The sequence below is a fragment of the Streptomyces sp. NPDC050535 genome (assembly GCF_044457665.1).
Lineage (GTDB): Bacteria > Actinomycetota > Actinomycetes > Streptomycetales > Streptomycetaceae > Streptomyces.
On the sequence record NZ_JBITHE010000034.1, the window covers coordinates 8837 to 53831 of the forward strand.

At 68.2% G+C, this 44995-nt stretch carries 39 protein-coding genes, 4 tRNA genes and 1 pseudogene; 37 read left to right on the forward strand and 7 right to left on the reverse strand.

The features are described from left to right. The 11 genes and pseudogenes from ACIBLC_RS38880 to ACIBLC_RS38930 form a co-directional block, all read left to right on the forward strand. Window positions 1–249 (forward strand): annotated as a pseudogene (locus tag ACIBLC_RS38880) (oligopeptide ABC transporter ATP-binding protein); the annotation flags it as partial. Beyond that, window positions 246–1001: an NADH-quinone oxidoreductase subunit J gene (locus ACIBLC_RS38885; RefSeq protein ID WP_399216210.1), complete on the forward strand. Its 756-nt coding sequence runs from the start codon at window positions 246–248 to the stop codon at window positions 999–1001. The pseudogene ACIBLC_RS38880 and the gene ACIBLC_RS38885, both read left to right, overlap by 4 nt. Beyond that, on the forward strand, window positions 1001–1399 hold the full coding sequence (gene nuoK / locus ACIBLC_RS38890) for an NADH-quinone oxidoreductase subunit NuoK (protein WP_399216211.1): 399 nt from the start codon (window positions 1001–1003) through the stop codon (window positions 1397–1399). The genes ACIBLC_RS38885 and nuoK overlap by 1 nt, the downstream gene beginning before the upstream one ends. Next, complete coding sequence (locus tag ACIBLC_RS38895) at window positions 1396–3387, forward strand: NADH-quinone oxidoreductase subunit L (RefSeq protein WP_399216212.1); 1992 nt, start codon at window positions 1396–1398, stop codon at window positions 3385–3387. The genes nuoK and ACIBLC_RS38895 overlap by 4 nt, the downstream gene beginning before the upstream one ends. 6 nt (window positions 3388–3393) lie before the next feature. After that, window positions 3394–4971 carry an NADH-quinone oxidoreductase subunit M gene (locus ACIBLC_RS38900; protein WP_399216213.1) on the forward strand — a complete coding sequence of 526 codons (1578 nt, stop codon included), beginning with the start codon at window positions 3394–3396 and terminating at the stop codon, window positions 4969–4971. Continuing rightward, window positions 4968–6491 carry an NADH-quinone oxidoreductase subunit N gene (locus tag ACIBLC_RS38905; RefSeq protein WP_399216214.1) on the forward strand — a complete coding sequence of 508 codons (1524 nt, stop codon included), beginning with the start codon at window positions 4968–4970 and terminating at the stop codon, window positions 6489–6491. The genes ACIBLC_RS38900 and ACIBLC_RS38905 overlap by 4 nt, the downstream gene beginning before the upstream one ends. A gap of 187 nt (window positions 6492–6678) precedes the next feature. Further along, window positions 6679–7542, forward strand: a complete 864-nt coding sequence (htpX, locus tag ACIBLC_RS38910) for a zinc metalloprotease HtpX (RefSeq protein WP_399216215.1) — start codon at window positions 6679–6681, stop codon at window positions 7540–7542. Beyond that, a complete protein-coding gene (locus ACIBLC_RS38915) occupies window positions 7539–7931 on the forward strand; it encodes a YccF domain-containing protein (RefSeq protein WP_399216216.1) in 393 nt (130 codons plus the stop codon). The genes htpX and ACIBLC_RS38915 overlap by 4 nt, the downstream gene beginning before the upstream one ends. 16 nt (window positions 7932–7947) lie before the next feature. Continuing rightward, entirely contained in the window at window positions 7948–9105 is a 1158-nt protein-coding gene (locus tag ACIBLC_RS38920; RefSeq protein ID WP_399216217.1) for a barstar family protein, read from the forward strand. A gap of 96 nt (window positions 9106–9201) precedes the next feature. Then, window positions 9202–9768 carry an SMI1/KNR4 family protein gene (locus tag ACIBLC_RS38925; RefSeq protein ID WP_399216218.1) on the forward strand — a complete coding sequence of 189 codons (567 nt, stop codon included), beginning with the start codon at window positions 9202–9204 and terminating at the stop codon, window positions 9766–9768. Window positions 9769–10103: 335 nt separating this feature from the next. Then, window positions 10104–10373 carry a GlsB/YeaQ/YmgE family stress response membrane protein gene (locus ACIBLC_RS38930; protein ID WP_399216219.1) on the forward strand — a complete coding sequence of 90 codons (270 nt, stop codon included), beginning with the start codon at window positions 10104–10106 and terminating at the stop codon, window positions 10371–10373. A 210-nt stretch (window positions 10374–10583) separates the two neighbouring features. Here ACIBLC_RS38930 and ACIBLC_RS38935 read toward each other — a convergent pair whose 3' ends face one another. After that, the gene (locus ACIBLC_RS38935; RefSeq protein WP_399216220.1) at window positions 10584–11072 is read right to left on the reverse strand and encodes a YajQ family cyclic di-GMP-binding protein; all 489 of its coding nucleotides are present in this window, start codon (window positions 11070–11072) and stop codon (window positions 10584–10586) included. A 201-nt stretch (window positions 11073–11273) separates the two neighbouring features. Between ACIBLC_RS38935 and ACIBLC_RS38940 the strand changes: the two genes are divergently transcribed. After that, window positions 11274–11355, forward strand: a tRNA-Tyr gene (locus tag ACIBLC_RS38940). Between the two features lie 129 nt (window positions 11356–11484). After that, entirely contained in the window at window positions 11485–11697 is a 213-nt protein-coding gene (locus ACIBLC_RS38945; protein ID WP_399216221.1) for a hypothetical protein, read from the forward strand. A gap of 41 nt (window positions 11698–11738) precedes the next feature. Here ACIBLC_RS38945 and ACIBLC_RS38950 read toward each other — a convergent pair whose 3' ends face one another. Continuing rightward, the gene (locus ACIBLC_RS38950) at window positions 11739–12395 is read right to left on the reverse strand and encodes an SDR family oxidoreductase (protein WP_399216222.1); all 657 of its coding nucleotides are present in this window, start codon (window positions 12393–12395) and stop codon (window positions 11739–11741) included. Window positions 12396–12499: 104 nt separating this feature from the next. On the opposite strand from ACIBLC_RS38950, the gene ACIBLC_RS38955 reads away from it, so the two are divergent. Then, window positions 12500–13558, forward strand: coding sequence for a hypothetical protein (locus tag ACIBLC_RS38955; RefSeq protein ID WP_399216223.1), 1059 nt, complete (start codon window positions 12500–12502; stop codon window positions 13556–13558). 161 nt (window positions 13559–13719) lie between these two features. On the opposite strand, the gene ACIBLC_RS38960 is transcribed toward ACIBLC_RS38955, so the two are convergent. Next, window positions 13720–14952: an amidohydrolase family protein gene (locus ACIBLC_RS38960; protein ID WP_399216244.1), complete on the reverse strand. Its 1233-nt coding sequence runs from the start codon at window positions 14950–14952 to the stop codon at window positions 13720–13722. A 428-nt stretch (window positions 14953–15380) separates the two neighbouring features. On the opposite strand from ACIBLC_RS38960, the gene ACIBLC_RS38965 reads away from it, so the two are divergent. The 8 genes from ACIBLC_RS38965 to ACIBLC_RS39000 all read left to right on the forward strand — a co-directional run bounded on the left by ACIBLC_RS38965 (window position 15381) and on the right by ACIBLC_RS39000 (window position 20325). Further along, window positions 15381–15453 (forward strand) — tRNA-Thr (locus ACIBLC_RS38965). A gap of 46 nt (window positions 15454–15499) precedes the next feature. Then, window positions 15500–15572, forward strand: a tRNA-Met gene (locus ACIBLC_RS38970). 95 nt (window positions 15573–15667) lie between these two features. After that, window positions 15668–15832, forward strand: a complete 165-nt coding sequence (gene rpmG, locus ACIBLC_RS38975; protein ID WP_004571794.1) for a 50S ribosomal protein L33 — start codon at window positions 15668–15670, stop codon at window positions 15830–15832. A 115-nt stretch (window positions 15833–15947) separates the two neighbouring features. Continuing rightward, on the forward strand, window positions 15948–16394 hold the full coding sequence (locus ACIBLC_RS38980; protein WP_266831234.1) for a MaoC family dehydratase N-terminal domain-containing protein: 447 nt from the start codon (window positions 15948–15950) through the stop codon (window positions 16392–16394). A 2-nt stretch (window positions 16395–16396) separates the two neighbouring features. Then, window positions 16397–16825 (forward strand): MaoC family dehydratase, encoded by a 429-nt coding sequence (locus tag ACIBLC_RS38985; RefSeq protein WP_399216224.1) that lies wholly within the window; start codon window positions 16397–16399, stop codon window positions 16823–16825. Window positions 16826–16928: 103 nt separating this feature from the next. Continuing rightward, entirely contained in the window at window positions 16929–17543 is a 615-nt protein-coding gene (locus ACIBLC_RS38990; protein WP_399216225.1) for a TetR/AcrR family transcriptional regulator, read from the forward strand. Between the two features lie 141 nt (window positions 17544–17684). Next, window positions 17685–19124 (forward strand): DHA2 family efflux MFS transporter permease subunit, encoded by a 1440-nt coding sequence (locus ACIBLC_RS38995; RefSeq protein WP_399216226.1) that lies wholly within the window; start codon window positions 17685–17687, stop codon window positions 19122–19124. Window positions 19125–19269: 145 nt separating this feature from the next. Then, complete coding sequence (locus tag ACIBLC_RS39000; RefSeq protein ID WP_399216227.1) at window positions 19270–20325, forward strand: UDP-N-acetylmuramate dehydrogenase; 1056 nt, start codon at window positions 19270–19272, stop codon at window positions 20323–20325. 72 nt (window positions 20326–20397) lie between these two features. On the opposite strand, the gene ACIBLC_RS39005 is transcribed toward ACIBLC_RS39000, so the two are convergent. Further along, entirely contained in the window at window positions 20398–21426 is a 1029-nt protein-coding gene (locus tag ACIBLC_RS39005) for an adenosine deaminase (protein ID WP_399216228.1), read from the reverse strand. A gap of 142 nt (window positions 21427–21568) precedes the next feature. Continuing rightward, on the reverse strand, window positions 21569–22795 hold the full coding sequence (locus ACIBLC_RS39010; RefSeq protein WP_399216229.1) for a pyridoxal phosphate-dependent aminotransferase: 1227 nt from the start codon (window positions 22793–22795) through the stop codon (window positions 21569–21571). A gap of 248 nt (window positions 22796–23043) precedes the next feature. Here ACIBLC_RS39010 and ACIBLC_RS39015 point away from each other — a divergent pair. The 10 genes from ACIBLC_RS39015 (at window position 23044) to ACIBLC_RS39060 (ending at window position 36453) form a co-directional block, all read left to right on the forward strand. Next, window positions 23044–23116: transfer RNA gene (locus tag ACIBLC_RS39015), tRNA-Trp, on the forward strand. Between the two features lie 107 nt (window positions 23117–23223). Next, window positions 23224–23505 (forward strand): preprotein translocase subunit SecE, encoded by a 282-nt coding sequence (gene secE / locus ACIBLC_RS39020; RefSeq protein ID WP_399216230.1) that lies wholly within the window; start codon window positions 23224–23226, stop codon window positions 23503–23505. A 77-nt stretch (window positions 23506–23582) separates the two neighbouring features. After that, window positions 23583–24485: a transcription termination/antitermination protein NusG gene (gene nusG / locus ACIBLC_RS39025; protein WP_399216231.1), complete on the forward strand. Its 903-nt coding sequence runs from the start codon at window positions 23583–23585 to the stop codon at window positions 24483–24485. 200 nt (window positions 24486–24685) lie between these two features. Continuing rightward, window positions 24686–25120, forward strand: a complete 435-nt coding sequence (gene rplK, locus ACIBLC_RS39030; protein ID WP_010986329.1) for a 50S ribosomal protein L11 — start codon at window positions 24686–24688, stop codon at window positions 25118–25120. 94 nt (window positions 25121–25214) lie between these two features. Continuing rightward, window positions 25215–25940, forward strand: a complete 726-nt coding sequence (gene rplA / locus ACIBLC_RS39035; protein WP_399216232.1) for a 50S ribosomal protein L1 — start codon at window positions 25215–25217, stop codon at window positions 25938–25940. Between the two features lie 173 nt (window positions 25941–26113). Beyond that, window positions 26114–26974 (forward strand): hypothetical protein, encoded by an 861-nt coding sequence (locus ACIBLC_RS39040; protein WP_399216233.1) that lies wholly within the window; start codon window positions 26114–26116, stop codon window positions 26972–26974. Between the two features lie 323 nt (window positions 26975–27297). Continuing rightward, a complete protein-coding gene (rplJ, locus tag ACIBLC_RS39045; RefSeq protein ID WP_399216234.1) occupies window positions 27298–27831 on the forward strand; it encodes a 50S ribosomal protein L10 in 534 nt (177 codons plus the stop codon). 110 nt (window positions 27832–27941) lie between these two features. Beyond that, window positions 27942–28322 carry a 50S ribosomal protein L7/L12 gene (rplL, locus tag ACIBLC_RS39050; RefSeq protein WP_399216235.1) on the forward strand — a complete coding sequence of 127 codons (381 nt, stop codon included), beginning with the start codon at window positions 27942–27944 and terminating at the stop codon, window positions 28320–28322. Between the two features lie 651 nt (window positions 28323–28973). Next, entirely contained in the window at window positions 28974–32459 is a 3486-nt protein-coding gene (rpoB, locus tag ACIBLC_RS39055; protein WP_399216236.1) for a DNA-directed RNA polymerase subunit beta, read from the forward strand. 94 nt (window positions 32460–32553) lie between these two features. Next, a complete protein-coding gene (locus ACIBLC_RS39060) occupies window positions 32554–36453 on the forward strand; it encodes a DNA-directed RNA polymerase subunit beta' (RefSeq protein ID WP_399216237.1) in 3900 nt (1299 codons plus the stop codon). Window positions 36454–36602: 149 nt separating this feature from the next. On the opposite strand, the gene ACIBLC_RS39065 is transcribed toward ACIBLC_RS39060, so the two are convergent. Next, window positions 36603–37916, reverse strand: a complete 1314-nt coding sequence (locus tag ACIBLC_RS39065) for a hypothetical protein (protein ID WP_399216238.1) — start codon at window positions 37914–37916, stop codon at window positions 36603–36605. Window positions 37917–38331: 415 nt separating this feature from the next. Here ACIBLC_RS39065 and rpsL point away from each other — a divergent pair, with 415 nt between their 5' ends. From rpsL to tuf, 4 genes are all read left to right on the forward strand, one after another. After that, window positions 38332–38703: a 30S ribosomal protein S12 gene (gene rpsL, locus ACIBLC_RS39070; protein WP_050372972.1), complete on the forward strand. Its 372-nt coding sequence runs from the start codon at window positions 38332–38334 to the stop codon at window positions 38701–38703. Window positions 38704–38705: 2 nt separating this feature from the next. Continuing rightward, a complete protein-coding gene (gene rpsG, locus ACIBLC_RS39075) occupies window positions 38706–39176 on the forward strand; it encodes a 30S ribosomal protein S7 (RefSeq protein WP_055517367.1) in 471 nt (156 codons plus the stop codon). A 39-nt stretch (window positions 39177–39215) separates the two neighbouring features. After that, window positions 39216–41345, forward strand: a complete 2130-nt coding sequence (gene fusA / locus ACIBLC_RS39080; RefSeq protein ID WP_399216239.1) for an elongation factor G — start codon at window positions 39216–39218, stop codon at window positions 41343–41345. Window positions 41346–41486: 141 nt separating this feature from the next. Beyond that, window positions 41487–42680, forward strand: a complete 1194-nt coding sequence (tuf, locus tag ACIBLC_RS39085) for an elongation factor Tu (RefSeq protein ID WP_399216240.1) — start codon at window positions 41487–41489, stop codon at window positions 42678–42680. 93 nt (window positions 42681–42773) lie between these two features. Here the strand turns inward: tuf and ACIBLC_RS39090 are convergent, their stop codons facing one another. Further along, window positions 42774–43997, reverse strand: coding sequence for a cytochrome P450 (locus ACIBLC_RS39090; RefSeq protein ID WP_399216241.1), 1224 nt, complete (start codon window positions 43995–43997; stop codon window positions 42774–42776). Window positions 43998–44234: 237 nt separating this feature from the next. Here ACIBLC_RS39090 and ACIBLC_RS39095 point away from each other — a divergent pair. Continuing rightward, window positions 44235–44995, forward strand: a 761-nt coding sequence (locus ACIBLC_RS39095; protein ID WP_399216242.1) for a putative T7SS-secreted protein, incomplete at its 3' end; no start/stop codon positions are given.

Consider the following 44995-nt stretch of genomic DNA (forward strand, 5'->3'; position numbering starts at 1 on the left):
GAGAAGCCTGCCCAGGCCGAGAAGCCTGCCCAGGCCGAGAAGCCTGCCCAGGCCGAGAAGCCTGCCCAGGCCGAGAAGCCTGCCCAGGCCGAGAAGCCTGCCCAGGCCGAGAAGTCGGACGGGGCCGGGAAGCCCATCGGGGCCGGGAAGCCCGCCGGGGCCGGGAAGCCCGCCGGGGTCGAGAAGCCGCCTCGCCCCGCCCCCTCCGCCCGGCCCGACTCCGTCGATCCGCAGGAGGGCGAGTCGTGAGCGTCGTAGCAGCCATGGTCACGGCGGCGCACGCCGTGACCACCACCGGCACCACAGGCGTCTCCACCGCGTCGACTGTCACCACAGCCGCCGCCGAGGGCCACGGCTTCCTTTCCCCGACCGGCGTCGAGATCGCCTTCCTTCTCGTCGGCCTGGTCACCCTCGGCGCCGCGATCGTCACCGTCACCACCAGGCAGTTGGTGCACGCCGCCCTGTGGCTGGTGGTGGCGCTCGGCGGTCTCGCCGTCGAATACCTCCTGCTCACCGCGGAGTTCATCGCCTGGGTCCAGGTCCTCATCTACGTCGGTTCCGTAGTCGTCCTCCTGCTGTTCGGCCTGATGCTCACCAAGGCCCCCATCGGCCGCTCCCCGGACGCCGACTCCGGCAACCGCTGGGCCGCCCTGGCCGTGGCCGTCGCCTCCGCGGCGGCGCTGGTCTGGGTCGTCGTCGACGCCTTCCGCACGACCTGGATGGACCTGAACGGCGCCGCCGCCGGTTCCACCGAGGTGACCGGCAAGGCCCTCTTCCAGAACTGGGTCCTCCCCTTCGAGGCACTCTCCGTCCTCCTCCTCGCCGCCCTGGTCGGCGCGATCGTCCTCTCCCGCAAGGCGCAGGACGACACGGGAACCACAGCCGGAGCCGGTACCCCGCGCCCCAGGAGCATCCCGCCCACCGGGACCGCCCCGACCGCCCCGCCGGTCCGGAGCGAGCGGGCTCCGACCCCCCGGAGCGAGAAGGAAGGCACCCGCTGATGCACCTCGCCTATCCCGCCGTGCTCTCCGCCCTCCTCTTCTGCACCGGCCTGTACGGAGTCCTCGCGCGCCGCAACGCGATCCTGGTCCTGATGTCGGTCGAGCTGATGCTCAACGCCGTCAACCTCAACCTCGTCGCCTTCGACGTGTGGCTGAGCAAGACCGCCCAGGACACCCTGCACTCCGGTCAGGCCCTGACCCTGTTCACCATCGCCATCGCGGCCGCCGAGATCGGCATCGGCCTGGCGATCGTCCTCGCCGTCTACCGCAACAGCGGCACCTCGGACATCGACAGGCTCCGCGACACCGCGGAGGGCCCGGACACGGGCGGCCCCGACGGCGACGACCCCGAGGCAGCCGCCGTCACGGCAGACGAGAAGGCTGAGGCCACCGCGTGACCACGACCACCCTCGCCGTCCTCGTTCCCCTCCTTCCCGCCCTGGGCGCCGCGGCCGGCCTCCTCCTCGGCCGCACCGCCCCCGGTTTCGTACGACCCCTCGCCGTACTCCCCACACTCACGGCGCTCGTCATCGCCGTATTCGTCGCCGTACGCCAGGGCGGCGACCAGGCCGTCGACGCCGCCACCGAGCTGACACCCACCGGCTCGGTCCCCATCGAACTCGCCCTGCACATCGACGGCTTCGCCGCCCTCGTCGCCGTCCTCGTCGGCCTGGTGGCGTCCTGCGTGCAGATCTACTCGACGGGCTATCTGCGCGACGACCCGCGCTACCCCTCGTACGCCGCCCTCGTCTCCCTCTTCACCTCCGCGATGCTGCTCGTCGTCTACTCCGGCGACCTGATCGTGCTCCTGGTCGGCTGGGAGATCATGGGCATCTGCTCGTACTTCCTGGTCGGCCACTACTGGGAGACCCCCGAGGCCCGCGCCGCCTCGATGAAGGCCTTCCTGGTCACCAAGCTCGGCGATGTCCCCTTCCTGATCGGCCTGTTCGCCCTCGCCACCGACGCCGGGTCCTTCCGCATCACCAAGGTCCTCGGCACCGTCGCCAGCGGCGGCCTCGACCACCCGACACTGATCGCACTGCTGCTCCTCGCCGGTGTGGCGGGCAAGTCGGCGCAGTTCCCGCTGCACACCTGGCTGCCCGACGCGATGGCGGGCCCCACGCCCGTCTCCGCACTGATCCACGCCGCGACGATGGTCGCCGCCGGTGTCTACTTCGTCGCCCGGCTCCTCCCCGTCTTCCAGGCCTCATCGGCCGCGATGGTCGTCCTCGCCGTCATGGCCGCCGTCACGATGGCCGGTTCGGGACTCGCCGCGCTCGCCCAGGACGACATCAAGCGCGTCCTCGCCTACTCGACGATCGGCCAACTCGGCTACATGACCGGCGCGCTCGCCGTCGGCGACCGCGGTGCCGCCGTCTTCCACCTCCTGTCCCACGGAGCCTTCAAGGCCCTGCTGTTCCTCGCCGCCGGCGTGATCATCCACGCCTCCGGCACCAACTCGCTGGCCGCCATGTCCCGGATGAAGGACCTGCGCGCCCGCGTCCCCGACGCCTACTGGACGATGACCGTGGCGCTGCTCGCCCTCACCGCGATCCCGCCGTTCAGCGGCTTCTTCTCCAAGGAAGCCGTCCTCGGTGCCGCCGAGCACGTCGCCACCGGTCACACCGAACACGCCCCCGGCGCCGCGGGCTGGATCGTCCTCGTCGCCGGCCTGGTCAGCGCCGTACTCACCGCCGCGTACGCCACCCGGCTGTGGCTGCTCGCCTTCCGCGGCAGGGGGATCGAGGCCCCCGACCACGGCAGGCAGCCGCTCACCATGACCGTCGTGCTGTGGGTGCTCGCCGTCCCGTCGGTCGCCTTCGGTCTGGCGTACGGCCCGCTGCCCGACTGGTTCGACGGCCGCGACCTGACGCCGGTCCTGACCACCTCGGTCCTCGGCACAGGCCTCGCCCTGGTCGGTGTGATCGTCACCTATGGCGCCTGGCAGCACACCAGCACGCTGGCCGCCCACATCCCGATGGGTGCGGTCGCGGCCCATCCCGGCGGTGACGCCGGACTGGTCGAGGCCGAGGCGATCGCAAGCCACGCGCCCGCCTACGGAGACGTGGCCTACGCCCCCGACCCGGCGGACCCCGGCCGCCTGCTCCTGGGCCCGCTGCACCGCCACGCGGCCGTCGGCTTCCACCTCGACGCCGTGTACACGACGTTGTTCGTCCGCCCGGTCCAGGCCGGAGCCGCACTCGTCAGGTTCCTCGACCGCGAGGTCGTCGACACCTACGTACGCGGCGCGGCCGCGCTGCCCCGCTGGCTCGGTGAGGCTGTCCGGCGTGCTCAGACCGGCAATGTGCAGACCTATGTGAGCGCGCTGCTCGCCGGCACCGTCGTCCTGGTGGTCGCCGCCCTCCTAGTCGCCACGGGAGCGTGAGCAGGCGTGATCGATATCAGTGAATCCGTGATGCAGATCCTTCTGGCATTCATCGTCGTCGGCCCGCTCATCGGCGCCGCCGCGGCTCTTCTGCCGGCCCCTCCCGGGCTGAAGGGAAAGTCTCCCGAGCAGGCCGTGCTGCGGCACGGCGTGATCGTCACCGGCGCGGTGCTCATCGCCTCGATCGTCCTCACGTTCGGCTTCGACCACGACCATCCGTCGAGGATGCAGGCCACGACGGACATCAGCTGGATCCCCGCACTCGACGTGCGGATCCACCTCGGCATCGACGGCATTTCCCTCCCCCTTCTCGTCCTTACCGCGCTGCTGACCTTCCTCTGCGCGCTCTACAGCTACTTCAAGATGCCCGCGGGCCCGACCCCGAAGGCCTTCGTCGCACTCGTCCTCGTGCTCGAGTCCGGCACCCTCGCCACCTTCGCCGTCCTCGATCTCCTGCTGTTCTTCCTCGCGTTCGAGATGGTGCTCATCCCGATGTACTTCCTCATCGCCCGCTGGGGCGGTGAGCAACGGACCCGGGCCGCTTGGAAGTTCATCCTCTACACACTGCTCGGCTCCGTCGTCATGCTGCTGGGCCTGCTCCTGATCGGAATCAAGTCCGGCACATTCGACATGGTGGCACTCGCCACTGACAATGGCCGGTCGCTGACCACATCCGTGCAGGTCATCGCCGTTCTGGCGATCGGAATCGGGCTCGCGGTCAAGACGCCGATGTGGCCGCTGCACAGCTGGCTTCCGGACGCCCACACCGCCGCCCCGACCGTCGGCTCGGTCCTGCTGGCCGGCGTCCTGCTGAAGATGGGCACGTACGGATTCGTCCGGATCCTGCTGCCGATCGCGCCCGACGGCATGCACGTCTTCGCCCCGTACCTCGCCGCCTTCGCGGTGGTCGGGATCATCTACGGATCGCTGGCCTGCCTCGCCCTCGCCAAACAGGGCGCGAAGGGCGATCTCAAGCGGCTCATCGCGTACTCGTCCGTCGGCCACATGGGCTTCGTACTGCTCGGCATCGCGACGATGACGCCCACCGGCGTGAACGGCGCGCTGTTCGCCAACATCGCCCACGGCCTCATCACCGGCCTCCTCTTCTTCCTGGTCGGCGCCCTCAAGGACCGCACGGGCACCACCGACCTCGACGCCCTCGCCAAGGAGACCGGAGCCGCCCTCTACGGCAAGGCGCCCCGCTTCGGCGGCCTCCTCGCCTTCGGCGCCGTCGCCTCCCTCGGGCTGCCCGGCCTCGCCGGGTTCTGGGGCGAGATGCTGGCACTGTTCGGCGCTTTCAAACCCGCCGACGACCTCAGCCGCCCCGCGTTCCTGACGTTCATGGCGATCGCCGCCTTCGGCACACTGCTCACCGCCGCCTACATGCTCCTCGTCGTACGCCGCGTCTGCATGGGCGCCACCCCACAGCCGGACAGCCCAAGGCTCGCCGACGTCCAGAGCTACGAGTACGCCGCCTGGGCTCCGCTCGTCGCCCTCACCGTCGCCGCCGGACTCTGGCCCAAGGCCCTCCTCGGCCTGACCGATCCGGTCGTACAGCAGCTCCTCGCAGGAGGCACCCGATGAGCTCACTGGTCCAGTTCGAGGCCCAGTCCGTCGTCCAGTCCGTCGACTGGCTCGCGATCGCGCCGCCCACCATCGCCGCGGTCGTCGGACTCGTCGTACTCGTCGCCGACCTGTTCCTCAGCGACAGCCGGAAGGCACTGCTCGGCTGGGTGTCGGTCGCGGGCCTCGCCGCGGCCGCACTCACGCTGCTGCCTCTCATGGACGGCGATCGCGCCACCTTCTGCCTGACCGGCGACACGGACGTCTGCAGCTACACGGCGGACCGCTTCACGCTCGTCATCCAGCTCCTGGTCCTGGGCGGCGCACTCCTGACGGCACTGCTCTCGGTCACCGCCCTCAAGGACGCCGACAAGGAACTCCCCGAGGGGGAGTACTGGTTCCTGCTGCTTTCCTCCGCCGCGGGAGCCGCCCTGCTCCCGGCCTCACGGGACCTCGCCACCCTCGTCGTCGCCCTGGAGGTCGCCTCCCTGCCGGCCTTCGCCCTGGTCGGCATCAGACGCGGTGACAAGAAGTCCTCCGAAGCGGCCCTGAAGTTCTTCCTGTCCTCCGTCACCGCGACCGCCGTGAGCCTGATGGGCATCAGCTTCGTCTACGCCACGACCGGCACCCTCTACCTCACCGAGATCGCCGACAAGATCCAGCAGGTCGACAGCCAGTTCCACACGCTCGCCCAGGCGGGCGTCGCCCTCACCCTCGTCGGCTTCGCCTTCAAGACCGCCGCCGTGCCCTTCCACTTCTGGGTACCCGACACCTACGTAGGGGCACCTCTGCCGATCGCCGCCTACCTGTCGGTCGTCGGGAAGGCTGTCGGCTTCTCCGGGCTGATCCTCGTCACCGTCGTCGCCCTCCCGTCGTACGCGAACGTCTGGGGCCCGGCGCTCGCCACCCTGGCCGCCCTCACCATGACCGTCGGCAACGTCGGCGCCCTGCGACAGCGCACCACGCGCGCGTACAGCGCGGTACGGCTGCTCGCCTGGTCCTCCGTCGGCCAGGCCGGCTACCTCCTGGTGCCGATCGCGGCAGCCGCCTACTCCAAGGACGCCGAGAAGGCCATCGGCTCCACCGTCGCGTACGCCCTGATGTACGCCGCCGTGAACCTCGGCGCCTTCGCCGTGGCCGCCCTGGTCGCCCGTACGAGCCCTCTCAACCGGATCAGCGACTACCGGGGCCTGTACGCGACGAACCCGCTGTCGGCGCTGCTCCTCGGCTTCTTCCTGCTCTGCCTCGCGGGCCTGCCGCCGGGCATCATCGGCCTCTTCGCCAAGGTCACCGTCTTCTCGGCGGCCGTCGAGGCGGGCCTCGGCTGGCTGGCCGTGGTCATGGCCGTCAACGTGGTGATCGCGCTCTTCTACTACCTCCAATGGACCACACTGCTGTTCCGCGCCCCGGAGGGGGAGCCCGCCAAGCACCGCGTCCCGGCCCCGCTCACGGCGGCGATCGCCCTGGCGGCCGTCCTCGGCATCGCCCTCTCGGGCGCACCGCAGCTGGCCCTGCGCTTCTCGGCGACCGCCCTTTTCTGACATCCGCCGGGCACGCGCGCGCGTGGACCGTCACCCGGACGGACCACCCCCGCGGGTGCGCGCACAAGGGAACTCGTGCCCCTCGTCTGGCGTTGACCAGTACGGGAGGGTCCACTGAAGAGTGGAAGTGGAAGCAGAGCATCAGTAGGCAAAGGGTTCCCCTGCCGCACCATCTGGAGGGCGTACCGTGCACCGCCGGCACAACGGGCTCAGGACCGCCGTACTCCTCGGGGGACTGTCCGCACTCATCATCGTCATCGGCAGCTTCTTCGGGCGCACCGGTCTGGTCATCGCGCTCTTCATCGCGATCGGCACAAACGCGTACGCGTACTGGAACAGCGACAAGCTGGCTCTACGCGCGATGCGCGCACGCCCGGTGAGCGAATTCGAGGCCCCGGCGCTCTACCGCATGGTCCGCGAGCTCTCCACCCAGGCCCGCCAGCCGATGCCGCGCCTGTACATCTCCCCGACGGAGGCGCCGAACGCCTTCGCGACGGGCCGCAACCCGCGCAACGCTGCCGTGTGCTGCACCGAAGGCATCCTGCGCATCCTCGACGAGCGGGAACTGCGCGGTGTCATCGGCCACGAGCTGAGCCACGTCTACAACCGCGACATCCTGATCTCGTCGGTCGCCGGCGCCCTCGCCTCCGTGATCATGTTCCTGGTCAACTTCGCCTGGCTGATCCCGATCGGCCGCTCCAACGACGATGACGGACCCGGCATCCTGGGCATGCTGATGATTATGATCCTGGGCCCGCTCGCCGCGTCCGTCATCCAGCTGGCCATCAGCCGCTCCAGGGAGTACGAGGCGGACGCGTCCGGCGCCCAGCTCACCGGCGACCCCCTCGCCCTCGCCAGCGCCCTGCGCAAGCTCGACGCGGGCACCAAGCAGCTGCCGCTGCCCCCCGAGCCGCGCATCGAGACCGCAAGCCACATGATGATCGCGAACCCCTTCCGTCCCGGAAAGGGAATGTCGAAGATGTTCTCCACCCACCCGCCCATGGCGGAGCGCATCGCCCGGCTCGAGAAGATGGCAGGTCGCCCCCAGTGAAGACAATCCTGAACGTCATCTGGCTCGTCCTGAGCGGCTTCTGGCTGTTCCTCGGATACGTGCTCGCGGGCGCACTGTTGTGCATCACGATCATCGGCATCCCGTTCGGCATCGCCGCGTTCCGTATCGCCGTCTACGCGCTGTGGCCCTTCGGCTATACGACGGTGGAGCGCCGTGACGCGGGCGCCCCGTCCTTTGTCGGCAACGTCCTGTGGCTGATTCTCGCCGGCTGGTGGCTCGCCCTCGCCCACATCGTCACCGGCATCTTCCTGTGCCTCACGATCATCGGCATCCCGTTCGGCATCGCCAACTTCAAGCTCCTCCCCGTGTCGCTGCTCCCCCTGGGCCGCGAAATCGTGCGCACCGACCAGCCGTTCGCGACGCGCTAGCGGCCGGGCCCGGGGGGTGGAGCCGCCGAAGTACCTACTGCTCTCCTACGACACCCAAACCGCGTTCAACGCCGAGAACGGGTACGGGGAGACCTGGGGGTCGTGCGCGGAGGCCGAAGGGCTCTTCAGCGATCCACCCCACCCCGAGCGAGGGACGTACGAACTGCTCGGCTGCGCTCCGGAAGGCGACCTGAGGACCGCCCTGACGCGCGCGCGTGCCGAGGGGTCGGCGCCGCTCGGCCTTCTCACCCTGGAAGTCCTGGACAAGAAGGGCGACTGCGTCGTCGAGTGGGAGCTGGACGACGCCCGTGTCATCGACGACCGCCCGTGCGCGCGTGACCTGTCGCTCCGCGACATCACCGTGGAGGCGTCGGAGTCCGCCGACAACGCGTCCGACTACCCCCAATGTCCACCGCTCTCCCCGGGCTACCGGCTGTTCGGCGCGGAGAGCCGCCCCTGGGGCACCTGCCACGACCTGGCGCACGTGAGGCTCGAATCAGCCGAACCACCGGAGCCGTCACTGCGGCTGCTCGGCTGCGCGGCGAGCGGAGCACTGCGCGCGGCGCTGGACGCGGGCGAGGAGGACCTTGGGCACGCCAAGCTGCTGCGCCTCGACGCGCTCGGCCGCGTCGTGCAGCCGGCCGTCGAGGGCGAACTCACCGCGTGGATCCCGTCGGCGCGCGGCCGAGGCCTGATCGACCTGACCCTCGAACCCTGGTCGGAACGGCCGCCGACCGCGGCCCCCGAGGTCTGGGACCTGTGGTGGAACGGACGCCCGGCCGAGCCCAACCTCTGGGCGCGGTGCGGTGCCGAAGGCCGCGGGTTCTGGCCCCGCACAGCCCTGGCGAACCGCGCGTACGGCGAGCCGGACAGACCGCCCGGCACCACCTACCACCTCGACGGCCGCCACATCACCGACGAGGGGGGCTTCTTCTGCGCGATCGGCGAGGCGGTGAACGGGCCCGGCGGCTACTTCGGCGGGGCCCTCGGCGCCCTCGACGACTGCCTCCGCGGACGCTGGGGTGCGGCGGGGCCCTTCACCCTCGTCTGGCACGACGCGGACGTCGCCCGTGCCTGCCTCGGCGTCACCCCGCACACCGGCCACCGCCCGGTGACCTTCGAAGAACTGCTCACCTTCTTCGCCGAAAGACACATCGACGTCCGTCTCGCCTGACCGCGCCCGCTGTTGCTCGGCAGCGGCCTGTGTGGCCGGGCGTTGGGGTTATCCACAGGCTGCCCGATTGTCAGCGCCGCGCTGCATCATGAACCCATGACCGAAATCGAGCAGTTGCTGGGGAAAGTGGCGGAAGGCGCTCGCAACACCCGCCCATGGGGCTGGCCTTCGCTCCCGGAGCCTGTGGACACGGCCGCGGTGGCCCGCGCCGAGGCCGTCCTGGGCTTCCCGCTTCCCGCACTGCTCGCCGCGCTCTACCTGCGTGTAGGGGACGGCGGATTCGGTCCGGAGTACGGCCTGCTGCCCCTGATCGACGGCTCTCCGTCCGGTGAACCCGCCGCCGTCCCGCAGTACCTCGCCAACAGAAAGAGCGGCCGCGAGGACCCCGACTGGCCCTGGCCCGAGGGCGTCCTGCCGATATCCCACTGGGGCTGCGGAATGTACGCGTGCGTGGACTGCCGGAACCCGGACGGCACGGTCCTCTTCTTCGAGCCGAACGCGGAAGAGGCCGACCACGCCTGGTACGTGGACGCGCCCGACCTGGCGACCTGGCTGCGCACCTGGCTCGACGGCGCCGGTTGGTACGAGGAGTGCAACGAGGACATGGGCATGGCCCCTTGGCCCGAATTCCGCATACGTACGGCGCCACCACGGGCTTCGTAGCAGGGGCTTCGCGACCTCCCCCGCGGCACAGCGGTCGGCCCCTGCCGCTTGGGCCCCCGTGTGCCCGTCGCCGCCGGGTGACCCGCGCCCGCCGGCCAGGCCCGCACCGGGATGTGTCATGCGCCGCACCCGACGGATCGTTGCAACCGGACGGCTTCAACAAGGCGTCCTCCGGGTCGGCAGCCACCGAACACCGGTGCGACCAGGTGTGATCAGGTGCGATCGGTGGCTTGCGGGCACGAAGGCATCAGAAGATCGCTGCGGCAAGGCATGAGCACAGCCTGGCCGGAGCAGGAACACAGCGCAGGCACAGTACGGAGAGGCAGGTTCAGGACATGGGCATCATCGGCTGGATCATTCTGGGGCTGTTGGCCGGAGCCATCGCCAAATTCCTGCTGCCGGGCCGCGACCCGGGCGGCTTCGTCGGAACGACCGTCATCGGTGTCGCGGGTGCCTTCATAGGCGGGTGGATCTCCGCCCGCTGGCTCGATCACCCCGTCAGCAACCAGTTCTACGACGGTGCCACCTGGGCCGCCGCGATAGGCGGCTCGCTCGTCCTGCTGATCCTCTATCGCATCCTGTTCGGCGACTCACGCGCCAAGTGAGCGCGTACCCCGAGGTCGCAGCCGGCAGGTGAGCGGGGCGGGCACCCCAGGACTCCGGGTACCCACCCTTTCTCGTACGCGCGGCAAACGCACACCATTACCGTCAGCCGACGAAGCAACCACTAATCAACCGCGACCCACAACCGTGACCACTATCGCGGCCACTACCGCCATTGCCACCGTTGGCTGGCGAAGCACGGTCAGTGAGGGTTACCGGTAGTTCACGAACTGCAGGGCGAAGTCGAAGTCCTTGCCCTTGAGCAGCGCCTGAATGGCCTGAAGGTCGTCGCGGCTCTTCGAGCTGACGCGCAGCTCCTCGCCCTGCACCTGAGCCTTCACGCCCTTCGGACCCTCGTCACGGATGATCTTCGCCACCTTCTTCGCGTTGTCCTGGGAGATGCCCTCCTCGATCGACGCGAAGATCTTGTACTCCTTGCCGGAGAGCTGCGGCTCACCGGCGTCCAGCGACTTCAGAGAGATCCCGCGCTTGATCAGCTTGGTCTGGAACACATCGAGGATGGCCTTGACCCGCTCCTCGGAGTTCGCCTCCATGAGGATCTTCTCGCCGGACCAGGTGATGGAGGCGCCCACGTTCTTGAAGTCGTAGCGCTGCGAGATCTCCTTGGCGGTCTGGTTGAGGGCGTTGTCGACCTCCTGCCGCTCGACCTTCGAGACGATGTCGAAACTGGAGTCGGCCATGTCCTGTGGCTCCTTGTATCGGGGTGCGTCGGGGCGGCCGTCGAGCCCGGCGTGGTCCCCGGCCGCATCCGCATAAGCCTAGCCACCCGCTCCCTCGCGAGTGCCGGTCAATCGGGTGGCGAAGCACCCCCGGTCATCAGGTATCGTTTACGTCGTTGCCGCAGAGCACCGCCAAAACGGTCCTCGAGGCAGCGAAACCCTGGCGGTGTGCCCGAGCGGCCAAAGGGAGCAGACTGTAAATCTGCCGGCTTAGCCTTCCGTGGTTCGAATCCACGCGCCGCCACATGGGAAACAAAGGCCCCGTGACCTGCCCTCTACGCAGGTCACGGGGCCTTTGTCATGGGTGTGGGTGAGGGGCGTACGGGCTCATGTCCGCGGGTCGGACCGGTGGTCGGGCGGGCACACTGATGTCATGTCTTCGCGTCGCAGGAACTGCCCTGAGTGCCGTCGGGAGATCGCCGTTGTCGCGGGGCGGTTCGCCCGGCACGATCCACCGGGTGCGCGGGGGAGCGGGGACCTGGTCTCGTGTCCGGGGTCGCGCAGGCAAGCGCTGATCGGGGCGGCTCAGCCGGCGCTGGACGGGTATGCCGTTCCTGAGTTCCCCGGGCAGATGTCGTTGTTCTGAACCGCGCTCGGGACCCGGGTCCCCGCTCCTCCGCGGTCCCGTCAGTTCCCCGCCACCGACTTGACCGCCACCGAGATCGGCGTCGAACCGCTGATCAGTTCCAGCGTCAGGCCGACCGTCGCCGGGGTGTCCACCAGCTCGGCCAGGGTCGCGGCGACGTCGTCGCGCGGGATCGGCCCGCGGCCGGTGGAGGCTTCCAGGCGTACGAGACCGGTGCCGGCGTCGTCGATCAGGCTGCCGGGGCGCAGGATCGTCCAGTCCAGGGCCTCGCGGCCACGTACGTGATCGTCGGCCTCGCCCTTGGCGCGCAGGTAGACGTCGAAGATCTCGTCGCCCGGGTGCGCGGCGTCCGCGCCCATCGAGGAGACGACGATGTGACGGCGCACGCCGGCACTCTCCGCCGCGTCCGCGAACAGGACGGCGGCGCCCCGGTCCACCGTGCCCTTGCGGTCCACGCCGCTGCCCGGGCCCGCGCCCGCGGCGAAGACGGCCACGTCCGCGCCCCGCAGATGCGCGGCGACCTCCTCCGTCGACGCGGACTCCAGATCGCACACGACCGGCTCGGCGCCGACCGCCCGTAGATCGTCGCTCTGTTCGGCGCGGCGGATGATCCCCGCGACCTCGTCACCGCGCGCGGCGAGCAACCGCTCGAGCCGCAGCGCGATCTGACCATGACCTCCAGCGATGACAATGCGCATGCTTTCGACCGTACGCCCGGATGGACGCGTTTGCCGCACAACCCTGTGGGCGACTCACGGGTCACAAGGGTGATCACTGTGAACGAGGGAACGAGGGGGATGCCGTGTCAGACGCGCGGCATCATAAGGAGAACGCCATCACCGCCATACGCAAGACCGTCATAGCCGCCGGCTGCACCGCCGTCCTGCTCGCCACGGCGGCCGCCTGTGGCACGGTTCAGAGTCTCACCGCGGGCCAGAAGGTGGACGAGGCCGTCGACCGGCTCGGCGAACAGAAGTCGCTCGCCTTCGAGTTGGACCTGGACGCCGATTCCGCCGCGCTCACGGCGCTGGCGGGCAAGGCCGGTACCGACGAGGAACTGCCGCCGGAGTTCGCGAAGTTCCTCGCGGGCCTGCGCGTCGAGGTCTCCGTCAAGTCCAGGAAGCCGCTGGCGGATTCGGGCGAGAAGGACCTTGTCGGTACGAGTGCCAAGGTCGAGGGGCCTGAGGGCGTCCTGGTCGAGTACCGGGCCGTCGGCGACTTCACCTACTACCGGGTCGACATGCCCGCCCTGGGCGAGACCATGGGCATGCCCATGCCTACGGCCGACGAGATCCCGGAGAGCGAGAAGGAGTTCAGGAGCCTCTTCGAGGGCAAGTGGGTCAAGATCGACTCCAGCGCCCTGGAGGAGGCCCAGAAGTCCGGGTCGTCCTCCGGCGGCGCCGACGGGATCGACGTCAAGACCCAGCAGAAGATCATTGACGCCGTGCGCGGTGTCATCGCCCGCGAGGTCACGTTCAGCGCCAAGGACGGCAGCGACGGCACCGAACACGTCCTCGCCCAGGCCAACTTCCGCGCTCTGATCACCGCAATCGTCGACAAGCTCGGGCCGTTGGAGGGCGAACTCCCGGCGGGCGCCGAACTTCCCACCGGCGAGGACCTGAAGGACGCCCCGAACAAGAAGGTCGCGGTCGACTTCACGCTGAAGAACGGCGACCTGACCCAGGTCCGGATCGACCTCGCGACCCTCGCAGAGGCCCCGAAGGGCACCAAGCTGCCGCTGGTCCTGAAGTTCACCGAAGCCGGCGACGTCAGCGTGCCGTCTGGCGCCACGGAGATCCCCGCGGACGAGATGCCCGGCGGCAGCCCGTTCTCCGGCGCCCTGTTGGGCGGCGCGCTCTGACCACCAGGCAGGCCGACGGCGTGCGCGGGAGGGCGCGCGTCGGTCGTTAGCCGCCCCGCACGCGCGCGTGGACACCGAACAGCACGTCACGCGCGCGTGCACTCACAAAGACCCTTACCCCCGGCCCCGCGCGCCGCCCGCCTCACCCCGCCCGAGAACGGCTACCCCCGGCCCTGCCGCGGCAGATCCAGCCCCGCCGCCGCGGAGTTGCAGTACTCCCGCACCGCGCTGGTCCGCGCCACCACGCGCCCCCGGTGCACCACGATCCGGCTGTACGCCAGCGACAGTGCCCCCGCGAGCCGGTCCCCGCGTACGGCGAGCAACTCGGCCGGAAAACCCGCCTCCACGCGCACCTCGGGCAGCCCGAGAGCGGTCCGGGCGTCGGAACTCACGGCGTCGTACGCGTCCTCGGGGCGCAGGCCGTGCCGTGAGGCCAGCAGGTAGGCGGCCTCCAGCGGGTCGCCGCGGCCCACCGGATTCGCCACGTCGCGCAGGGCACCGCTCCCCGCGGCGACGCGCACCCCGGCCGCCCGCAACAGCCGTACAGGAGCGGTCCCGTGCCGCTCCGCCGCCCCGCACCCGCCCTGCGGCAGGCATACGACGGTGACCTCGGCCGCGGCGAGCTGGTCGACCGCGCGGGAGGCGACCTCGGAGGGCAGCCGGCCGAGTCCGCCGCACGGACCGAGCGTGACCGCGGAGCGCAGCCCGCCCGCCATCGCCGCGAGCCGCCCGAGGCGGGCGGGGTCGGCGGCGTCCGTGTGCAGGTCGACCGGGCAGCCGTGCTCGGAGGCGAGCTCCAGGACCGCCTCCACGTACCCGGTCGGATCGGGGTCGGCGTCCGGGCATCCGCCCACCACGGACGCCCCCATTTTCACCGCGTCCCCCAGCATCGCGAGCCCGTCCGCCCCGGCGATACCGGTCAGCAGGCGGGGCATCGCCACCGCGGTCAACTCGGCGAGCCCGCGCAGCGACCGCCGCGCCTGGAGAACGGCGGCCAGCGCGTCGAGCCCCTGTACGTCGCCGACGCGCACGTGTGAGCGCTGCGCCGTCGCCCCGTGCCCGAGTTGCAGCAACGCGGCCTCGGTGGCACGGCGCTGTACCTCCTCGGCGTCGTGGGAGAGGGGGCCGTCGCCTTCGGCGGTCAGGGCCGTGTCGCCGTGGGCGTGCGGTTCGGCCGGGGCCGGCAGGAGGAGGTAACCGCTCAGGTCCACGCGTGCGGCGTGTGCGCTGAGGCTCCCGGCGGTGCCGACCGCCTCGATGCGTCCGCCGCCCAGCCGTACGTCCACGGTCCGGCCGTCGGTGAGCCGCGCCCCGCACAGCAGGAGGGTGGCCGTGTCGGTCCGTCCCGACGCGGAGGACGAGGAGTGGGGCGGCTGCGGCTGTCTGTCGGGCATCGGGCTGTCGGGCATCGCGCTCCTGAGGCTCGGGGGCGGCTGCGGGGTGGGTGACTGCGGAGAGTGAGTGACACAAGATCACACAGCGTGCGCCGAGCCTAGGACGGTGACCCGTCCGCATCGGGGAGGAGCGCAATAGTCGTACCGGTGTGGTCCGTCAGGGAGGAGACGGGGGAAAAGCCCGAGGGCACACGCCTACGGGCCGAGCGGATCAGCGGGCCCGGAGGCGTGATCGGACGTTCGCGGCACGGGACGAGACGGCTCGGTGACGTGGACCGGACGGCCGGACGACGGGCATCACAGCTGTGGTTCGTGGTGCGTGAGAGGGCCGCGGGAACGCCCGGGATCCGGTGGGGAACAGGCCGGGGCGGTTGCCGCGAAACGGATTTGGGCGATCGGCGGCCGACCGTGTAATGTCTTCATCGCTCGCCCCAATAGCTCAGTCGGTAGAGCGTCTCCATGGTAAGGAGAAGGTCTACGGTTCGATTCCGTATTGGGGCTCTGGTGTGGGAGGTTCCCGTCGCTAGGCGGGAACCGATCGCATCTCAGCGGTGTAGCTCAGTCGGTAGAGCAAGCGGCTCATAATCGCTGTGTCACCGGTTCAAGTCCGGTCACCGCTACTGACAGTAGCCGATTGTGGGGTCGGTCCTTCGGTCGGCTACTCTTCTATGCGTTAATCGTTAATCGTCCTATCCGTTCGTCAAGGAGCACTCCTGTGGCTGCCACCGACGTCCGCCCGAAGATCACGCTGGCCTGCGTGGAGTGCAAGGAGCGGAACTACATCACCAAGAAGAACCGGCGTAACGACCCGGACCGACTGGAGATGAAGAAGCACTGCCCGCGTTGCAATGCGCACACCGCGCATCGCGAAACGCGATAAGTTTCAGGCTCGTACACGAGGCCGTCCCCTTCGCGGGGGGCGGCCTCGCGTCGTTCACCAGACCTCGTCCCACCAGCGTTAGTTCGTCGGCTGAAAGCCAGGAGGTACCGAGCCCATGGCGCTCGACCAGTCCTTCGTGGGGCGGTCCTACCCGCCCACCGACCCCTATGAGGTCGGTCGGGAGAAGATCCGGGAGTTCGCGGAGGCCGTGGGGGACACCAACCCGGCGTACACGGACCCGGAGGCCGCCAAGGCGCTCGGGTATCCCGATGTGATCGCCCCGCCGACCTTCGTCTTCGCCATCAGCTTCAAGGCCGCGGGGCAGGTCATCGAGGACCCCCAACTGGGTCTCGACTACAGCCGCGTGGTGCACGGCGACCAGAAGTTCGCCTACAGCCGCCCGGTGCGCGCGGGCGACCGGCTCACGGTCACCTCGACCATCGAGGCGATCAAGTCCATGGCGGGCAACGACATCCTGGACATCCGCGGCGAGGTCCACGACGAGGCGGGCGAGCACGTGGTGACGGCGATCACCAAGCTCGTGGCGCGGGCGGAGGGCTGATCATGACGGCGAAGATCGCGTACGACGACGTCGAGGTCGGCACCGAGCTGCCCGCCCAGTCCTTCCCCGTGACCCGCGCCACGCTCGTGAAGTACGCGGGTGCCTCCGGGGACTTCAACCCGATCCACTGGAACGAGAGGTTCGCGGTCGAGGTCGGTCTCCCCGACGTCATCGCGCACGGCATGTTCACCATGGCCGAGGCGATCCGGGTCGTCACCGACTGGGCCGGCGATCCGGGCGCGGTCGTCGAGTACGGCGTCCGCTTCACCAAGCCCGTCGTCGTCCCGAACGACGACAAGGGCGCGACCGTCGAGGTCAGCGCCAAGATCGGCGCCAAGCTCGACGGCAACACCGTCCGCGTCGACCTCACCGCGACCAGCGCGGGCCAGAAGGTCCTGGGCATGTCGCGAGCGGTCGTACGGCTGCCCTGAGGGCGGCGTAGGCGACTCGGGTAAGGGGCGTTCGCAACGGCGGGCGCCCCTTACGCGTACCCAGCTGTTGACTTAGTTAGTGATTAAGTACTAACTTACTCGCATGGTCAGGATGAGCGCAGAGGAGAGGCGCGAGAGCGTCATTCGCGCGGCGATGAGCGAGTTCGCCCGCGGCGGCTACAGCGGCACCTCCACCGAGGCGATCGCCAAGCGTGTGGGTGTCTCGCAGCCGTACCTCTTCCGGCTCTTCCCTGGCAAGAAGGCGATCTTCCTCGCGGCGGCCGAACGCTGCATGGAGCTCTTCCGGCAGACGTTCGAGGACGCCTCCAAGGGGCTGGAGGGCGAAGCGGCCCTGCATTCCATGGCCAACGCGTACACGCAGGTCATCGCGGAGGAGCCCGAGCGGCTGCTCATGCAGATGCAGACGTACGTGGCGGTGGCCGCTGCGGAGGAGGCCGGTGACCACGAACTCGGTGAGCTGGTGCGGGAGCGCTGGATGCGGCTCTGGGACACCGCCCACCTGCCGCTCGGGGCCGACTCGAACGAGACCACGACCTTCATGGCGTACGGAATGCTCATCAACTGCCTGGTGGCCATGGGTTTTCCGCCGCAGCACCGAGTCTGGGAAGGTCTCTATCCGTCGGCCCGGACGAAGGGGCGGATCGAAATGGATCCCGATGAAACCGGCACTCACGAAACCGGTTCCGGCGAAGGCTGAAAGAGTGCGCCCACTCCTCGAAGAGGAACGGCGCCGGATGGAAGAGGTGCGGTGCAGCGCCTTTTTCTGTGCACAAAAGTTAGTTAGCAATAACTAATCGTCGTTGCCAACTGTCGATAGTGATCACCCTTTGGGGGAGTGATGTCACAGCAGACCGAACGTCGCGGGGGAGCCGTCTGGGCCCTCGTCATCACCAGCGTCGCCGGATTCATGGCGGCCCTCGACAACCTCGTCGTCACCACCGCGCTGCCCTCCATCCGTGAGGACCTCGGGGGAGCGCTGGACGACCTGGAATGGACCGTGAGCGCGTACACACTCACCTTCGCCGTGCTGCTGATGTTCGGAGCGGCCCTGGGTGACCGGTTCGGCCGACGGCGGCTCTTCCTCGTCGGGCTCACCATATTCACCGGCGCGTCCGCCGCCGCGGCCATGGCGCCCGGCATCGACTCGCTGATCGGGGCCCGAGCGGTCCAGGGCGTCGGCGCGGCGATCATGATGCCGCTGACGCTGACCCTGCTGACAACCGCGGTCCCCGCGGCCAAGCGCGGGATGGCGTACGGGATCTGGGGTGCCGTCAACGGACTCGCGGTCGCCTCCGGACCCCTCATCGGCGGCAGCCTCACCGAACACGTGTCCTGGCACTGGATCTTCTGGCTGAACGTTCCGCTGGGCCTCGCCCTGCTGCCGCTCGCCCGGCTGCGCCTTCGCGAGTCCTACGGCACCGGCGCCCCGCTCGACATCACCGGAACCGTGTTCGCCAGCGGTGGTCTCTTCGGGGTCGTGTACGCCCTGATTCGCGGCAACGTCGACGGCTGGACCAGCGCTCCCGTGCTCACCGGCCTGATCGCGGGCGGCCTACTGCTCGCCGGCTTCGTCCTCCATGGCATCCGCGGCAAGAACCCGATGCTGCCGATGCGGCTCTTCCGCAGCCGCGCCTTCGCCGCCATCAACGCCGCCAGCCTGCTGATGTTCGTCGGGATGTTCGGCTCGATCTTCCTGCTGAGCCAGTTCCTGCAAGGCGTCCTCGGATACTCGCCGACCGAGGCGGGCCTGCGGATGCTCCCCTGGACCGGCATGCCGATGATCGTCGCCCCGATCGCCGGGTATCTGTCGGACCGGATCGGCGGACGCCCGGTCGTCACCGCGGGGCTCGCACTCCAGGCGGTCGGGCTCGGCTGGTTCGCCCTGGTCGTCTCGCCCGATGTGTCGTACGCGGCCCAGCTGCCCGCTCTGATCATCAGCGGTATCGGCATGGGCCTGTACTTCGCCCCGGCCGCCGCCCTGGTGATGTCCAGCGTCCTCCCGTCCGAGCAGGGCATCGCCTCCGGCGCCAACAACGCTCTCCGCGAGGTCGGCGGCGCACTCGGTATCGCGGTCCTGGCCTCGGTCTTCTCGGCCCAGGGCGGCTACGAGTCCGCGGAGCGCTTCGTGGACGGGATCTCGCCCGCGCTGTGGGTGGGCGCCGCGGTGGTCGGCGTGGGCGCGGTGGCCGCGGCCATGCTGCCCCGCCGGCGGGGCGTGACCGGAACTCCGGTCGCGGCCTCCGCCCCGGCACCGGTCCTGGACAGCGTCTCCCACTGACCTGGTCGCCGCGCCGCGGCGCCTCGACCGAGCAGAGGACGACGTACGTACGACACGACGAGGGCCCCGTCCGACCGGCGGGGCCCTCGTCGTGTCCGTGGCCCGCCGACCTGGCGGCCCCGCTCCTTCTCGTAGTGTGGAGCCCGTGCAGGTACTCCATGACGCCCCGCTCGCCCCGCTGACCACCTTCAGGCTCGGGGGTCCGGCGACCCGGCTGATCACCGCCACGACCGACGCCGAGGTGATCGCCGCCGTTCGCGAGGCCGACGACGCCGGTACGCCGCTGCTGGTGATCGGCGGTGGATCCAACCTGGTCATCGGTGACAAGGGTTTCGCCGGGACCGCCCTGCGCGTCGCGACGCGCGGCTTCGAACTGGACGGCGGCAGGCTGGAGCTGGCCGCCGGCGAGGTGTGGACCGACGCGGTTGCCCGCACCGTCGAGGCGAGGCTCGCCGGCGTCGAGTGCCTCGCGGGCATCCCCGGTTCCGCAGGCGCGACACCGATCCAGAACGTGGGCGCGTACGGCCAGGAAGTGTCGTCGACCATTACCGAAGTGATCGCGTACGACCGGAAAACGCGCGAGACGGTCACGCTGACGAACGCCGAGTGCGCCTTCTCGTACCGACACAGCCGCTTCAAGACCGACCCCGAGCGCCATGTCGTACTCCGCGTCCGCTTCGAGCTGGAGGACGCCGGGGGGCTCAGCGCGCCGCTCAGATACGCCGAGACGGCTCGCGCGCTGGGAGTGGAGCCCGGCGACCGCGTGCCGCTGGGCGAGGCCCGGGAGACCGTCCTGAAGCTGCGTTCCGGCAAGGGGATGGTGCTCGACCCCGAGGACCACGACACCTGGTCGGCCGGGTCGTTCTTCACCAACCCGATCCTCACGGACGAGGAGTTCGCCGCCTTCCACGCGCGCGTGGAGGAGCGCCTCGGCGACGGGACCGCACCGCCGGCCTACCCGGCGGGCGACGGTCACACCAAGACCTCCGCGGCCTGGCTGATCGACAGGTCGGGCTTCACCAAGGGCTACGGCAGCGGGCCCGCCCGGATCTCCGGCAAGCACACACTGGCTCTCACCAACCGCGGCGGGGCCACCACCGAGGATCTCCTCGCGCTGGCCCGCGAGGTCGTCGACGGAGTACGTGACGCCTTCGGGATCACCCTGGTCAACGAGCCGGTGACGGTCGGGGTCCAGCTCTAGGACGAGCTCCCTGGAGTCCTCGGCCCGGACCACCAGGCCCCCGCCGAGCGGAGAGTTCGCCCGTGAGGCCCGTCAGGCGGGCGGGCCGCTGAGCCATTCGTCGACTCCGGCCAGGAGCTTCTCGCGCTCGGTGTCGGGGGCGGCGGACGCCCGGATGGACTGGCGGGCCAGTTCGGCCAGTTCGGGGTCCGTGAAGCCGTGGTACTGGCGGGCGATCTCGTACTGAGCCGCGAGGCGGGACCCGAAGAGCAGGGGGTCGTCGGCGCCGAGGGCCATGGGGACCCCGGCTTCGAAGAGCTTGCGCAGGGGGACGTCCTCCGGCTTCTCGTACACCCCGAGGGCGACGTTCGAGGCGGGGCAGACCTCGCAGGTCACCTGGCGGTCCGCGAGGCGTTTCATCAGCCGGGGGTCCTCGGCGGCGCGCACCCCGTGCCCGATCCGGGTGGCGTGCAGGTCGTCCAGGCAGTCGCGGACCGAGGCCGGCCCCGTCAGCTCGCCGCCGTGCGGCGCGGCCAGCAGACCGCCCTCACGCGCGATCTCGAAGGCCCGGTCGAAGTCCCGCGCCATGCCACGCCGTTCGTCGTTGGAGAGCCCGAAACCGACGATCCCCCGGTCCGCGTACCGCACGGCCAGGCGGGCCAGCGTACGGGCGTCCAGCGGGTGCTTCATCCGGTTCGCGGCCACCAGGACCCGCATCCCGAGCCCGGTCTCCCGCGCGGCCGAGTCCACCGCGTCCAGGATGACCTCGAGGGCCGAGATCAGACCGCCCAGCCGAGGCGCGTACGACGTCGGGTCGACCTGGATCTCCAGCCACCCGGAGCCGTCCTTCACGTCCTCCTCGGCGGCCTCGCGCACCAGCCGCTGGATGTCCTCGGGCTCTCTGAGGCACGACCGCGCCGCGTCGTACAGCCGCTGGAACCGGAACCAGCCGCGCTCGTCCGTCGCCCGCAGTTTCGGCGGCTCCCCGCTGGTCAGAGCGTCGGGCAGCCGTACGCCGTACTTGTCGGCCAGCTCCAACAGGGTCGTGGACCGCATCGACCCGGTGAAGTGCAGGTGCAGATGGGCCTTCGGCAGTTCACTTACATCACGTACGCGCTCCATCCCCGGATCTTGCCGTACGCGGATGACGTGCCGGTAGCGCTTTCCCTGATCGTGGGCTTGTCCGAACAGAATCCCTAGCGAAGAAACAGGGGGCACCTGCTTCGAAAAGCAGGTGCCCCGCGCGCGTGGAGTGCGAAAAACGTCAGCCCGTGGCCTCCGCCAGCAGCTTCTGGATCCGGCTGACACCCTCGACGAGGTCCTCGTCACCCAGCGCGTACGACAGCCGCAGATACCCCGGGGTGCCGAAGGCCTCGCCCGGGACCACCGCTACCTCGGCCTCCTCCAGGATGAGCGCGGCCAGCTCGACCGTGTCCTGGGGGCGCTTGCCGCGGATCTCCTTGCCGAGAAGGGCCTTCACCGAGGGGTACGCGTAGAAGGCGCCCTCAGGCTCGGGGCAGAGCACGCCGTCGATCTCGTTCAGCATGCGCACGATGGTCTTGCGGCGGCGGTCGAAGGCCTCGCGCATCTCCTCCACGGCCGTCAGGCCGCCCGAGACGGCGGCGAGCGCGGCGACCTGGGCCACGTTGGAGACGTTGGACGTCGCGTGCGACTGGAGGTTGGTCGCGGCCTTGATGACGTCCTTGGGGCCGATGACCCAGCCCACCCGCCAGCCGGTCATGGCGTACGTCTTGGCGACGCCGTTCACGACGACGCACTTGTCGCGCAGCTCGGGCACGACCACCGGCAGGGAGTGGAACTCCGCGTCGCCGTAGACCAGGTGCTCGTAGATCTCGTCGGTCAGGACCCACAGGCCCTTGTCGGCGGCCCAGCGGCCGATCTCCTCGATCTGCGCGCGGGAGTAGACCGCGCCCGTCGGGTTGGACGGCGAGACGAAGAGCAGCACCTTGGTGTTCTCGGTGCGGGCGGCCTCGAGCTGCTCGACCGTGACGCGGTAGCCGGTGGTCTCGTCGGCGACGACGTCGACCGGGACACCGCCGGCGAGACGGATCGACTCCGGGTAGGTCGTCCAGTACGGGGCCGGGACGATGACCTCGTCGCCCGGGTCGAGGATCGCGGCGAAGGCCTCGTAGATGGCCTGCTTGCCGCCGTTGGTGACGAGGACCTGTGCGGCCTCCACCTCGTAGCCGGAGTCGCGCAGGGTCTTCGCGGCGATCGCGGCCTTCAGCTCGGGCAGGCCGCCGGCCGGTGTGTAGCGGTGGTACTTCGGGTTCGAGCAGGCCTCGATGGCAGCCTGGACGATGTAGTCCGGGGTCGGGAAGTCCGGTTCACCGGCGCCGAAGCCGATCACCGGCCGCCCCGCGGCCTTGAGGGCCTTGGCCTTGGCGTCCACGGCGAGGGTGGCGGACTCGGAGATCGCACCGACGCGGGCGGAGACCCGGCGCTCGGTGGGAGGGGTTACAGCGCTCATGCCCCCATCGTTTCAGACCGGAAACCTCCCCGGCACGCGGGTTTCACAGACTGAACAAGGACTGAACAACCGTCCGGATCGGGGCGGTGGGCTGGACGATCTTCCGGGACCAAAGCCCGTACGGACGCTTTCTGTTCGACGACCGGCCCGGGAGCACGTACACTCTCTCCTCGTTGGCCTTCACCGGCCGTACTCACCCGGTGCACACCGAGCACTCGGGCGGATGCGGTACGTTGGGGGGAAATCAAAGGGTCGTAGCTCAATTGGTAGAGCACTGGTCTCCAAAACCAGCGGTTGGGGGTTCAAGTCCCTCCGGCCCTGCTACACAATCCTTCGCCAGGATGTGTGTGCAAGTACGTACCGCAATGCACCGCCGTGCGGCCTGGCCGGGCGCGGCACGGCCACGACCCGGAATCAGGTGAGGACGAGTGACGGACGCCGTGGGCTCCATCGACATGCCTGATGCCGAGGCACCGGAGTCCAGCAAGAAGGCCCGCAAGGGCGGTAAGCGTGGCAAGAAGGGCCCTCTGCGGCGCCTCGCCATCTTCTACCGTCAGATCGTCGCTGAGCTCCGCAAGGTCGTCTGGCCTACGCGCAACCAGCTGACGACGTACACCTCAGTGGTCATTGTCTTCGTGGTCATCATGATCGCCCTGGTGACTCTGATTGACTACGGGCTCGACCACGCCGCCAAATACGTATTTGGCTGAGCCAAACGCGAAGGGCGCCGGCAGCGGCGCCCCTTTCGTGTGTTCCACCCCCATGTATCCAGGAAGAAGCAGCCACCGTGTCTGACCCGAACCTGAACGACGCCATCGAGTCGGTCGAGTCCGTTGAGGACGAGCTCGACATCGTGGAGGGCGCGGACACCGAGAACCCGGACGAGGTCGAGGCTGCCGACGCCGCCGCGGGTGAGCCCGCCGAAGAGGCGGCCCTGCACGTCGAGGACGAGTCCGGTGAGGACGTCGCCGACGAGGACGTTCCGGACGAGGCCCTCGCCGCCGACGACGCGGAAGCTGACGCCGAGGCCGACGCCGACGTCGACGTGGAGGCCGAAGAAGAGGTCGAGCCCGTCGACCCGGTCACCGCGCTGCGCGACGAGCTCCGCGCGCTCCCCGGCGAGTGGTACGTCATCCACACGTACGCCGGTTACGAGAACCGCGTGAAGACCAACCTCGAGCAGCGTGCCGTCTCGCTGAACGTCGAGGACTTCATCTTCCAGGCCGAGGTGCCGCAGGAAGAGGTCGCGCAGATCAAGAACGGCGAGCGCAAGACCGTCCGGCAGAACAAGCTTCCCGGCTACGTGCTGGTGCGCATGGACCTGACGAACGAGTCCTGGGGCGTCGTCCGCAACACTCCCGGTGTCACCGGCTTCGTGGGCAACGCGTACGACCCGTACCCGCTGACGCTGGACGAGATCGTCAAGATGCTCGCCCCGGAGGCCGAGGAGAAGGCCGCCCGTGAGGCCGCCGAGGCCGAGGGCAGGCCGGCTCCGGCCCGCAAGCTCGAGGTCCAGGTGCTCGACTTCGAGGTCGGCGACTCGGTCACCGTCACCGACGGTCCGTTCGCCACGCTCCAGGCGACCATCAACGAGATCAACGCCGACTCGAAGAAGGTCAAGGGCCTTGTCGAGATCTTCGGCCGCGAGACCCCGGTCGAGCTCTCCTTCGACCAGATCCAGAAGAACTGACACCTTCTGGACGTACGTCTTCCGAACAGGTCAGACGGGCTCTCGCAGCCTGTCTGACCTGCTCGGTTTTTGGCCGCGCGAGGATACCCGTTATCGTGGTGCGGTATGCCTCCATCCGAGTCAGATTGCTTGGCCCGTTTGGAGACAGCCGTCCGGGCTCGTCTCGGACGTAGGTAGGCGAAAACGAAAGAGGACCCGGAATGCCTCCCAAGAAGAAGAAGGTCACGGGGCTTATCAAGCTCCAGATCCAGGCCGGCGCCGCCAACCCGGCTCCGCCGGTCGGCCCCGCGCTGGGCCAGCACGGCGTCAACATCATGGAGTTCTGCAAGGCCTACAACGCCGCGACCGAGTCGCAGCGTGGCTGGGTGATCCCGGTGGAGATCACGGTCTACGAGGACCGCTCCTTCACCTTCATCACCAAGACTCCGCCGGCCGCCAAGATGATCCTCAAGGCCGCGGGTGTCGAGAAGGGCTCCGGCGAGCCGCACAAGACCAAGGTCGCCAAGATCACCCAGGCGCAGGTCCGTGAGATCGCCACGACCAAGCTGCCCGACCTGAACGCCAACGACCTGGACGCCGCGTCGAAGATCATCGCCGGCACCGCCCGCTCCATGGGCATCACGGTCGAGGGCTGACACCCACCTTCGTAGGAACCATGCGGCCTCGGCCGCACGTGGCAGGGCCTGCTCGGTCCGCACCACGACTCCTCAGAACACATCAGGAGAAGCAGTGAGCAAGCGCAGCAAGTCTCTCCGCGCTGCGGACGCCAAGATCGACCGGGAGAAGTTCTACGCCCCGCTCGAGGCCGTCCGTCTCGCCAAGGAGACCTCCACCTCGAAGTTCGACGGCACCGTCGAGGTCGCCTTCCGCCTGGGTGTAGACCCGCGCAAGGCCGACCAGATGGTCCGTGGCACCGTGAACCTCCCGCACGGCACCGGTAAGACCGCCCGGGTCCTGGTCTTCGCGACCGGTGACCGTGCCGAGGCCGCACTCGCCGCGGGCGCCGACATCGTCGGCTCCGACGAGCTCATCGACGAGGTGGCGAAGGGCCGTCTGGACTTCGACGCCGTCGTCGCCACCCCGGACCTCATGGGCAAGGTCGGCCGCCTCGGCCGGGTCCTCGGCCCGCGTGGTCTGATGCCGAACCCGAAGACCGGCACCGTGACGCCGGACGTGGTCAAGGCCGTGACCGAGATCAAGGGCGGCAAGATCGAGTTCCGCGTCGACAAGCACTCGAACCTGCACTTCATCATCGGCAAGACCTCGTTCGACGAGACCCAGCTGGTGGAGAACTACGGCGCCGCGCTGGACGAGATCCTTCGTCTCAAGCCGTCTGCCGCCAAGGGTCGTTACATCAAGAAGGCCGCGCTCAGCACCACGATCGGCCCCGGCATTCCGCTCGACCCGAACCGCACCCGCAACCTCCTCGTCGAGGAGGACCCGGCCGCCGTCTGAGCCTCCCGCTCACCCCGGTGACCGCGTCGCGTACGCGTATCCGCCACGGGCCCCGCACCTTCCGAGGTGCGGGGCCCGTGGCCGTTTCGCGGTGATACCGCTGCCGGTTGTCGTGCCCCGGAGTTAGCTTTGACCCCACGGGGCGCACAAGGGGGGCACGGACGATGTACAGGATGGTGGGGCGAGGGATACTCCCGACCGCACTGATGGCCGCGCTGACCACGGTCGCGGCCTGCGGTTTCTGGGCGGCCTCGGACGGCCGCGCCGAGGAGCCGGCCGGGGGGAGCGAGCGGGCCGACCCCCGCTCGGTGGCCGCGCTGCGGGCCGCCGAGAAGGCCACCGGCAAAGCCGGCTCCGCCAGGATCACGTCCACCTCCGTCATGGGCGACCTGCTGGCCATGAAGACGGACGGCGCCCTCGGCTGGGCCGGCGCCGCCACCGGCAGGCTCCGGCTCACCTACACCGGCGGTCAACTGGCCGCGACCATGCGGAAACTGAACAGCGCCGCGATGGAGGCCCGCCTGCTGCCCGACGCCTACTACGCGAAGGTCGGCGACGAGTTCGCGGCCCAGATCCACGGCAAGCACTGGATCAGGTACGACTACGACGACCTGGCGAGCCTGCCGGGGGGCTCAGGGACGTATCTGAGGGAGCAGCTCGCGAACACCGCCCCGATCCCACCGGTCAAGCTCCTGCTCGCCTCCCGTGACGTACACAGGGTCGGCGTGGAGGAGGTGCGCGGGGAGCGGACCACGCACTACTCGGGCACGGTGGACGTGGCGGACCTCGATGACGCCGACGCTCTCAAGGCACAGCTGGAACAGGCCGGCGTCACCACGGAGACGGTCGACGTCTGGGTCGACGGAGACGACCTGCTGGTCAAGAAGGTGGAGAAGGGCGAGCTGGCCACCGGATCGATGTCCTCGACGGCGTACTACAGCGACTACGGCGTGCGGGTCTCCGCCCAGGAGCCCTCGGCCGGCGACACCGCCGACTTCCAGGAGCTGATGAAGTCGCAGGGGGCCACCTCGTGAGCGGGGCGGAGCAGATCGGATCCGCAGGAGTACCGAAGCCCCCTGAGGGCTGCCCAGGAGCGGATTTGCTTGACGCGCGACCGTTCACGTACTCTTCCGGAGAAGCCAAAGACCGCTGGTCGTTGTCTTGTGCTCGTCAGAGGACAGGGTGACCGAAGGATCCGCTGAAACTGCGGACGACCCGCGTAGGTGACTGTGGACATGCTCCTGGAGTTCTCCCAAGGAATTCTGGTCGAGCTACGCCCCGTGCGCCTGCGCCGGGGCGTTTCGTTTTCCTCAGCCCCTTCTGAGCGGTCCTCATCACCCGGAAGGAGGCCACGCTTATGGCAAGGCCCGACAAGGCTGCCGCGGTAGCCGAGCTCGCGGACCAGTTCCGTAGCTCGAACGCCGCTGTGCTGACCGAGTACCGGGGTCTCACCGTGGCGCAGCTCAAGACGCTGCGTCGTTCGCTCGGTGAAGACGCCCAGTACGCCGTGGTGAAGAACACGCTGACCAAGATCGCGGCCAACGAGGCCGGGATCTCCACGCTCGACGACCTTTTCAATGGTCCGACGGCGGTCGCCTTCATCACCGGTGACCCGGTGACGTCGGCGAAGGGTCTTCGTGACTTCGCCAAGGACAACCCGAACCTCGTCATCAAGGGCGGTGTCCTTGACGGCAAGGTGCTGTCCGCCGACGAGATCAAGAAGCTCGCGGACCTCGAGTCCCGCGAGGTTCTGCTCGCCAAGCTGGCGGGCGCCATGAAGGGCAAGCAGTCGCAGGCTGCCTCGCTCTTCCAGGCGCTTCCGTCGAAGTTCGTCCGCACCGCGGAGGCGCTTCGCGTCAAGCTGGCCGACGAGCAGGGCGGTGCCGAGTAATTCGGCTCGCGCATTGACCGCCGCCTGAGGCGACGGTCGTAGCGGGCCGAACGTACGCCCGCCTCACCAGTACATACCGGCACCTGCCGAATTAGTGGAAGGACGCCATCATGGCGAAGCTGTCCCAGGAAGAGCTGCTCGCGCAGTTCGAGACCCTCACCCTCATCGAGCTCTCCGAGTTCGTGAAGGCCTTCGAGGAGAAGTTCGACGTCACCGCCGCCGCCGCGGTCGCCGCCGGCCCCGCCGCCGCTGCCGCCCCGGTCGAGGCCGAGGCCGAGCAGGACGAGTTCGACGTCATCCTCACGGGTGCCGGCGAGAAGAAGATCCAGGTCATCAAGGTCGTGCGTGAGCTGACCTCGCTGGGTCTGAAGGAGGCCAAGGACCTCGTCGACGGCGCTCCGAAGCCGGTCCTCGAGAAGGTCGCCAAGGAGGCCGCCGAGAAGGCTGCCGAGTCCCTCAAGGGCGCCGGCGCCTCCGTCGAGGTCAAGTAAGTCTCGACTCGCGTCCGCCACCGCGTGGCGACGATCCGCCAGGATCGTCGCGCGTGCTGACACAGCCGCTCAAGTAACGCTGTAACGCTGACGCACCGAAGAGCGATCACCCAACTGGGTGGTCGCTCTTCGGCGTTCCAGGGGGTCGGGCAGCGGTTGCCTTGCGCCGCAGGTCGCGACGAGTAAGGTGATCTTCGTTGTGCCTCCGGCCGCCCCAGTGACGGGCTGCAAGACGGGCGGTACGTGACAATCGCTGCACACGGTTTGGGCATGGGGGGCCTTGACGAACCGCACGCAGCGCGCAATTCTCAGGACGCGTCGTCACAACGATCCGGATCCGAGGCATGGATCGGTGGCGAAGAGGGCAGTATCGATGTGCATTGAGGGCGTGGCTTGCCGCAGGTGTTGAGAACAACGAGGGTCTCTGAAAACCGGGACTGGACATCAGTGGGCCTAGTGGCTACACTGACCCTTTGCGCTGCCTGTTAGCTGCCTCCTGCCCGTCACCAGGGGCATACCCGTGAGTGAGCATTGACGATTGGATCGTCCCTGACCTGGCCTTTTTCGGCCGGGTCGAGAACGCCTCAATGCTGTGTCCACCATGGGACCGGTACGCGCGTAGTGAGTCCGAGCCCTCGGAAGGACCCCCTCTTGGCCGCCTCGCGCACTGCCTCGACCACGAATACGAACAACGGCGCCAGCACCGCCCCGCTGCGCATTTCCTTTGCAAAGATCAGGGAGCCCCTCGAGGTTCCGAACCTTCTTGCGCTGCAGACCGAGAGCTTTGACTGGCTGCTCGGCAACGCATCGTGGAAGGCTCGTGTCGAGGCGGCTCTGGACAGTGGACAGGACGTCCCCACCAAGTCCGGTCTGGAGGAGATCTTCGAGGAGATCTCTCCGATCGAGGACTTCTCCGGGTCGATGTCCCTGACGTTCCGCGACCACCGCTTCGAGCCCCCGAAGAACTCGATCGACGAGTGCAAGGACCGTGACTTCACGTACTCCGCGCCGCTCTTCGTCACCGCCGAGTTCACCAACAACGAGACCGGCGAGATCAAGTCCCAGACGGTCTTCATGGGCGATTTCCCGCTGATGACCAACAAGGGCACCTTCGTCATCAACGGCACCGAGCGTGTCGTCGTGACGCAGCTGGTCCGTTCGCCGGGTGTCTACTTCGACTCCTCCATCGACAAGACGTCCGACAAGGACATCTTCTCGGTCAAGGTCATCCCGTCCCGCGGTGCCTGGCTCGAGATGGAGATCGACAAGCGCGACATGGTCGGTGTCCGCATCGACCGCAAGCGCAAGCAGTCCGTCACCGTTCTCCTGAAGGCTCTCGGCTGGACGACCGAGCAGATCCTCGAGGAGTTCGGCGAGTACGAGTCCATGCGCGCCACCCTGGAGAAGGACCACACCCAGGGCCAGGACGACGCGCTGCTCGACATCTACCGCAAGCTGCGTCCGGGCGAGCCGCCGACCCGTGAGGCCGCGCAGACGCTGCTCGAGAACCTCTACTTCAACCCCAAGCGCTACGACCTCGCCAACGTCGGCCGTTACAAGGTCAACAAGAAGCTGGGTGGCGAGGCGCCGCTGGACGCCGGGATCCTGACCGTCGAGGACATCATCGAGACGATCAAGTACCTGGTGAAGCTGCACGCCGGTGAGACCGAGACCGTTGGTCCCAACGGCACCTCGATCGTCGTCGAGACCGACGACATCGACCACTTCGGCAACCGTCGTCTGCGCAACGTCGGCGAGCTCATCCAGAACCAGGTCCGCACGGGTCTGGCTCGTATGGAGCGCGTCGTCCGCGAGCGCATGACCACTCAGGACGTCGAGGCGATCACGCCGCAGACCCTGATCAACATCCGGCCGGTCGTCGCCTCCATCAAGGAGTTCTTCGGCACCAGCCAGCTGTCGCAGTTCATGGACCAGAACAACCCGCTGTCGGGTCTCACCCACAAGCGCCGCCTGAACGCGCTGGGCCCCGGTGGTCTGTCCCGTGAGCGGGCCGGCTTCGAGGTCCGTGACGTACACCCGTCGCACTACGGCCGCATGTGTCCGATCGAGACCCCCGAAGGCCCGAACATCGGCCTGATCGGCTCGCTCGCCTCCTACGGCCGGATCAACGCGTTCGGTTTCGTCGAGACCCCGTACCGCAAGGTCACCGGTGGTGTCGTCACCGACGACGTCGACTACCTCACGGCCGACGAAGAAGACCGGTTCGTCATCGCGCAGGCCAACGCGCCGCTCACCGAAGAGCTTCGGTTCGAGGAGTCCCGCGTGCTGGTCCGCCGTCGTGGCGGAGAGGTCGACTACGTCCCCGGCGACGACGTCGACTACATGGACGTCTCGCCGCGCCAGATGGTGTCGGTCGCGACCGCCATGATCCCGTTCCTCGAGCACGACGACGCCAACCGTGCCCTGATGGGCGCGAACATGATGCGTCAGGCCGTACCGCTCATCAAGTCCGAGGCGCCGCTGGTCGGCACCGGCATGGAGTACCGCTGCGCGGTCGACGCCGGTGACGTCCTGAAGTCGGAGAAGGACGGTGTGGTCCAGGAGGTCTCCGCGGACTACATCACCACCGCCAACGACGACGGCACGTACACCACGTACCGCCTCGCGAAGTTCTCCCGCTCGAACCAGGGCACCTCCGTCAACCAGAAGGTTGTCGTCGACGAGGGTGACCGTGTCGTTGCCAGCCAGGTTCTGGCCGACGGTCCGGCGACCGAGAACGGCGAGATGGCGCTCGGCAAGAACCTGCTCGTGGCGTTCATGCCGTGGGAGGGTCACAACTACGAGGACGCGATCATCCTGTCGCAGCGCCTCGTGCAGGACGACGTCCTCTCCTCGATCCACATCGAGGAGCACGAGGTCGACGCCCGTGACACCAAGCTCGGCCCCGAGGAGATCACCCGGGACATCCCGAACGTCTCCGAGGAGGTCCTCGCCGACCTCGACGAGCGCGGCATCATCCGTATCGGTGCCGAGGTCGTCGCCGGTGACATCCTCGTCGGCAAGGTCACGCCCAAGGGCGAGACCGAGCTGACCCCCGAGGAGCGCCTGCTCCGCGCGATCTTCGGTGAGAAGGCGCGCGAGGTGCGCGACACCTCGCTGAAGGTGCCGCACGGTGAGATCGGCAAGGTCATCGGCGTCCGCGTCTTCGACCGTGAAGAGGGCGACGAGCTGCCGCCGGGCGTGAACCAGCTGGTTCGTGTCTACGTGGCGCAGAAGCGCAAGATCACGGACGGTGACAAGCTCGCCGGCCGCCACGGCAACAAGGGCGTCATCTCGAAGATCCTGCCGATCGAGGACATGCCGTTCATGGAGGACGGCACCCCGGTCGACATCATCCTCAACCCCCTCGGTGTCCCGTCCCGAATGAACCCGGGACAGGTCCTGGAGATCCACCTCGGCTGGCTCGCCAGCCGCGGCTGGGACGTCTCCGGGCTCGGCGAGGACTGGGCGCAGCGCCTGCAGGCCATCGGCGCCGACCAGGTCGCTCCGGGTACCAACGTCGCCACCCCCGTCTTCGACGGTGCGCGTGAGGACGAGCTCGCGGGCCTGCTCCAGCACACCATCCCGAACCGCGACGGCGACCGCATGGTGCTGCCGACCGGTAAGGCGAGGATGTTCGACGGCCGCTCCGGCGAGCCGTTCCCGGAGCCGGTCTCGGTCGGCTACATGTACATCCTCAAGCTGCACCACCTGGTCGACGACAAGCTGCACGCCCGCTCGACCGGTCCGTACTCGATGATCACCCAGCAGCCGCTGGGTGGTAAGGCCCAGTTCGGTGGCCAGCGCTTCGGTGAGATGGAGGTGTGGGCGCTTGAGGCTTATGGCGCCGCGTACGCCCTCCAGGAGCTGCTGACCATCAAGTCCGACGACGTCACCGGCCGCGTGAAGGTCTACGAGGCCATCGTCAAGGGCGAGAACATCCCCGAGCCCGGCATCCCCGAGTCCTTCAAGGTGCTCATCAAGGAGATGCAGTCTCTCTGCCTCAACGTGGAGGTGCTGTCCAGCGACGGCATGTCCATCGAAATGCGTGACACCGACGAGGACGTCTTCCGCGCGGCGGAGGAGCTCGGCATCGACCTGTCCCGGCGCGAGCCGAGCAGCGTCGAAGAGGTCTGACGGGAGTCCGGAGACCTGCACTCACAGGTCTCCGGCCCCAGGACCCCCGAATCAGACCTTTAAGACTTACAACCCTGAGAGGGATTGACGCATAGTGCTCGACGTCAACTTCTTCGATGAGCTCCGGATCGGTCTGGCCACCGCTGACGACATCCGTCAGTGGAGCCACGGCGAGGTCAAGAAGCCCGAGACCATCAACTACCGCACCCTCAAGCCCGAAAAGGACGGACTCTTCTGCGAGAAGATCTTCGGTCCGACCCGGGACTGGGAGTGCTACTGCGGTAAGTACAAGCGTGTCCGCTTCAAGGGCATCATCTGTGAGCGCTGCGGCGTCGAGGTCACTCGCGCCAAGGTGCGTCGTGAGCGGATGGGCCACATCGAACTGGCCGCGCCCGTCACCCACATCTGGTACTTCAAGGGCGTTCCGTCGCGTCTTGGCTACCTGCTCGACCTCGCCCCGAAGGACCTCGAGAAGGTCATCTACTTCGCGGCGTACATGATCACGTACGTCGACGACGAGCGTCGTACGCGTGATCTGCCCTCGCTGGAGGCACACGTCTCCGTCGAGCGTCAGCAGGTCGAGAACCGCCGCGACGCGGACCTCGAGTCCCGTGCCAAGAAGCTCGAGGGCGACCTGGCCGAGCTGGAGGCCGAGGGCGCCAAGGCCGACGTACGCCGCAAGGTGCGCGAAGGTGCCGAGCGTGAGATGAAGCAGCTGCGTGACCGTGCGCAGCGCGAGATCGACCGTCTCGACGAGGTGTGGACCCGGTTCAAGAACCTCAAGGTCCAGGACCTGGAGGGCGACGAGCTCCTCTACCGCGAGCTGCGTGACCGCTTCGGCACGTACTTCGACGGCTCGATGGGTGCCGCGGCGCTGCAGAAGCGCCTGGAGTCCTTCGACCTGAACGAAGAGGCCGAGCGGCTTCGCGAGATCATCCGTACCGGCAAGGGCCAGAAGAAGACCCGTGCGCTGAAGCGGCTGAAGGTCGTGTCTGCCTTCCTGCAGACCTCCAACAGCCCCAAGGGCATGGTCCTCGACTGCGTGCCGGTCATCCCGCCGGACCTGCGTCCGATGGTGCAGCTGGACGGCGGCCGCTTCGCGACCTCCGACCTGAACGACCTGTACCGCCGCGTGATCAACCGCAACAACCGTCTGAAGCGACTCCTCGACCTCGGTGCCCCCGAGATCATCGTGAACAACGAGAAGCGCATGCTTCAGGAGGCCGTCGACGCGCTGTTCGACAACGGTCGTCGTGGCCGTCCGGTCACCGGTCCGGGCAACCGCCCGCTGAAGTCCCTGAGCGACATGCTCAAGGGCAAGCAGGGTCGTTTCCGTCAGAACCTGCTCGGCAAGCGTGTGGACTACTCCGCGCGTTCCGTGATCGTCGTCGGCCCGCAGCTCAAGCTGCACCAGTGCGGTCTGCCGAAGGCCATGGCGCTGGAGCTCTTCAAGCCGTTCGTGATGAAGCGCCTGGTGGACCTGAACCACGCGCAGAACATCAAGAGCGCCAAGCGCATGGTCGAGCGTGGCCGCACGGTCGTGTACGACGTCCTGGAAGAGGTCATCGCCGAGCACCCGGTTCTGCTGAACCGTGCGCCGACGCTGCACCGCCTCGGCATCCAGGCCTTCGAGCCGCAGCTGGTCGAGGGCAAGGCCATCCAGATCCACCCGCTCGTCTGCACCGCGTTCAACGCGGACTTCGACGGCGACCAGATGGCCGTGCACCTGCCGCTCTCCGCGGAGGCGCAGGCCGAGGCCCGCATCCTGATGCTGTCCTCGAACAACATCCTGAAGCCCGCCGACGGCCGCCCGGTCACGATGCCGACCCAGGACATGGTCCTCGGTCTGTTCTTCCTGACCACGGACGGCGAGCTGCGTGACGTCAAGGGCGAGGGCCGGTCCTTCGGCTCCACGGCCGAGGCGATCATGGCGTTCGACGCCGGTGAGCTCGCGCTCCAGTCGGCCGTCGACATCCGCTTCCCGGTGGGCACCATCCCGCCGCGTGGCTGGGTGCCGCCGGTCCGCGAGGAGAGCGAGCCGGAGTGGCAGCAGGGTGACATCTTCCGGCTGCGTACGACTCTGGGCCGCGCGCTCTTCAACGAGCTGCTGCCCGAGGACTACCCGTTCGTCGACTACTCGGTGGGCAAGAAGCAGCTCTCCGAGATCGTCAACGACCTCGCCGAGCGCTACCCCAAGGTCATCGTGGCGGCGACGCTCGACAACCTGAAGGCGGCCGGCTTCTTCTGGGCGACCCGCTCCGGCGTCACCGTGGCCATCTCCGACATCGTCGTTCCCGAGGCGAAGAAGGAGATCGTCAAGGGCTTCGAGGCGCAGGACGAGAAGGTCCAGAAGCAGTACGAGCGTGGTCTGATCACCAAGGACGAGCGCACTCAGGAGCTCATCGCGATCTGGACCAAGGCGACCAACGAGGTTGCCGAGGCGATGAACGCGAACTTCCCGAAGACGAACCCCATCTTCATGATGGTCGACTCGGGTGCCCGAGGAAACATGATGCAGATGCGTCAGATCGCCGGTATGCGCGGTCTGGTGTCGAACGCCAAGAACGAGACGATCCCGCGCCCCATCAAGGCCTCCTTCCGTGAAGGCCTGTCGGTGCTCGAGTACTTCATCTCGACTCACGGTGCTCGTAAGGGTCTGGCCGACACCGCCCTGCGTACCGCCGACTCGGGTTACCTGACCCGTCGTCTGGTGGACGTCTCGCAGGACGTCATCATCCGCGAGGAGGACTGCGGCACCGACCGCGGCCTCAAGCTGAAGATCGCGGAGCGCGGCGCGGACGGTGTGCTGCGCATGGCGGAGAACGTCGAGACCAGCGTGTACGCACGTGCGCTGGCCGAGGACATCGTCGTCGACGGAGTGGTGCTGGCCCCGGCCAACACCGACCTGGGCGACGTGCTCATCGCCGAGGTCGTCAAGCACGGCATCGAGGAGGTCAAGACCCGCTCGGTCCTGACCTGCGAGTCCGCCGTCGGCACCTGCGCCATGTGCTACGGCCGTTCGCTGGCCACCGGCAAGCTGGTCGACATCGGTGAGGCGGTCGGCATCATCGCCGCCCAGTCCATCGGTGAGCCCGGTACCCAGCTGACGATGCGTACCTTCCACACCGGTGGTGTGGCCGGTGACGACATCACCCAGGGTCTGCCCCGTGTCGTCGAGCTCTTCGAGGCTCGTACGCCCAAGGGTGTCGCCCCGATCTCGGAGGCGGCCGGCCGCATCCGTATCGAGGAGACCGAGAAGACCAAGAAGATCGTCGTCACCCCGGACGACGGCAGCGACGAGACGGCGTTCCCGATCTCGAAGCGTGCCAAGGTCATGGTGCGTGAGGGTGACCACGTCGAGGTCGGCCAGAAGCTGACCTTCGGTGCCACCAACCCGCACGACGTGCTGCGGATCCTCGGTCAGCGCGCGGTCCAGGTCCACCTGGTCGGCGAAGTCCAGAAGGTCTACAACTCGCAGGGTGTGTCGATCCACGACAAGCACATCGAGATCATCATCCGGCAGATGCTGCGCCGGGTGACGATCATCGAGTCGGGTGACGCGGAGCTGCTGCCCGGCGAGCTGGTCGAGCGGTCGAAGTTCGAGACCGAGAACCGTCGTGTGGTCCAGGAGAGCGGTCAGCCCGCCTCCGGTCGTCCGCAGCTGATGGGTATCACCAAGGCCTCGCTCGCCACCGAGTCGTGGCTGTCGGCGGCGTCCTTCCAGGAGACGACCAGGGTTCTGACGGACGCGGCGATCAACGCCAAGTCCGACTCCCTGATCGGCCTCAAGGAGAACGTCATCATCGGTAAGCTCATCCCGGCCGGTACGGGTCTGTCCCGCTACCGCAACATCCGGGTCGAGCCGACCGAGGAAGCCAAGGCCGCGATGTACTCGGCCGTCGGCTACGACGACATCGACTACTCGCCGTTCGGCACGGGCTCCGGCCAGGCCGTTCCGCTGGAGGACTACGACTACGGTCCGTACAACCAGTAAGGCGTACGTCTGCTGAAGGGCGGCCACCCCGTTTCGTACGGGGTGGCCGCCCTTCAGCGTGTCATCGGTGGGTCCAGGGCCTGTACGGGCCTTTCAGCGCCGCTCCGGGGGGTTCCGCGCCCCGGTCGCTCCGAGGAGTTCCCGTCGCCCTACGGAATCCCCAGCTCGAACATCACGTAGTGCGCGTACCACCCCGACGCCAGCGCCGCCGTCGTGAAGAACACGATCAGGCTCGGCAGTCTCAGGCGGCTCATCGCCGCGGCCGGGGCGAGGAGCAGCGGGAAGCAGGGGAGCAGGTAGCGGGCGGTGTTGCCGAACATCTGCTGGGTGCCCAGTACGGAGACGATCCCGGCCAGCGTGTAGGCGACCAGCACCAGCGGCGGGCGCTTGCGCAGCATCAGGGCGATCAGGAACGGCAGGGCCAGCACGAGCTGGACGCCGATGAGGTCCGGGACGGTGAAGGCGAAGGCGTAGTCGTGCTTGCCGACCGCCGTGTTGCGCAGGACGTCGTAGGTGTAGTGGCCGAAGTCGAAGTAGTGCGCCCACCCCTCCTTCTGCAGCGTGAAGTACGCCGTGAGGTCGCCCATGCTGACGCCGACCCAGGTGATGTAGGTGAGCAGGCCGAGCGGCGCGGCGAACATGGCGTACAGGGGGCCCGCGACTCCGTGTTCCCGTCTGCTCTCGCGCCGGGCCAGTGTCCACAGCGCGGCCAGTCCCACGGCGCCGATGAGCGCGGCGGAGGTCGGCCTGTTGAGGCCTGCGGCGAAGGCGAGCAGTCCGGCCGCCACCCATTGGCGCTTCATCACGCAGTAGCAGCACCAGGTGGCGATCGCCACGAACAGGGACTCGGAGTACACCGCCCACTCGGCGCCGGCGCCGGGCACGACTGCCCACAGCCCGGCGGCGATCGTGCCCGCGCGGGCACCGGCGAGCAGCGAGATCACGGCGTAGACGCCGGCGGCGGCGACGAACGACGCCAGCACGGAGACCAGCAGGCCGGCCCCGAACAGGCCGAGGCCGGTGATTTCGGACACCGACCGGATCAGCGCCGGGTAGAGGGGGAAGTAGGCGACCGAGTTCTGTTTGACGCTGAACATGCCGCCGGGGTCGAGCCGTTCCAGCGGGCGGGGGTCGTACCCCTTCTCGGCGACCTGGAGGTACCACCAGCCGTCCCAGCTCCCGAGCACGTCCCACCAGTGGGCGCCGCCGCCGAAGCGCGGATTCTTCTTCCGGTATTCACCGGCGCTTTCCAGCAGCCAGGCGAAGACGCCGAACCCTGTGAGTTTGGCGACGCCGTAGAGGGCCAGCGGGGCGGCGTACGGTCGTGCGCCGGCCGGCATGGTGAGGTGTCCGGCGAGGGGGCGGGCGGGTATTCGGGACCTCAGATCCCGCCAGTGCCGCCGTTTCCGCGGCTCGTCCGGCAGGCCGGAATCCGTGCTGGTTTCCTCGGAAAGCGTGGTCAAGGCGGTTCCCCCGTCCGGCCACCGGGCTCAGAGGGTGAGCCGCTGTTCGTGTGCCGGTGGCTGTGAGCGGTCTGTACATCAGATCGCGACAGACTCGCACATCCGTGTCAGTTGCACACCCGTGCGGAGGCGGGGGGAGAGGGCGCGGAAGGTGCCGCAACCCCCGGTGTGTCGGCCCCGCGGCATTTGTTTTGACCACAGCGAATGAGGTAGGTACGCTCATACCTTGTGCCTGGGGTGTGCCCTGGCTCTCGTGCGTGCCTTCGAACCGCATGGGAAGTCGTAAGCGGCCACCGTGAATCTGCGCTCTTCTCGCCTGTCGGCGGGAGTATGCAGGCTTCGACACACCCGACCGCGTGGGTCGGTGATGTTCCAGGTTAGCTACACCACTCGGCACACAGAAACCGGAGAAGTAGTGCCTACGATCCAGCAGCTGGTCCGGAATGGCCGGCAGGACAAGGTCAAGAAGAACATGACGCCCGCGCTCGAGGGTTCGCCCCAGCGGCGCGGTGTTTGCACGCGTGTGTTCACGACCACCCCGAAGAAGCCGAACTCGGCCCTGCGTAAGGTCGCGCGTGTGCGTTTGACCAGCGGGATCGAGGTCACCGCCTACATTCCGGGTGAGGGGCACAACCTGCAGGAGCACTCGATCGTGCTCGTGCGCGGCGGCCGTGTGAAGGACCTGCCCGGTGTTCGCTACAAGATCATCCGCGGTTCGCTCGACACCCAGGGTGTCAAGAACCGCAAGCAGGCCCGCAGCCGCTACGGCGCCAAGAAGGAGAAGTAGAAATGCCTCGTAAGGGCCCCGCCCCGAAGCGCCCGGTCATCATCGACCCGGTCTATGGTTCCCCTCTGGTGACCTCCCTCATCAACAAGGTGCTGATGAACGGAAAGCGCTCCACCGCCGAGCGCATCGTTTACGGCGCCATGGAGGGCCTGCGCGAGAAGACCGGTAACGACCCGGTCATCACGCTCAAGCGCGCTCTGGAGAACATCAAGCCGACCCTCGAGGTCAAGTCCCGCCGAGTCGGCGGTGCGACGTACCAGGTTCCGATCGAGGTCAAGCCCGGTCGCGCCAGCACGCTCGCGCTGCGCTGGCTCGTCGGTTACTCCCGCGCCCGTCGCGAGAAGACGATGACCGAGCGTCTGCTCAACGAACTTCTCGACGCGTCCAACGGCCTCGGTGCCGCTGTGAAGAAGCGCGAGGACACCCACAAGATGGCCGAGTCCAACAAGGCCTTCGCGCACTACCGCTGGTAGTCGCTACCCACATCGAGACCGAGAGAAGACCGAAGCCTTATGGCTACCACTTCACTTGACCTGGCCAGGGTCCGCAACATCGGGATCATGGCTCACATCGACGCGGGCAAGACGACCACCACTGAGCGGATCCTCTTCTACACCGGCGTCAGCTACAAGATCGGTGAAGTCCACGACGGCGCTGCCACCATGGACTGGATGGAGCAGGAGCAGGAGCGTGGCATCACGATCACCTCTGCTGCGACCACCTGTCACTGGCCGCTCGAGGACAACGACTACACGATCAACATCATCGACACCCCGGGGCACGTCGACTTCACGGTCGAGGTGGAGCGCTCGCTGCGCGTCCTCGACGGTGCCGTCACGGTGTTCGACGGTGTCGCCGGTGTTGAGCCGCAGTCCGAGACGGTTTGGCGTCAGGCCGACCGTTACGGCGTGCCGCGTATCTGCTTCGTGAACAAGCTTGACCGCACCGGCGCCGAGTTCCACCGCTGCGTGGACATGATCAAGGACCGGCTTGGCGCCGTTCCGATCATCATGCAGCTGCCGATCGGTGCCGAGATGGACTTCAAGGGCGTTGTGGACCTGGTCCGCATGAAGGCGCTCGTGTGGTCCGCCGAGGCGGAGAAGGGGGAGATGTACGACGTCGTCGACATCCCCGCCACGCACGCCGAGGCTGCCGAGGAGTACCGCGGCAAGCTGGTCGAGACCGTCGCGGAGTACGACGACGAGATCATGGAGCTGTTCCTGGAGGGCCAGGAGCCCACCGAGGAGCAGCTGTACGCCGCGATCCGTCGCGTCACCATCGAGTCCGGCAAGTCCAACGACGTCACGGTCACCCCGGTGTTCTGTGGCACCGCGTTCAAGAACAAGGGCGTCCAGCCCCTGCTCGACGCGGTCGTGCGCTACCTCCCGACCCCGCTTGACGTCGAGGCCATCGAGGGCCACGACGTGAAGGACCCGGAGCTCGTGATCAAGCGCAAGCCGTCGGTGGACGAGCCGCTGTCCGCGCTCGCCTTCAAGATCATGAGCGACCCGCACCTGGGCAAGCTCACCTTCGTCCGGATTTATTCGGGCCGCCTGGAGACCGGCACCGCGGTGCTGAACTCCGTCAAGGGCAAGAAGGAGCGCATCGGCAAGATCTACCGCATGCACGCGAACAAGCGTGAGGAGATCGATTCGGTGGGCGCCGGCGACATCGTCGCCGTGATGGGCCTGAAGCAGACCACCACCGGTGAGACGCTCAGCGACGACAAGAACCCGGTCATCCTGGAGTCCATGGACTTCCCGGCGCCGGTCATCCAGGTCGCCATCGAGCCCAAGTCCAAGGGTGACCAGGAGAAGCTGGGTGTAGCCATCCAGCGTCTCGCGGAGGAGGACCCCTCCTTCCACGTCCACTCGGACGAGGAGACGGGCCAGACCATCCTCGGCGGTATGGGCGAGCTGCACCTCGAGGTGCTGGTCGACCGTATGAAGCGCGAGTTCCGGGTCGAGGCCAACGTCGGTAAGCCGCAGGTCGCCTACCGTGAGACGATCCGTAAGGCCGTCGAGCGCGTGGACTACACCCACAAGAAGCAGACCGGTGGTACCGGTCAGTTCGCCAAGGTGCAGATCGCGATCGAGCCCATCACCGACGCCGACGGTCCGGCGTACGAGTTCGTGAACAAGGTGACCGGTGGCCGTATCCCGCGGGAGTACATCCCGTCGGTGGACGCCGGTGCGCAGGAGGCCATGCAGTTCGGCATCCTCGCCGGGTACGAGATGACGGGTGTCCGCATCACGCTTCTCGACGGTGCCTACCACGAGGTCGACTCCTCCGAGCTCGCCTTCAAGATCGCCGGTTCGCAGGCGTTCAAGGAGGGTGCTCGCAGGGCCAGCCCCGTGCTGCTCGAGCCGATGATGGCCGTCGAGGTCACCACGCCCGAGGACTACATGGGTGACGTCATCGGCGACATCAACTCCCGTCGTGGTCAGATCCAGGCCATGGACGAGCGTGCCGGTGCGCGTGTCGTGAAGGGCCTCGTGCCCCTCTCGGAGATGTTCGGCTACGTCGGCGACCTCCGCAGCAAGACGTCGGGTCGCGCAAGCTACTCGATGCAGTTCGACTCCTACGCCGAGGTTCCCAGGAACGTCGCCGAGGAGATCATCGCGAAGGCCAAGGGCGAGTAACGCACCCCGTTTGCACGCTTTAGGCTTGACCCGACCGCCGGGGACGACCCGGGAGGGAAAACCCCGGCGGGCGGCATCCCAGCAAAGATCACCTGGCGCCGATGAGTAAGGCGTACCAGAACCACTCCGCAGGAGGACCCAGTGGCGAAGGCAAAGTTCGAGCGGACTAAGCCGCACGTCAACATCGGCACCATCGGTCACATCGACCACGGTAAGACGACCCTCACGGCCGCCATTACCAAGGTGCTGCACGACGCGTACCCGGACCTGAACGAGGCCTCGGCCTTCGACCAGATCGACAAGGCTCCCGAGGAGCGCCAGCGCGGTATCACGATCTCGATCGCGCACGTCGAGTACCAGACCGAGACGCGTCACTACGCCCACGTCGACTGCCCCGGTCACGCGGACTACATCAAGAACATGATCACGGGTGCGGCGCAGATGGACGGCGCCATCCTCGTGGTCGCGGCCACCGACGGCCCGATGCCGCAGACCAAGGAGCACGTGCTCCTGGCCCGCCAGGTCGGCGTTCCGTACATCGTTGTCGCGCTGAACAAGGCCGACATGGTGGACGACGAGGAGATCCTGGAGCTCGTAGAGCTCGAGGTCCGTGAGCTCCTCTCCGAGTACGAGTACGCGGGCGACGACCTTCCGGTCGTCAAGGTCTCGGCGCTCAAGGCGCTCGAGGGCGACAAGGAGTGGGGCCAGACCGTCCTCGACCTGATGAAGGCCGTCGACGAGAACATCCCGCAGCCCGAGCGTGACGTCGACAAGCCGTTCCTCATGCCCATCGAGGACGTCTTCACGATCACCGGTCGCGGTACGGTTGTCACCGGCCGTATCGAGCGTGGTGTCCTCAAGGTCAACGAGACCGTCGACATCGTCGGCATCAAGACCGAGAAGACCACCACCACGGTCACCGGCATCGAGATGTTCCGCAAGCTGCTCGACGAGGGCCAGGCGGGCGAGAACGTCGGTCTGCTCCTCCGTGGCATCAAGCGCGAGGACGTCGAGCGCGGCCAGGTCATCATCAAGCCCGGCTCGGTCACGCCCCACACCTCGTTCGAGGCCCAGGCGTACATCCTGTCCAAGGACGAGGGTGGCCGTCACACGCCGTTCTTCAACAACTACCGTCCCCAGTTCTACTTCCGTACGACTGACGTGACCGGTGTTGTGACCCTCCCCGAGGGCACGGAGATGGTCATGCCCGGCGACAACACTGAGATGACGGTCGACCTCATCCAGCCCGTCGCCATGGAAGAGGGCCTGAAGTTCGCCATCCGTGAGGGTGGCCGGACCGTGGGCGCCGGCCAGGTCATCAAGATCAACAAGTAATTGTCGATCGTCTGACCTGGTAGCTCCTTCAAGAGCTCCTGAAAGGGCCCGTACGACTTCGGTCGTACGGGCCCTTTTGCCATGCTCCGGCCGTCACCAGGTGACCGGCAGAGCCACCGGTCCGCGGATCATCGTGCGCTGCCGCCAGGGGACCTCGTCGGCGGGCACCGCGAGCCGCAGCCCCGGCAGGCGGTCGAGCAGGGTGCTGATCAGGAGATCGGTCTGCATACGGGCGAGGACGGCGCCGGTGCAGTAGTGCGGGCCGTGACCGTAGGCGAGGTGTGCGCTGGTGTCCCGGTCGATGTCGATGCGGTCGGGGTCGGGGAAGACGTCCGGGTCGCGGTTGGCGGCCAGGTAGGAGACGTAGACGGGGTCGCCCGCGGTGATGCGTACGCCCTGGATGTCGATGTCCTCCAGGGCGATGCGGGCCAGGCCCACCGAGGTGCGGTGCGGGATGTAGCGCAGGAGTTCGTCGATGGCGGCGGGGCGGGACTCCGGCCGGCGGCGCACGCGGTCGAGCAGCCCGGGGTCGGTCAGCAGGAGGTAGAGCATCTGGCCGCAGTGATGGGTGACGGCCTCTCCGCCGATCTGGAGCGGGCCGGCGATGCCGATGGCCTCCGCCTCGCTGATGTCGCCGCGGCCGACGGCGGCGCCGAGCAGGGAGAGGACGTCCTCGCTCTCGCTCCGGCTTCGCTCTCGGATGGCCTGCGCGATGTAGGCGTACATCCCGTCCTTGGCGCGCTCCGCGGCCTCGGCGCCGCCCGCGGTGGAGATGATCTGCCGGGTCCAGGCGTGGATCCGCTCCCGGTCGGCCTCGGGTACGCCCATGACCTCGCAGACGACGGCGATGGGGAACGGTTCGAGGACGCGCTCGATGAGGTCGGCGGGGGGACCGTCGTGAAGTACGGCTTCGACGAGTGCGTCGAGCGTCTCCTGGGCGCGGGGGCGCAGCCGCTTCACGGCTCCCACGGTGTACGCCGCCGCCACCGCCTTGCGCAGCCGGTTGTGGTCGGGCTGGTCGGCGAACGCCAGTGACCCCGGCTTCGGCTTGAAGTGCGGTGCCAGCCGGGTGACTTGGCGGTCGACGACCTCGGCGCGGCTGAAGCGCGGGTCGTTCGTGATCGCCTTCACGTCCTCATGGCGGGTCGCCAGCCACGCCCAGCCCTCCCCGTGCGGAAGCCGGATCCGGGTCAGCGGCCCCTCGCGCATCAGCTCGGCGAGCACGGGGTCGAACTCGGTCGCGTGCAGCTCACGAGGCGGCCAGTCCCGTACGGGGGGAGGGGCCTGGCCGGTCAGGGTGGTGGTGTCTTCTGCCATGGGTCCACCATCATTCGGCTGGGGCCGGGTGTCGCGCGGGGGTGCTCCAGGCGGAGGCCATCGGCGCCGCCGACCGGCGGCGTCGGCGGGAGGGATGGGAGGGTCGGGCTTGGTGGGGTTCTCTCAGCGGTGGCCCAGGGCTGACTCTGAGCGGTGGCCTAGGGCCGCGCCCGCTCCTCCTGTAAATTCGCTGATGCGTACGACAGTTGTTGAGGCGAACGTGACGGGGGTTGCGGCGTGGTGGGGATTCGGCCGACGGATTGGCATGTCCTGGACCTGGACAGGGACCCCACGCCGGGTGATCCGGTCCGGGTGCGGTCGCTCGCCAAGAATCTTCAGGACTTCGCCGATGACGTCGGGGACGCGCTGCGTCTGATCAAGGGGATGGCGGACGAGGAAGCGGTCCTGCAGTGGGCGGGGAAGTCCGCGAAGGCGTTCCAGGACCAGTTCTCCGGGGTGCCGAAGCAGCTGAAGAAGCTGAAGACGTCGTACGACTTGGCGGGGGGTGCGCTGGCGGCGTACTGGCCGAAGCTGGAGCGTGCGCAGGCCCTTGCCGACCGGGCGTTGGCCAACGGGCGTGCCGCCCAGAGTGATCTGAGTTCTGCCAAGTCCCGCCTCTCCTCTGCCGATTCGTGGGTGACGAAAGCCGGCAAGGAAGCCGACAAGTACAAGGACGACCCCACCGGCAGCAAGAGCGCCGAGAAGCCGGACGAGGCCAAGGTCCGCGCTGCCACCCGCGATGCCCAGCACGCCAAGTCGGCTCAGACGTCGGCCCAGTCGGATGTCGGTACCGCGCAGGACGCGTTGGACGCGGCGAAGAAGATGGCGGCGGACGCGCGGAAGATGCGGGAGGACGCGGCGGGCGAGGCGAAGCGCAAGATCGACGAGGCCTCCGACGCGGGGATCCGTAACCGGAAGTGGTGGGAGGAGGTCGGGGACTGGTTCTCCGACAACTGGGACACCATCGTCACGGTCTGCAAGGTGGTCGTCGCGGTCGT

Excerpts from the sequence above, each read along its gene's own strand:
- nuoK (WP_399216211.1), top strand. The coding sequence starts at position 1,001 with ATGCACCTCGCCTATCCCGCCGTGCTCTCCGCCCTCCTCTTCTGCACC.
- ACIBLC_RS38925 (WP_399216218.1), top strand. The coding sequence starts at position 9,202 with ATGACCGAAATCGAGCAGTTGCTGGGGAAAGTGGCGGAAGGCGCTCGC.
- ACIBLC_RS39010 (WP_399216229.1), bottom strand. The coding sequence starts at position 22,795 with ATGAGCGCTGTAACCCCTCCCACCGAGCGCCGGGTCTCCGCCCGCGTC.
- ACIBLC_RS38990 (WP_399216225.1), top strand. The coding sequence starts at position 16,929 with ATGGTCAGGATGAGCGCAGAGGAGAGGCGCGAGAGCGTCATTCGCGCG.
- ACIBLC_RS38945 (WP_399216221.1), top strand. The coding sequence starts at position 11,485 with ATGTCTTCGCGTCGCAGGAACTGCCCTGAGTGCCGTCGGGAGATCGCC.
- ACIBLC_RS39040 (WP_399216233.1), top strand. The coding sequence starts at position 26,114 with ATGGTGGGGCGAGGGATACTCCCGACCGCACTGATGGCCGCGCTGACC.
- rplK (WP_010986329.1), top strand. The coding sequence starts at position 24,686 with ATGCCTCCCAAGAAGAAGAAGGTCACGGGGCTTATCAAGCTCCAGATC.
- ACIBLC_RS38930 (WP_399216219.1), top strand. The coding sequence starts at position 10,104 with ATGGGCATCATCGGCTGGATCATTCTGGGGCTGTTGGCCGGAGCCATC.
- ACIBLC_RS38995 (WP_399216226.1), top strand. The coding sequence starts at position 17,685 with ATGTCACAGCAGACCGAACGTCGCGGGGGAGCCGTCTGGGCCCTCGTC.
- ACIBLC_RS39090 (WP_399216241.1), bottom strand. The coding sequence starts at position 43,997 with ATGGCAGAAGACACCACCACCCTGACCGGCCAGGCCCCTCCCCCCGTA.
- ACIBLC_RS38905 (WP_399216214.1), top strand. The coding sequence starts at position 4,968 with ATGAGCTCACTGGTCCAGTTCGAGGCCCAGTCCGTCGTCCAGTCCGTC.
- ACIBLC_RS38950 (WP_399216222.1), bottom strand. The coding sequence starts at position 12,395 with ATGCGCATTGTCATCGCTGGAGGTCATGGTCAGATCGCGCTGCGGCTC.
- ACIBLC_RS39005 (WP_399216228.1), bottom strand. The coding sequence starts at position 21,426 with ATGGAGCGCGTACGTGATGTAAGTGAACTGCCGAAGGCCCATCTGCAC.
- ACIBLC_RS38935 (WP_399216220.1), bottom strand. The coding sequence starts at position 11,072 with ATGGCCGACTCCAGTTTCGACATCGTCTCGAAGGTCGAGCGGCAGGAG.
- fusA (WP_399216239.1), top strand. The coding sequence starts at position 39,216 with ATGGCTACCACTTCACTTGACCTGGCCAGGGTCCGCAACATCGGGATC.
- rplL (WP_399216235.1), top strand. The coding sequence starts at position 27,942 with ATGGCGAAGCTGTCCCAGGAAGAGCTGCTCGCGCAGTTCGAGACCCTC.
- rpsG (WP_055517367.1), top strand. The coding sequence starts at position 38,706 with ATGCCTCGTAAGGGCCCCGCCCCGAAGCGCCCGGTCATCATCGACCCG.
- rplJ (WP_399216234.1), top strand. The coding sequence starts at position 27,298 with ATGGCAAGGCCCGACAAGGCTGCCGCGGTAGCCGAGCTCGCGGACCAG.
- ACIBLC_RS38985 (WP_399216224.1), top strand. The coding sequence starts at position 16,397 with ATGACGGCGAAGATCGCGTACGACGACGTCGAGGTCGGCACCGAGCTG.
- ACIBLC_RS38960 (WP_399216244.1), bottom strand. The coding sequence starts at position 14,952 with ATGCCCGACAGACAGCCGCAGCCGCCCCACTCCTCGTCCTCCGCGTCG.
- ACIBLC_RS38980 (WP_266831234.1), top strand. The coding sequence starts at position 15,948 with ATGGCGCTCGACCAGTCCTTCGTGGGGCGGTCCTACCCGCCCACCGAC.